Source organism: Bradyrhizobium sp. USDA 3262 (assembly GCF_054060035.1).
This window is the reverse complement of sequence record NZ_JBSSCT010000001.1, coordinates 5,847,652-5,903,255: the sequence shown is the minus strand read 5'-3', so window position 1 is coordinate 5,903,255 and position 55,604 is coordinate 5,847,652. Positions and strand designations below refer to the sequence as shown.

Genomic DNA, 55,604 nt, shown 5'->3' with positions numbered 1-55,604 from the left:
CTATGCCAAGTTGTTAAGGTCCCCGATTTCGGAATGTTATCAGCCTTTTAACAGGCAATCGGCTGATATCGAACCACATGGGCTATGATATCCAAGCCTAACAAATAGGCAAATAGATCAATCCGTATGCAGTCGGCCAGTGGAAACCCCGCGAACGTCACAGGAATTGCCTCTCGAAAAGGCGAAGCGATTGAGGATTCGGCATGGACGTTCTGACCACCACCGAGATGGAACGCGCCGACCGGCTGACCATCGCAGCCGGAACGCCGGGCTTCGCGCTGATGATGAGCGCCGGCCAGGCCGTCGCGGAAGCCGCGATGGACCTCGTCGAGGAGGGCCCGATCGTGGTGGTCGCCGGCCGCGGCAACAATGGCGGCGACGGCTTCGTTGCGGCCGCAGAGCTTGCCGCGCGCGGCCGCGAGGTCTCGGTGATCCTGCTCTGCGAGCGCGACAGCCTGCAGGGCGACGCGGCGCTGGCGGCGAAGGGCTGGAAATATCCGGTGCTGCCGTTCAACCCGCAGGCGCTCGGCAAGCCGGCGCTGATCATCGATGCGCTGTTCGGTGCCGGCCTCAACCGGCCGGTGAAGGGCGATCCGCTGGAGATGATCGCGGCGATCAATGCCAACGGTACGCCGGTGCTGGCGGTCGACCTGCCGAGCGGCATCAACGGCACATCGGGCGCCGTGATGGGCGCGGCCGTGCAGGCGACCGAGACCGTCACCTTCTTCCGCAAGAAGCCCGCGCATCTGTTGCTGCCGGGCCGGATGTATTGCGGCCGGGTGCGCGTTGCCGACATCGGCATCGCCGCGCAGGTGCTCGACGAGATCAAGCCGCTGACCGCGGAGAACTTGCCGGAGGCCTGGCGCTGGTCGTTTCCGGTGCCGCGGATCGACGGCCACAAATACGCGCGGGGGCATGCCGTCGTGGTGTCGGGCGATCTCGCCTCGACCGGGGCGGCACGGCTCGCCGCGCGCGCGGCGCTGCGCGCCGGCGCCGGCCTCGTGACGCTGGCCTCGCCGCGTGAAGCGCTTGCCGTCAATGCCGCGGCGTTGACCGCGGTGATGGTGCGCGCGGTCGACAACCCGATCCAGTTCGCCGAGCTGCTTGGCGACAAGCGCCTCAATGCCTGCGTGATCGGTCCTGGCGCCGGGGTCAGCGCGCGGACCCGTGACCTCGTCCACACCGCGCTGTCGGCGCAGCGGCATCTGGTGCTCGACGCCGACGCGCTGACCAGCTTTGCCGGTGCGCCGGACCGGCTGTTCGAGGCGATCAAGGCAAGCGACGGTCAGCAGGTGGTGCTGACGCCGCATGAGGGCGAGTTTCCACGGCTGTTCAGCGATATCTCCAACAAGCATCCCGGCCGTTCCAAGCTCGAGCGCGTGCGCGCGGCGGCCGAGCGCTCCGGCGCGGTGGTGCTGCTGAAAGGCGCCGACACGGTGATCGCGTCTCCCGACGGCCGCGCCACCGTCGCCGCCAACGCGCCGCCGTGGCTCGCCACCGCCGGCGCCGGCGACGTGCTGTCGGGCATCATCGCGGGTTTCCTGGCGCAGGGCGTCGCGGCCTTCGAGGCGGCCAGCATCGGCGTCTGGATGCACGGCGAGAGCGCGAGCGAGGCGGGCCCCGGCCTGATCGCGGAAGATCTCACCGAAGTGCTGCCCGCCGTGTTCCGCCGTCTCTATGACGAGTTCGGGGTTGAGTATTAGGCGGCTCACGCTGGCCGACATGGATGCCGTCGCGCGCGTGCATCGCACCGCGTTCGATCAGGCGCTGCCGTGGCTCGCCGGCCTGCACACGCCCGACGAAGATCGCTGGTTCTACCGCGAGCAGATGTTTGCGACCTGCACGCTATGGGGGGCGTTCGACGGCGCGGCGATGCGGGGCGTGATTGCGTTTCATGACGACTGGATCGAGCAGCTCTATGTGCTGCCGGACGCGCAGGGCCGCGGCATCGGCGGCGCGCTGCTCGAGATCGCAAGGCAAGACGCGGACCGGCTGCAGCTCTGGACGTTTCAACGCAACGCCCGCGCGCGCCGCTTCTACGAGACGCGCGGTTTTGTCGCGGTTGAGGAGACCGACGGCAGCGGCAACGAGGAGAGGGAGCCGGGCGTGCGCTATCGCTGGACGCGCGCGCCGGCGGGTGAGTGATTTTGACCGGAATAGCTGACCGCGGCAGGCCCGGGGATAGGACCGGGCTCGCGGCAAGACGAAATATCGTCTGGCTATCCGCCACCTTTTGAGCACTTAATGCCTGTATCGACCAGCGAATGTACCCTTGAGCCTTGAGGTTTTGTGGTACGGACCGGAGCAACATGACGAGTCCCTGCCGCGTCCTCATGATCTATCCGAAGTTCGTTCCGGATTCTTTCTGGAACTATACGGAGGCTTGCGAACTCGTCGGCGCGAAGTATCCGGCGGCGCCACTCGGACTGATCACCGTGGCCGCCATGCTGCCGAAGCACTGGGAGATTCGCCTCGTCAACCGTAACACCGAGCCTTCGACCGACGCGGACCTCGACTGGGCCGATCTCGTCATGATCGGCGGTATGCTCAACCAGCAGCCTGATTTTCTCCACCTGATCGATCTCGCCCACCGGCACGGCAAGCCGGTATGTGTCGGCGGGCCCGACGTCTCCTCCAGCCCGCACCTCTACGCGGATGCGGACTTCCAGGTGATCGGCGAGGCCGAGCACATCATCGAGGAATTCATCGCCGCTTGGGAACGCGGTGAGCGCAAGGGCGTGTTCACCGCCGAGAAATTCAAGATCGACGTCACGCTAAGCCCGATGCCCCGCTACGATCTGATCAAGTTCGAGCATTATCTCTTCATTGGCGTGCAGTATTCGCGCGGCTGCCCGTTTACCTGCGAGTTCTGCGATATTATCGAGCTGTACGGGCGCGTGCCGCGCACCAAAACCCCCGATCAGATTCTCGCCGAGCTGCAAGCGCTCTACGATCATGGTTATCGAGGGCATGTCGATTTCGTCGACGACAATTTCATCGGCAACAAGAAAAACCTCCGAGTCCTGCTGCCGCGGCTCAAAGCCTGGCTGGAAGAGCGGGACTATCCGTTCGAATTCTCGACCGAAGCCTCGATCAATATCGCTGACGACAGCGAACTGCTGCAGGCAATGAAGGACGCCAACTTCTTCGGCATTTTCGTCGGCATCGAGAGTCCGGATCCAGAGACCCTCGTGCAGATGAAGAAAAAGCAGAACACCAGGCGCAACATCGCCGAGAGCGTTCACAAGATTTATGACTACGGCATGTTCGTCACCGCGGGTTTCATCGTCGGGTTCGATACCGAGAAAGTCTCGATGGCACAGGCGATGATCGACTTCATCGAGGAGGCGAGCATTCCAGTCTGCATGGTTGGACTGCTCTATGCGCTGCCTGGCACACAGCTGACGCGGCGGCTGGCCCAGGAAGGCCGACTGCACGAGGGCCATGATCTCATGAAGGTCGAGCAGGCGGGCGACCAATGCACGCTGGGCTGCAATTTCGACACCAAGCGTCCGCTTCGTGACATCCTCACGGATTACAAGGCTGTGCTCGGGCACGTGTACAGCCCGACGGAATATGCAGGACGGCTGTCGCGGCTTGCTGCCATGCTCGATCGGTCGGACCGGCGCCGCGACCTGCCGGATGGCGACATGCGCAAGAGGCTTGGCGGCATCGAAGGCGTACACAAGATCATAAATGCCCTGCCGGAGGTTCGCGAGCCGTTCTGGAAGACCTTCGTCGAGGTCGCCAAGTCCAATCCAGGCGCGCTGCGCTACATCGTGATGCTGATGGCGCTGTACTTGCACTTCGGGCCGTTCTCGAAATACGTGATCGGTGTGATTGAACGCCGGATTGCCGAGTTGGACGGTACACCTCCGGTGAAGCTTTCAATTACCCACAAATGCTTGATTCGATTGCAGTAGCCCTAATCGAAAAATCTTGAATCGGATGAATCGCTTGTGATTCATTGTCGAGCACCTGAATCGCGACGACGAGGTGCCTTGATGTGTTCGAGCGGAACGACGTCTCGTTGGTCGGCCGGCCCGGATGGTCGCCAGGATGATGGTGATGAAAGCGTCGTCGAACACTGGACAGAGCGCGAGATCGACAAGACAGCTTTCAAGGATGCCCGTCTTGGTCAGCGATTTGGCGAGCTGTTGAAGCAAATTGGTGACGGCATGGGCGGGAGCATACCGTTCGCGTGCCAGGACTGGGCGAACACGAAGGCGGCCTACCGCTTCTTCGCCAACGAGCGCGTGGAGGAAGCCGACATCCTCAGCGGCCACTTCGCCGCCACGCGCGCGCGTTACGATGATTGTACAGGCCCAATTCTCCTCATTCAGGACACGACGGAATTCTCCTACCAACGCGCGAACACGAGCGCTATCGGCCTGACCAAGAGCGTCAACAGCGGCCGGGACAAGGATGGCCGTTGGCGCCATCACACGGTCTGCGGAATGCTGATGCATTCCAGTCTCGCCGTGACTGTCGAGGGCCTACCGCTGGGATTGGCGGCGGTGAAGTTCTGGACACGGAAAAAGTTCAAAGGCACAGCGCAGCTCAAGAAGAAGATCAACCCGACCCGCGTTCCGATCGAGAAGAAGGAGAGCGTTCGCTGGCTCGACAATCTCAGGCAATCGATCGAGCGGCTCGGACAGCCGGAGCGTTGCATTCATATCGGTGACCGTGAAAGCGACATCTACGAACTGTATTGCCTGACGCAAGAGCTTGGCGCTCACTTCCTTGTCCGCGCCTGCGTCGATCGGCTGGCGGGCGATGGCGGTCATACGATTGCAACCGAGATGGAAGAGACCAGCGTCAAAGGCTTGCATTATATCGACGTGCGCAATGACAAGGGCGAGACGACGAAGGCCGCGCTGGAAATCAAATTCAAGCGGATCGCAGTCTTGCCTCCCATCGGGAAGCAGAAACGTTATCCAGTCCTCGACCTGACTATAATCCATGCCACCGAGCGCGGTACGCCAAAGGGCCGTAAACCGATTGAGTGGAAGCTCATCACGGACCTAGCCGTCCGCGGACGCTCCGAGGCAATCGAGAAGATCAACTGGTACGCCATGCGGTGGAAAATCGAGGTGTTCCACAAAATCCTGAAATCGGGCTGCAAGGCGGAAGACTCAAAACTCCGGACCGCGGAGCGACTCGCCAATCTAATGGCGGTCTTCTGCATTCTCAGCTGGCGCGTCCTCTGGCTCACCATGCTCAATCGCATCGCCCCAGACGCGTCACCGAAGCTCGCATTGACGGACACCGAGATCGCATTGCTCGATCAACTCATCAGCGGCGCCAGCCATCGACGATGTCGCCCTGGAACCCTTGCATTTTACCTTACCAAGCTTGCACGACTAGGTGGCTACTTGGCCAGGGCCGGCGATCCGCCACCTGGAAATGTTGTCATCTGGCGCGGCCTCTCGAGACTCACAGATATCGAACTCGGCGCCGAAATCGCATCGGCTGGAAATGTGGGTAATTGAAAGCCGGTGAAGGCCAGGGCGCTTGTGCAATGAGTTGATCTAGTTTGCCGTTTGATGGACGGCAAAGTTCGCCACAGCTTCGGTTCTGATTGGATCAGGACTGAAGCTCTGGCTTCTTGTTCGAACGGCTGACGCCACTCAGGCAACGTCGGTGGAAAGCGAAACGTCCTTCCACGCGTCGAATTCGGCCTGCAGCAGTTTGATTTGTCCTCGACCAGCCGCACGGCATCGCTGCCGAGCAGCAGATGCGCCGGTGGATCAGCTTCAGCATCGCCTGCGCGGCCTTTTTTGGGATCGCCAACGTGCCGGCCACTTATATCCATGCAGCGCTTGCGGACTGGATCGATGACAGCGTCATAGTCCGCAATCGACGTTACGTTTTTGCCCAAGGCGAACTGGAGATCGCCGGACCTCTCCCATCAGCGTGATCGGCATTGATCGGTTGAACTGAACAACTCGTTAGATATTTGCGTTTCCGCGATCGGTTCGACTGACCTATAGGATCGGCATCCTTGTCACTTGCGCGGAACAGTCAGATGATCGCACCGAGCAGCCAGCTCTCTACCGCCGCACGGACCGCCGGCGCGCTTCACCACGACGTCGACCCCGCGTCCTATCGCGCGGCGATGCGCCATCACGCCGGCGCGGTGACGATCCTGTCGGCGGGCGGGCCGGGCGACAGAACCGGCATGACGGCGACGTCGATCTGTTCGCTGTCGGACACACCGCCGCGGCTGATCGCCTGCGTCAACCGTTCGGCGAGCGCGCATGGCCTGATCCGGCGCACCGCCGCGTTCGGCGTCAACATGCTGCACGCCGACCAGGCCGAACTGGCCAATGTGTTCGCCGGCCGCCGCGGCATCGAGCGGGACGATCGGTTTTCCGACGCCGACGGCTGGCTGTCGCTTGCCACCGGCGCGCCGATCCTTAAGGGTGCGCTCATCGGGCTCGACTGCGAGCTGATCGACGAACATGCGCACGACACACATTCGATTTTCGTCGGCGCGGTCCGCGCGATGCATCTGCGTGAAGGGGAGACGCCGCTGATCTATTTTGGTGGCGCGTTCTGCGGGTTGGCCCGGCGGGCCTAAGGCCGCGGCTTGAGAAATTTGTGAATCACGGATGTCAGCGCGCCGGCGGCCGGCGAGAACGATTGTCCGCGCAGCGAGACGATGCAGACCGTGCGCTCCAGCACAGGATTGACGATCGGCAGCGCCTGCATCGTCTTCCTGATCGGCCGCGGCAAGGCGACCTTCGGCAGGATGCCGACGCCGAGGCCGGCGCCGGCCAGCGCGGCCAGCGTGTAGCTGTGCTCGACCTCGAACTTGATCTTCATCTGCAGATCGCGCGTGGCGAGCGCGCGCTCCAGCATCGAGCGCAGCGCCGCCGATTTTGAGTTGAGCAGGATCGGGTAGGCGGACAGCTCGGTCAAGTCGACCGCGCTGCGCTTGCGAAATGGAAACGCCCTCGTCGCCAGCGCATAGATCGGGTCGTTGAACAGCGGCGCAAACTGAAACTCGGTCGAGCCGTCCATCTCCGGTCCAATGCCGAAATCCGCCTCGCGGCGGCGCAGGCAGTCCAGCATGTCCTCGGCCGCAAGCTCGCGCAGATTGATGTTGATGCCCGGATAGCTCGCCTGGAAGGCATGCAACGCCTGCGGCAGGATGGTCGCGGCAATGGTCGGAACGCAGGCCAGCGACAGCGTGCCGCGCTGGATGTCGATGACCTCGCGGATCTCGCGCAGCCCGTTCTCCCATTCGCCGAGCGCGCGCCGCGCATGTGTCAGCAGTTGCAGTCCCTCGGCGGTCAGCTCGACGCGTCGCGTGGTGCGATGAAACAGGGCGGCGCCGACCTGGTCCTCCAGCAGCTTGATCTGCATGCTGACCGCGGATTGCGAACGGTTGAGCTGCTCGGAGGCCTGGCGAAAGCTCTTGTTCTCGGCGACCGCGATGAACATGTGCAGCAGCTTGAAATTGATCTGCGACATCGTTTTGCCCTGCAGGGGATTGTCCCGAACAACTGAACAGTACTTAAGATAATCTCGTTAGAAAGATCAGTGCCGGACATCTAGCATGATTGTGTTGGCCGCGGGAGACGATCCTGCGGCGCGATGCAGAAAAGATGCTTCATGTCCTTCACCGTCACCAAGCCGCGCACCCGCCGCGTCCAGCGTTCCGAACTCGCGGTTCCCGCGACCTCAACCCATTTCTTCGAACGCGCCGCGAGTAGCGCCGCCGATTTCATCTTCCTCGATCTGGAGGACGCGGTTGCGCGGCCGCGAAAACCCGAGGCGCGCGAGATCGCGATCGAGGCGCTGAACCGGATCGACTGGGGCAACAAGACGCTGGCGGTGCGGATCAACGGCCTCGACACCGAATGGGCGCATCGCGACATCATCGAGATCGTCAGCCGCGCGCCGCGCCTCGACCTCGTCATGGTGCCGAAGGTCGGCACCGCATTCGACGTCCGTTTCGTCGATGCGCTGCTGACGGGGCTCGAGCGCGAGTTCCCGCGCGCAAGGCCGCTGGGCATCGAGATCCTGATCGAGACCACGCTTGGGCTCGCCAATGTCGAGGAGATCGTGCAGGCGTCGGAGCGGTTGGAGGCTGTGATCTTCGGCATCGGCGATTACTCGATCGACCTGCGCACCTGCGGCGAGATTATCGGCGCCTCCGATCCGCGCTATGCCGTGCTCACCGATGCGGACGAGGGCGGCGCGCGCCGCGTGCACTGGAACGACCAGTGGCACTTCGCGCTCGCCCGGATTGCCAATGCCTGCCGCGCCCACGGCCTGCGTGCGATCGACGGCCCCTATGCCAATTTCGGCGATGCCGCAGGCTTTCGCGCCAGTGCGGCGCGGGCGGCCGCGCTCGGCTTCGAGGGCAAATGGGCGATCCATCCCTCGCAGCTCGAGACCGCCAACGAGGTGTTCTCGCCGACTGCGCGCGAGATCGGCTGGGCGCGCGAGATCACGGCCAGGATTCAATCCGCCAGCGCTGGCGGCGACGGCGCCTTCGGGCAGGACGGGGTGCTGATCGATCTTGCGGTGCTCAAGCGCGCGCAGGCGATCATCGACCGCCACGACGCAATTCAGGCGGCGGGCAGGGCAGGAGCGCGCGATGTCGCATGAACAACCGCTTGCCGGAATTCGCGCGCTCGACATCGCGACCTTCGTGGCGGCGCCGTTCTGCGGGACGGTGCTGTCCGATTTCGGCGCCGAGGTGATCAAGATCGAGCAGCCAGGCGTCGGCGATCCCTTGCGCCGGTTCGGAACGCCGAGCGACTGCGGCGACACCTATGTCTGGCTCAGCGAAGCTCGCAACAAGAAGTCGGTTACGCTCGATCTGCGCAGCGAGCGTGGCGCCGCGCTGTTTCGCGAGCTGGTCCGCCAATCCGACGTGGTGCTGGAGAACTTCCGGCCCGGCACGCTGGAGAAATGGGGGCTCGGCTTCGAGGCGCTGCGCGAGATCAACCCAAAACTCGTGATGCTGCGCATCAGCGCCTATGGGCAGGACGGCCCGCTGCGCGACAAGCCGGGCTTTGCCCGGATCGCGCACGGCTTCAGCGGGCTCGCCTATCTTGCCGGCGAGGCGGGGCGGGCGCCGGTGATGCCGGGATCGACCTCGCTCGCCGATTATATTTCCGGGCTATGGGGTGCGCTCGGCGTGCTGCTGGCGCTGCGCCATGCCGAAGCCACCGGACACGGGCAGGTGGTCGATATCGGGCTCTATGAATCGGTGTTTCGGCTGCTTGATGAAATGGCGACCGTGTTCGCCAAGACCGGCTTCGTCCGCGAACGCCTCGGCGCCGACACGGTCAATGTCGTGCCGCACAGCCATTACCAGACCGCCGACTGCAAATGGGTGGCACTGGCCTGTTCGAGCGACAAGATGTTCGAACGGCTGGCGCAGGCGATGCGGCGGCCGGATCTCGCGACCGACCCGCGCTATGCGGCCATGGCCGGCCGCTTGGCGCGGCGCGAGGAGGTCAACGGGATGGTCGCCGACTGGATCGGCTCCATGCCGCTGGAGACGGCGCTTGCCGAATGCGAGCGCTACGACGTGCCCTGCGGGCCGATCTACAGCATCAGTGACATCTTCGCCGACCCGCAATACCGCGCCCGCGGCAACATCGCCGAGGTGCCCTCGCGCGCCGGGCCGATCGCGGTGCCGAGCGCGATCCCCAAGATGTCGCGCACGCCGCCACAGTTCAAGCATGCCGGCGTCGCGCTCGGCGCTCACACCGACGACGTCCTGACCTCGCTTGCCGGCGCAACCGCGGCGGCGCTCGCCGCGCTGCGCAGCGACGGGGTGATCTGACATGCCCCAATTCTCCCGCGGCCACGAAGGAACCACGCCATGACCAGGCAGATGAAATTGATCGGCTTCCTGCAGGCCCAGAATTGCTCGAACTATCCCGCCTCCTGGCGCCATCCGGACTCGAAGCCGAACTGGTTCTCGCGCGACTATTATCAGGAGATCGGGCGCACGCTGGAGCACGGCAAGTTTCATCTCGCCTTCTTCGATGACCGGCTCGCAATCCCCGATCGCTTCGGCGACGATTTCCGCGAGACCATCCGCCACGGCGTGCGCGCGGCGAAGCTCGATCCGGTCTCGGTCGCGCTCACGATGGGCTTGGCGACCGAGCGGCTCGGCATCGGCGTGACCTATTCGACCACCTATTACGAGCCGTTCCACGTCGCGCGGGTGTTCGCAACGATGGACCTGCTGCTGAACGGCCGCGCGGCCTGGAACGTGGTGACCTCGCTGAACGACTCCGAGGCGGCGAATTTCGGTGCCTCGCAGCATCTCAGCCACGATCTGCGCTATGACCGCGCCGACGAGTTCATGGAGGTCGTGCTCGGCCACTGGAACAGCTGGGAGGACGGCGCCGTCAGCTTCGACCGCGAGAGCGGGCTGTTCGCCGACCCGGCCAAGGTGCACCGGCTTGACCATCACGGGCATTTCTTCCGCTCGCGCGGCCCGTTCACGGTGCCGCGCTCGCCGCAGGGCCATCCGGTGATCATCCAGGCCGGCCAGAGCGGCCGCGGCAAGACTTTCGCGGCGCGCTGGGGCGAACTGATCTTCGTGATCTATCCCAATCTCGACCTTGCGAAGAAGCAATATGCCGACCTCAAGGGAACGCTGGCCAAGACGGGCAGGGACATCAGCATCGCGCCGGCGGTCTATCCTGTCGTCGCCGAGACCCAGGCCGAGGCCGAGGATAAGTTCGCGGCGATCAGCCGGCTCGCCAAGCCGATCGACGCGCTGACGCTGTTGTCGGAGGTGCTGAACTACGATTTCGCGGCCAAGCCGACGGACGAACCGTTCACGTCGGACGAGCTGGCTTCGATCAGCGGATTGCAGGCAATCCGCGACCGCGTGGTGAATCTCAGCGGCAAGCCCAATCCGACGCCGCGGGACTTCGTGCAGTTCAGCGGGCGCGGGACACTCGCCGAACTGCCGACCTTCGTCGGCTCGCCCAAGGCGGTCGCCGATCAGATGGAGCGCTGGTTCTGCGAAGGCGGCTGCGACGGCTTTGTCGTCGCCGCCACCCATGTGCCCGGCACCTACCAGGACTTCGTGCGCCTCGTGGTGCCCGAGCTGCAACGCCGCGGCCTGTTCCAGCGCGAGTATCAGGGTGACACGTTGCGCGAGAATCTCGGCCTGCCGCGGCCGCAAGCCGCGCATGCAAGCGCAGACGAGGAGGCGCGCGTCTCGACCGGATAGCCCCGGCACAAAAATCGGCGCAGACAACGATCAGAACAAAATCAAAATCAGGGAGGCTGAAGTGACCAAGGGCGTTAACGCGGGGGGCCGGCTCGATAGATTGCCGATCGCCGGATTTCACTACCGGATATTCGCGCTGATCGGAGCCGGACTGTTCGTAGACGGCTTCGAGATCTTCCTCGCCGGCAGCATTCTCGGCGCATTGGTTCAATCCGGCTATTCGGACCTTGCCCAGAATGCGCGCTTCATCTCGGCGACCTTTGTCGGGATGCTGATCGGCGCCTGGCTGGCGGGCGTCGCCGGCGACCGCTTCGGCCGCAAGTTCGCTTACCAGGCCAATCTCCTGATCTTCGGCCTCAGCGCGCTGGCGGCAACGCTCGCGCCGTCGATGAACTGGCTGATCGGGGCCCGCTTCGTGATGGGCCTCGGGCTCGGCGCCGAGATCGTCGTCGGCTATGTCGTGCTCAGCGAATTCATCCCGCCGCAGCAGCGCGGCCGCTGGGGCGCGGCGCTCGCGACCTGCACCAATGGTGCGCTGTTCGTCGCGACGCTGGTCGGCTGGGTCGTCATTCCGCATCTCGGCTGGCGCTGGATGTTCGCGCTGTGCGGCATCGGCGCGATGATCGTCTGGTTCCTGCGGCGCTCGCTGCCGGAATCGCCGCGCTGGCTCGAGACGCAGGGCAAGAGCGCCGAGGCGGAGGCGGTGCTGGCGGCGATCGAGCAAGAGGTCGGCAAGGGCAGGACCCTGCCGACCCCGGCCTATCAGCCGGCCCCGGTGCAGCCGGACGTTCGCTTCACGCGCCTGTTCTCGCGCGCGTTGATCGCGCGGACCATCGTCGGCTGCCTGATCCTGATCGGGCTCAACACTGCGGTCTACGGCTTCATCGCCTGGATCCCGACCTTCTTTGTCAAGCAGGGCATCAACCTGTCGTCATCGCTCGGTTACACCATGCTGATGACGCTCGGCAGCCCGCTCGGCACGCTGTCGGGCATGTGGATCGGCGAGAAGATCGACCGCAAGCCGTCCCTGATTGTGCTGTCGCTCGCGGCGGCCGGGCTGGGGCTGATCTATCCGATGTTCATCAACCCCGTCGCCTTCGTCGTGATCGGCTTCCTCCTGGTGTTCACGGTGGCGGTGATGCTGGCGCTGGCCTGGGGGCTCTACATCCCCGAACTGTTCCCGACCGAGCTCAGGATGCGCGGATCCGGCATCTGCAACACCGCCGGTCGCCTGATGTCGATCGTGACGCCGTTCATCGTGGTCGAGCTGTTCACGAGGTTCGGCGTCACCGGCGTTGTCTCTGTGGTGGCCGGGCTCCTCGTGGTGCAGGCGATCGCGGTCGCGGTGCTCGGCATCGAGACCCGCAAGCGTCCGCTGGAAGCGTTGCGGCCGGAGGCGATGGACGACGAAGCGTCATCCGCAGAGGTGCGCGGCAAGCTGCAACCAAGCCCCGGAGGGATCGCCGCCGGCGGGGAGTAGCGGGACGAAGCGCGCGATGTCCGCGTGATCAACGCATGCGGACATCCGGGCCTCGTCTGTCTCACGATACTTTTGGTGGACGCGTCGAAAGAGGCGGGCTAAACGCGCAGGGTATTCCCTCGGTACCGTGAATCTCGCTCGTGAGTGGCAGGCAGAACAATTTCCTCGCTCAGGCACTGCAACAAGGCGCCTTGGCGTTGCGGGCGCAGCAGTTTGCTCAGGCTGAGCAGATTGCGACGAACATCCTGAAATCAAACCGCACGGACAGACACGCCGCGCTTCTTCTGGCGCATGCCCTGATGGGGCAGAACCGGGGAGGCGAGGCGATCGCAGCGCTCGAGCGCGTTGCGCGCCGCGGCGACGATGGAGAGGTCGAGACTTTGCTCGGCGCGCTGCTGTGTGGCGCGGGCCGTGTCACCGACGGCATCGCGCAGCTTCGGCGCACGGCGGCACGCCGCCCGCCATATTTTCCGTCCTTTCAGGAACTCGCCGGGCAGCTTGCCAAGGCCGGTCAACACGACGAGGCGATCAGCACGGTCGAGGCCGGTCTGGCGCTGGCTCCCGAGAGCGTCGACCTGAAGCTCGATCTCGGGCGCCTGTTGCAAGAGACGAATGACATCGCGCGGGCTGCAAGCGTCCTGACGGCGGCACGTGATGCTGCGCCGGGCCGCCCCGACGTTCTCAACCAACTCGGGCGGGTCCTGATCCTTCGTGGCGACTACGCCGCAGCCGCGGATGCGTTCCGCCGCGTGCTCGCGCAATACCCGGATGATCGCTCGACCCGCGCCCACCTCGCCACTTGCCTTTTCGAGCAGGGTGAGCGCGATGCTGCCGAGGCAGCGCTGCGCTCGGTGATGCGCGGTCAGCCCCAGCTATTTGGACGCGCGGCATTCGTCATGGCCTCGGGATCTCACGGCCGCTTCTTCTTCTCCCAGAGCGCCGCTGCGAAGTTCCTCGGCGGGGAGTGAGATTGAGCGCGGCGGACGACATTCCGCCTTGCCTTACGCCCTGAAGTTTCTCCGGTAGAGGTTCGGCTGCCGTTTGAGCTCGGTGCGGAGTTCGCCGACCCGCTTGGCGTCTTCCGCGGTGAACGGCGATGCCTGCGCGGTCCAGTCGTCTCGCTTGACCGGAATGCATTGCGCGATCGGAGTACCCTTGGGCAGGACGCCTCTGAAATTCCTGTCGTGCCAGTACGCCGGAAAGTGCACCCAATTGTCGGCATAGAGGTCGGAATTGACCAGGCCGCTGAGTGTGGTGAATGGCAGGTCGAAGCGGTTGACGGGATGGGTGAAGTAGATCGCGTAGCCTTCCGGGGCTTCGACGGTCCACAAATTGTGGAATTTGAGAAAGAAGCGGCCCTCTTCAAACAACGGGGTACCGGTGACCTGACTCGGGTCGTGGAAGCCGATCGGTGAGCGTGGGAATTCCGGCGTGCCTCCCGGCGGCAAATCCTGGTCCCAGGTGATTTCGCCGTCCTCGACCTTGAGATCGCAAACCAGCGGCAGCAAGAACCCGCAGGTCATCGCATCCACGAACGGCGGGCAGCGCTTGATGGTGTCCTCGTCGTGCAGGTTGATCGAAGAGAAGGCCGTCGCCGGCATGGCCTTGAGCCAGTCGGGAACGCGCCTGCGCCGCCGGTATGGGGGCCGGTATCAGTCCGTCGAGCTCCGTCGGGCAACGGAATTTGAGCGTCAGCTTGCTATTGGTCGACATTGGGCGCTCCGATTTCGGATCGACCTACATGAATGCGTCGCAAAGGTGAAGCGCGCGCTCACCAGCCAGGATCGCCGCTAGGTCACGAGATACTTCGCTACCGCCGGCTCGTTCCATTCGATCCCGAGCCCGGGACCGCGGGCGGTCACGGCGCCGTCGACGATTTCGGCGGGCCTTGTGAGGATGGAGCCGGCGAAGTCGAGGAATTCGAGCCAGTGCGCGGTCGGCGTCACCGCGAGCAGATGCGCGCTGACTTCCGCGAACAGATGGCTCGACATCGGGATCGAGGCGGCATCGGCTTGTCCCGCGACTTGCATCCAGCCGGTGACGCCGCCGACCTTCATCACGTCGGGCATGATGAAGTCGGATGCGCCGGCCGCGATCGCTTCGGCAAAGCCGCGCGGAAACCACCAGTTCTCACCGGCCTGGATCGGCGTCGGCGAGGTCTCGCGGACTTTTGCGTGGCCGGACAGGCTCTCCTGCGGCACCGGCTCCTCGATCCAGTGCAAATCGTAGGGCGCAAGGCGGGCGATGCGGCGGGTCGCCTCCGCCGGATCGAGCGACTGGTTGAAGTCGATCATCAACGCGATGTCGGGGCCGAGCAGGGCGCGCACGCCCTTCACGACGCGCTCGTCATTGGCGGCGTCGCCATCGCCGCCCTTGATCTTGATGCCGCGAAAGCCCTGGTCGAGCGAACGGCGCAGCGCGCGCTCATCGGCGACGGGATCGACCACGCCGTAGCTGTCATAGGCTTTGATCGGCTTCGCCGAGCCGCCAAGCAGTTCGACCAGCGGCCGGTCGGCGAGCTGGCCGAGCACATCCCAATAGGCCATGTCGAGTCCGGATACCGCCATGCCGACGAGGCCCTGCCAGCCGAGCAGCCGAAACTTGGCGTCCATCGCCTTCATCAGGTCGAACGGCGCGACCGGCTTGCCGATGAGCTCGCGGCCGATCTCCTCGATCAGATAGGCAAGCGGTTTAAGCGTGAGCTTGCTGTAGGCGAAGATGTAGGTGCGACCGGTAATGCCTTGATCGGTCTCGACATCGATCAGAACCAGCGGGCCGGAATCGATCACGCCGAAGGCGTTCTTCACAGGGCGCTTCAGCGGCACCACGACGCTTCGCGCCCGAACTCCGCGGATGGCTGCAACTGTCTGGCTCATGGACGTTTCCTCTTCTTGTTATTGGACGCTGTACCATCGGACCAGCCGCGGCGCGGCCCAGTCGGTCGCGACCTGCTCGATCAAATAGCGGCCGGGATATTCAGCGAGGAAGGCGATGCGCTGGGTCTGGCCCGGCTCGATCGCGAGCGTGTCGAGCCAGAACGGCTTCCAGCCGTCGTCGAGCCGGTCGAGCAGACGGAAGTGATGGCCGTGCAGATGAAAGACGCTGGCGATCGGGCCGCGGTTGGTCAGCGCCAGCACGACCGGCCGGCCGGCTTTGGCCTGAAAGGCCGGAGCGGCTGACGGCTTGAAGTCCGCTGGGTGGAACCAATCGGTCGGCGTGCCGAGGGTTAGCTCGAACCTGGCGGCGCTCTTGAGATCGAGCTGGGCGGGCATGTCGTTGCCGGGCAGCGGCGGTGCCGGCGGGAACGGCGCCGGGCGGACCGGCGGGTCGTTCGAGACGGCCAGCCTGCCGACCGGGCGGGCCTGCTTGCCGTCGTGCAGCAGGATCGGAAAGCTGGTTCCGGCCGGTCCGGCCGCATCGACGAAGACATCGGTGCGGCTGCCGGGAGCGAGGACCAGCGCACCGTTGCGGGCCGGAAACGGTTCGGCCGGCTGGCCGTCGATGGCCATCACCCGGACGTCGAGGTTCTCCAGCTTGATCGCCAACACGCTGCGTTGGCTGCCGTTGATAAAGCGGAGTCTGAGGCGGGCATTGGCCGGTGCCGAGATGTCGTATGAGGTTTTGCCGTTAATTGTATGAATTTGCGTCGAATCTTTTGGATCGTTGCCGGCCGGGATTGCGCTTCCGTCCGGCCGCAGGCGCCACTCCTCGATCAGCAGGACCTCGTCGCGATCGACTGCGACCGGCGAAGTGCCGGTCACGATCAGCGGCCGCGGCCGTGCCGGTGCCGTGCCGCCATCACCGAATAGCGGCTCGCACAGGAAGGTGCCGGCATGCCGAAGCGGCAACTGGAAGCTATCCTTGGCCCCGGCGGCGAGTAGCGCCCGGGAGGCCAGTGGCTCCGCGGCCGCGACGCCGTCGAGCCCGCGGCAATCCAGCGCGGCCGCGACCGGCAGTTCATTGCCAAAGGTCACGTCGAGAACCTCGCCGCGCTTGAAGCGGAGGTCGCCGCTGCCGAGTGACCAGACCGGTGTCTCCGGTCCGCCAGGACCCGGTCCGCCAGGACCCGGTCCGCCAGGACCCGGTCCGCTAGCACCCGGTCCGTCGCCCAGACGAAGCGAGATGCGGTCGGGTTTGGCCTGGAGCGCGACCGCGGTCCGGCCCTGTGCTGCGCCGGTGGCCGGCAGAGCGGGGCAAAGCGCCGCGGCGCCGAGGGCGGCGATCAGGTTGCGCCGGGTGAGTGAAAATTCGGGACTTGCGGGAGGACTTGCCATCCGGCCGATGCGGACCATTTTCAAGAGTACCTGTCCAGTCGCGATCGGTCGCAGGGCGGGCTCAACAGCGGCCATTTTTTTGCTGCGAACCGGTGGGCGCATGTTATAAGCCCGGCCGCCCGCGGCATCGCGGCCGGACTGGGATGCTTTTCGCGCGGGCGTGGCGGAACTGGTAGACGCGCTGGATTTAGGTTCCAGTGACGAAAGTTGTGGGGGTTCGAGTCCCTCCGCCCGCACCAAGCGCTTACAGCGTTTGCATGACGAATTCTTGGAGAACCTTTGGCCCCGATGGGGTGAGGGTTCGCCGAACCCACAGACGTTAGGCCGCAAGGCCCATCGTCGAACAGATTGAACACTGCCACGGCCGCTCGGGCCGCGGCAAAAGCGGAAGAAGATTGATACCATGCAGGTCACCGAGACCCTCAACGAGGGATTGAAGCACGAGTTCACGATCAGCGTCCCGGCATCCGATCTCGATGCCAAGGCTGACGCCAAGCTGGTCGACCTCAAGGACAAGGTCCGTCTCAACGGCTTCCGTCCCGGCAAGGTGCCGGTGGCGCATCTGAAGAAGATCTACGGCCGCTCGGTGATGGCCGAGACCATCGACCAGACCATCAGCGATACCAACCGGCAGATCTTCGAAGATCGCGGCTTCCGCCTCGCCGGCGAGCCGAAGATCACGATGCCGACCGAGAAGGACCAGGTCGAGGAATTGCTGTCTGGTAAGACCGACCTGACCTACACCGTCGCGATCGAGGTCGTGCCGCCGATCCAGCTCGCCGATTTCAAGTCGTTCTCGGTCGAGAAGCCGGTGGTCGACGTCTCCGACGCCGATGTCGACGATGCCATCAAGCGGATCGCCGAAGGCAGCCGCCCGTACAATGCCAAGGCCGAGGGGGCGGCGGAGAAGGGCGACCGCGTCACCATCAGCTTCAAGGGCACCATCAACGGTGAAGCCTTCGAGGGCGGCACCGGCGAGGGCATTCAGGTCGTGATCGGCGCCGGCCAGTTCATCCCGGGCTTCGAGGAGCAGCTGATCGGCATCGGCACCAATGAGACCCGCACGCTGAAGGTCTCGTTCCCGAAGAACTATCTGAACGAGAAACTCGCCGGCCAGCCGGCCGAGTTTGAGACCACCGCAACGCTGATCGAGGCGCCCGGTGAGACCACGATCGATGACGAGTTCGCCAAGACGCTGGGCCTGGAGTCGCTCGACAAGCTGAAGGAAGCCGCCCGCGAGCGCCTGACGGCCGAGTTCGCCGGCGCCACCCGCCAGAAGGTCAAGCGCGCGCTACTCGACCGGCTCGACGAGAGCCACAAATTCGAGGCCCCGCCGTCGCTTGTCGCAGAAGAGTTCAACCTGATGTGGAACTCGATCAGGGCCGAGATGGACTCGTCCGGCAAGACTTTCGCCGACGAGAACACCACCGAGGAAGCGGCAAAGGAGGAGTACCACAAGATCGCCGACCGCCGCGTCCGCCTCGGCCTCGTGCTGTCGGAGATCGGCGAGAAGAACAAGATCACCGTGACCGACGACGAGGTGTCGCGCGCCGTGATCGAGCGTGCGCGCCAGATGCCCGGCCGTGAGAAGGAGGTCTGGGACTACTACCGCAGCAACGCCCAGGCGCTGGCCCAGCTCCGCGCCCCGATCTACGAGGACAAGGTCGTCGACTTCGTCCTGGAGCTCGCCAACGTGACCGAGAAGAAGGTCACCAAGGAAGAGCTGTTCAAGGATGAAGACGCCGAGAAAACTGCCGCCTAATTCCGGCACCTCGCGTTAATGATGAACCGCGAAAGCGCGCCTCGCGACGGGTCCCGTCGCTAGGCGCACCGACGCGAATCAGCTTGAACTTCTGCGACCTGCCCAGGTGGCTAGTGCGGCGAGTTGACGGTCTTGTCGGCCGGAAATTGGCCCATATCTGGGTTAAGCCTTGAGGCAGTAGTCTTGAGCCAAGTAGTCTTGAGCAAAGTTCTGCATCACCCCTAACCCTTGGGTTCTTTCATGCGCGATCCCGTTGAAACCTACATGAACCTCGTGCCGATGGTCGTCGAGCAGACCAATCGCGGCGAACGCGCCTACGACATTTTCTCGCGCCTTTTGAAGGAGCGCATCATCTTCGTCACCGGTCCGGTGGAAGACGGCATGTCGACGCTGATCGTCGCGCAGCTGCTGTTCCTCGAGGCCGAGAATCCGAAGAAGGAAATCTCGATGTACATCAACTCGCCGGGTGGCGTGGTGACGTCGGGCCTTGCGATCTACGACACGATGCAGTTCATCCGCCCGCCGGTATCGACACTGTGCACGGGGCAGGCGGCCTCGATGGGCTCGCTGCTGCTGGCCGCCGGCGAGAAGGACATGCGCTTCACGCTGCCGAATTCCCGCATCATGGTGCACCAGCCCTCCGGCGGCTTCCAGGGCCAGGCCACCGACATCATGCTGCACGCGCAGGAGATCCTGAATCTCAAGAAGCGCCTCAACGAGATCTACGTGAAGCATACCGGCCAGACCTACAAGGCGATCGAGGACGCGCTCGAGCGCGACAAGTTCCTCACCGCCGAGGACGCCAAGGCGTTCGGCCTCGTCGACAAGGTCATCGACAAGCGTCCGGACGATCCGGCCGCCGCGAAGGCGGCCTGATCTGGGCAGGCATCTCGAGGCGTCGGTGTGATCTCCACATTGACGCCTCACATAACCGGCAAAAGCAGGGCGGTGGACCCGCGGGCGGTGCATGCGCACAGGCGGAAAGTTCCGGTTTCGTGCTCATATACCGACGTGGTAATCCCGCAACGTTCCGTGGATTTCGACGCGTATTCCACGTGCGATCGTTGAAAATCACGGTATTGTCACGGTCTTGAGCCGGCCATCCGATTAGCGAATTCTTGATAGTCGGGTGCCAGCATGGTTGGCTGTGATGCATCGGCTATGATCGCGGAGATTCGAATAAACCGTGATCCACACGGTCAGTATTGCGTAGGGTCTTTTTTGGTACGGAATTTGCTCTATCTACCCAAGACCCCGGTTTTGTGCCGGATTGGGTCGATCTGGCAAACAAGATCGAACGGCGGACGGAGATAATGAATGAGTAAGGTCGGCACGAGCGACGCCAAGAACACGCTATATTGCTCGTTCTGCGGCAAGAGCCAGCATGAAGTTCGCAAGCTGATTGCCGGACCGACTGTCTTCATTTGCGACGAGTGTGTCGAACTGTGCATGGACATCATTCGCGAGGAGAACAAGTCCTCGCTGGTGAAGTCGCGCGACGGCATCCCGACGCCGAAGGAAATCTGCAAGGTCCTGGACGACTACGTGATCGGCCAGAGCCATGCCAAGAAGGTGCTGTCGGTCGCCGTCCACAACCATTACAAGCGGCTCAACCATCAGACCAAGCACAACGACGTCGAGCTGGCGAAGTCGAACATCCTGCTGATCGGTCCGACCGGTTCGGGCAAGACGCTGCTCGCGCAGACGCTGGCCCGCATCCTCGACGTGCCCTTCACTATGGCTGACGCGACGACGCTGACCGAAGCCGGCTATGTCGGCGAGGACGTCGAGAACATCATCCTGAAGCTGCTGCAGGCCGCCGACTACAACGTCGAGCGTGCGCAGCGCGGCATCGTCTATATCGACGAAATCGACAAGATCAGCCGCAAGTCGGACAATCCCTCGATCACCCGCGATGTGTCGGGCGAGGGCGTCCAGCAGGCGCTGCTGAAGATCATGGAAGGCACCGTGGCCTCGGTCCCGCCGCAGGGCGGCCGCAAGCATCCGCAGCAGGAATTCCTGCAGGTGGATACCACCAACATCCTGTTCATCTGCGGCGGTGCGTTCTCGGGTCTCGAGAAGATCATCTCCGCGCGCGGCCGCTCGACCTCAATCGGCTTCGCGGCGCAGGTGCTCGCGCCGGAGGACCGCCGCACGGGCGAGATTTTCCGTCACGTCGAGCCGGAAGACCTGCTGAAGTACGGCCTGATCCCGGAATTCGTCGGCCGTCTGCCCGTCGTTGCGACGCTGGAGGACCTCGACGAGGCCTCGCTGAAGAAGATCCTGACCGATCCGAAGAACGCGCTGGTGAAGCAGTACCAGCGGCTGTTCGAGATGGAGAACATCGAGCTGACCTTCGCCGACGAGGCGCTTGGCGCGGTCGCCCGCAAGGCGATCGAGCGCAAGACCGGCGCGCGCGGCCTGCGGTCGATCCTGGAGAGCATCCTGCTCGAAACCATGTTCGATCTCCCGGGCCTGGAAGGCGTCGAGGAAGTCGTCATCTCGCGCGAGGTCGTCGAGGGAACGGCGCGTCCGCTCTACATCTACGCGGATCGTTCCGACCGCGCCGTCGAGAGCAGCGCGAGCGCCTAAACGGCGCTCGTCTCGACCCGCCAAAAATGCACGGCTGCCGGACGCTCCGGCGGCCGCTGTGGCGCAGCAGCGGCGCCCTTGCGGCGTAGCAGCAAATGCCTGTTTAGCCTATATTTCCCGACACTTCTGAGACTTGACACCCCCCTGCCTGATAGCCACCTAATGCTATCGGTGAAGGATCTCATGCGTTGAGATTCGTCGCTTCACGATGCGGAATAAGCGGCTGCCGACGGCACTCTCATTCCGGATCACCAAGGCACCTTGTGGCGGTTGCGCAAGCAAGCGGACTGCGTGCAAGGGGGCACAACAAAAGGATTAGGCCATGACGACCTCAAAACCCCGGCCAACGATCGTCCACGGCGAAAGCCACTCCTATCCGGTGCTGCCGCTCCGCGACATCGTCGTCTTCCCGCACATGATCGTGCCGCTGTTCGTCGGCCGCGAGAAATCGATCCGCGCGCTCGAAGAGGTGATGAAGAACGACGCGCTGATCATGCTCGCGACGCAGAAGAATGCGTCCGATGACGATCCGGCACCCGATTCAATTTACGAGACCGGTACGCTCGCCAGCGTCCTGCAGCTCCTGAAACTGCCCGACGGCACCGTGAAAGTGCTGGTCGAGGGCCTCGAGCGCGCGCGCGTCGAGAAGTATTCCGACCGCAGCGAATATTACGAGGCGACCGCGGTCGCGCTCGCCGACACGGACGCCAACTCGGTCGAAGCCGAGGCGCTGGCGCGGTCGGTCGTGTCCGACTTCGAAAGCTACGTGAAGCTGAACAAGAAGATCTCCGCCGAAGTCGTCGGCGTGGTTCAGGCGATCACCGATTTCGCCAAGCTCGGCGATACCGTTGCCTCGCATCTCGCGGTCAAGATTGCCGATCGGCAAGCGATCCTGGAGACGTTGTCCGTCACGCAGCGCCTGGAGAAGGTGCTGGGCCTGATGGAGAGCGAGATCTCGGTGTTGCAGGTCGAGAAGCGCATCCGCTCGCGCGTCAAGCGCCAGATGGAGAAGACCCAGCGCGAGTATTACCTGAACGAGCAGATGAAGGCGATCCAGAAGGAGCTCGGCGACGACGAAGGTCGCGACGAGCTGGCCGATCTGGAGGAGAAGATCTCCAAGACCAAGCTGTCCAAGGAAGCGCGCGAGAAGGCCCAGCACGAGCTGAAGAAGCTGCGCCAGATGTCGCCGATGTCCGCGGAAGCGACCGTCGTGCGCAACTATCTGGATTGGCTGCTGTCGATCCCGTGGGGCAAGAAGTCCAAGGTCAAGAAGGACCTCGAGGCCGCGCAGGCGGTGCTGGACTCCGATCACTACGGGCTCGAGAAGGTCAAGGACCGCATCGTCGAGTATCTCGCGGTGCAGTCGCGCGCCAACAAGCTGACCGGACCGATCCTGTGCCTGGTCGGGCCTCCCGGCGTCGGCAAGACCTCGCTCGGCAAGTCGATCGCGAAGGCGACGGGGCGCGAGTTCGTGCGCGTGTCGCTCGGCGGCGTGCGTGACGAGGCCGAGATCCGCGGTCACCGCCGCACCTATATCGGCTCGATGCCCGGCAAGATCATCCAGTCGATGCGCAAGGCGAAGACCTCGAACCCGCTGTTCCTGCTGGACGAGATCGACAAGATGGGCGCCGATTTCCGCGGCGATCCGTCGTCGGCGCTGCTTGAGGTCTTGGACCCCGAGCAGAACTCGACCTTCAACGACCACTATCTGGAGGTCGACTACGACCTGTCCAACGTGATGTTCATCACGACCGCGAATACGCTGAATATTCCCGGCCCGCTGATGGACCGCATGGAGATCATCCGGATCGCCGGCTACACGGAGAACGAGAAGGTCGAGATCGCGCGCAAGCATCTGATCCCGAGCGCGCTCTCCAAGCACGGTCTGGACTCCAAGGAATGGTCGATCGACGACGCGGCCTTGCTCTTGATGATCCGCCGCTACACCCGCGAAGCGGGCGTGCGTAACCTGGAGCGTGAGCTCTCCACACTCGCCCGCAAGGCGGTGAAGGAGCTGATGATCTCCAAGAAGAAGTCGGTGAAGGTCACCGAGGCGAACATCGAAGAGTTCCTCGGCGTTCCGAAGTATCGCTTCGGCGAGATCGACGACGAGGATCAGGTCGGTATCGTCACCGGTCTGGCGTGGACCGATGTCGGCGGCGAGCTGTTGACCATTGAAGGCGTCATGATGCCCGGCAAGGGCAAGATGACCGTCACGGGCAATCTGCGCGACGTGATGAAGGAGTCGATTTCGGCGGCGGCGTCTTACGTCCGCTCGCGTGCGATCGTCTACGGCATCGAACCGCCGATGTTCGACCGCCGCGACATCCACGTTCACGTGCCGGAGGGCGCGACGCCGAAGGACGGTCCGTCCGCCGGTGTGGCGATGGCCACCGCGATCATCTCGGTTATGACCGGCATTCCGGTCCGCCACGATGTCGCGATGACCGGCGAGATCACGCTGCGTGGTCGCGTGCTGCCGATCGGCGGTCTGAAGGAGAAGCTTCTGGCTGCCGCCCGCGGGGGCATCAAGACGGTGCTGATCCCGGAGGACAACGCCAAGGATCTCACGGAGATTTCCGATGCGATCAAGGGCGGCATGGAGATCATTCCGGTCTCGCGGCTGGATGAGGTCGTTGCCAAGGCGCTGACCCGCGTGCCGGCGCCGATCGTCTGGGAAGAGGAGACCAGCAAGGTCGACGTCAAGCCCGACGCTTCGGACGAGGCCTCCGGCGGCCTGACGGCGCACTGAGCGAGCTCCAATCGAAGTTAAGAAAACGGCGCCTTCGGGCGCCGTTTTTGCTTTCGCTGTTCGCGATCAGGTCGGGAAGGCTGCGGCTCTGTCCGCGGCGGCAAAGTGCGCCATCTGATCGGCATGCGCTTTTGCGAAAGCCGGCCGGGCCGTGGCGCGCGCGACGTAGTCGCGACACGCGGGATATTCCGCCAGTCCGTCGAAGCGGTCGACCAGGCGCAGCACATCCGCCATGAGAACGTCGGCGACGGAGAACGGCCCGGCCAACCATTTGCGGCCCGTCAGCACCGGCTCCATGTGCCTGAGCCGGGATTGCAGGAAGCCGTCGAAGCGTGTCCATGCCGACGTGCCGCCGCTCTCGCCCGAGAATACCAGGAGCGACCAGGGCAGGCTCGCCATCTCGACCGAGTTGAGCGCGGCGAACAGCCATTTCAAAGCCTCGTTGCGCTGGCGCGGATCGGTCGGCAGCAGCGCGTCGCTGCGCTCGCCGAGATGCAGCAGGATCGCGCCGCTCTCGAAGATCGAGATGTCGCCGTCGGTCAGCCACGGCACTTGGCCGAACGGCTGGTGCGCGAAGTGCTCGGCGCTCCGATCGCGAAATGGCACGCTCGCAACGCGATACGGCAAGCGCGCCTCTTCCAATGCCCAGCGCACCCGGAGGTCGCGCACAAATCCCCGCGGCATCTCCGGAACCCAATCGAAGGTGGTCAGCGTCAGGTCGGCCATTGGGTATCTCCATTTGCTGGCTTCACAGGCAAAAGGACGAACGAATGGCGCGCGTTCCGACACCCCGACGGGCTTTTTCGTCGTTGCGGTACGGAACGATCGAGTTGCCGACGTGGGTACGCCGGCGCCGGAACTAGTCTTTCCTCTCGACGATGAAATTGCCGATCGCGCCGAGTGCCATCAGCACGCTGGTGCCGAGGAACACCGCGGGCATGCCGATATGGCCGCCGATGAAGCCGCCTGCGAGCGGGCCGATCACCTGGCCGGCATATTGCGCCGAGATCGAATAGCCGAGCATGCTGCCGGTGACCGCATCGGGCACGTTGTGCCGGATCACGCTCGCGATGCAGGGCAGCAGGCCGCCGAGCGCGAGCCCCATCAGGAAGCGGAGCAGGATCAACTGCCAGCCGCTGACCACGAAGGCCTGCGGGATCAACAGCAGCGCCGAGACAGCAAGGCAGATGGTGATGATCCGCCAGTGGCCGACCCGATCGGCCAGCTTGCCGAGATGCGAGGACGACAACAGGCTGCCGAAGGCCGCCGCCGACATCACGAGGCCGGCAACGAACGTCACCTGCGGTGTCTTGACGAGTTGCGCGACATAGACCGTGATGATCGGCTCGATCGACATGTTGGCGACCATCAGCAGCAGGCCCGTTCCCCACATCGCGACGACAGGGCGCTTGTCCGGGACCAGCGACCAGCCGCCACGCGCCTTGCCGCCTTTCGTGGTCTTCGGGCGTGCTTCCTCTCGGATCAGGAACGTCGTGCCGAGGAAGGTGAAGAAGATGACGCCGCCGATCAGGAAGAAGGTCGCGCGGATGCCGATCAGCCCCGGCAGCACGCCGCCGATCAAGGGGCCGACCAGGCTGCCGGCCATGATGCCGGCCGACAGCACGCCGATTGCCCAGCCGGACCGCGCCTTCGGCGTCTGCGCCGCGACCAGCACGGTCGAACCCGACGCGTAGCCGCCGAGTAGGCCGGTCAGCAGCCGCAGGCCGACCAGTTCGTAGACATTGTGCGCCATGCCGATCAGCGACATGGCGATCGCCATGCCGAGGCTGGCGCGGATCAGCATCAGCTTGCGGCCGTAGCGATCGGCGAGTCGTCCCCACAGGGGGGCCGTCAGCGCCGCGCTGAAAAAGGTTGCGCCATAGGCGACGCCCGACCATTGCACGATCGCGGCGTGATCGGTCACGCCGAGCTGCTCGACATAGAGCGGCAGGAACGGCAGCAGCAGCGTCATCCCCACGATTGTCGTGAAGGAGCCGAACACGCAGACGATCAAATTGCGTTTCCAGGGGCCCGCGTCGAGCAGGGCTTCGCGATCGACCTCGATGTTCATGTCAGCGCAGCCCGATCACGGCGAAGCCGCGCGCCCGCAGGCCGCGGCGATCCTCGTTGAGCGAACGCAGCAGGCGATCGCGGGTATCGGTGATGTGGTCGGCGGCCTCGCGCGCGGCGGCCTCCGGATCGTTGGCCTTGATGAAGCCGAGGATGCGCCGGTGCTCGCGCCAGGCCTGCTCGCGCGACGGCTCGGTCCACACTTCCAGCCAGCGCGCCCGCGACAGCCGGGTCATGGCGCCGGCGATCGCCTTGACGATGAAGGGATTGCCGGAGAGCCGCGCGATCTCGACATGGAAATCGGTGCCGACCCGGTGCCATTCTTCGCGCGGTGCGCCGGACTGGCAGGCGTCCAGCATTTCCTCGACGCCGGCGATATCGGCCGCGCTCGCCCGCGCGCAGGCGAGGCGCACCGCCGTGGTCTCCAGGGGAATCCGGAACTCGGCCAGCGCCTCCAGCTCACCGAGGTCGATCGGTGCGACGATCCAGTTGCGGCCGTCGCGACGCACCAGCTCTTCGCCTTCGAGCCGGACCAGCGCCGCACGGATCGGCGTGCGCGATCCCTCGAACCGGCTCTCCAGCCAGCGCTCGGTCAGCCGCTCGCCAGGGCCCAGGTCGAGGGACAGGATCATCTCCCGGAGCTGGTCATGGATCTGAAGCATCTGCGACATGGCGCCGTCCTTTGGCCGCCGCTTGGCGGGAGCGGAATCTCGGTCTGGCGAGTTTCGTATCCCGATTTGGTATCCCAAACAAGGCGAGTACGGGATACCAGCGTTGCTCCGCCAAAGGAGACGGCGGGCCGAGGCCGGAGCCCTGGACGATGGAACCGCGCCCACGGCGGCTGCTTTGTTGGACGGAATTGGAGCGCGCCACATGCGTATCGACGGGCAATGCCATTGCGGGGCTATCACCTATCAGGCCGAGATCGACCCCGAACGGGTCTCGATTTGCCATTGCACGGACTGCCAGGCGCTGACCGGCTCGCCCTATCGCGTCACGGTGATCTGTAGCGCCGAACAGGTCCGGCTCACCGCAGGTGTGCCGAAGCTCTACGGCAAACGGGGCGACAATGGCGGGATTCGCTTCCAGCACTTTTGCGGCGATTGCGGTTCGCCGCTGTTCACGAGCGGCGAGGACGGCGGGCCCGACGACTGGGGCATCCGCTGGGGCAGCATTCGCCAGCGCGGCCAGTTGACCCCGCGACGTCAGGTCTGGTGCCGCTCCGCCGCGCCATGGATCAATGATCTCAAGGAATTGCTGGCGCGCCCCAAGGATTGGAGCTGACGGATTGAGGCGTTTGCGACCTTGCGCCCTGAGGGCTGGCGAGGCTAAAGAGGCGCGCTGGCAAGGGCGGTTAGCTCAGCGGTAGAGCACTGGTTTTACACACCATTGGTCGGGAGTTCGATCCTCTCACCGCCCACCATTCGCGACCCTCAGGCGCAGCCTTTCGAGCGGCCCAGCCGACCGGATGAGCGGGCATGCTTCTCCCGATGATTGGGAGATTGCATCGGCGCTTGCCCGTTGAGGTAAAGGCGCTGGATCCAGCCCTACGGTTGCAGCATCCTGATGGTCGCGATCGGCCATTTCCCGATGTGGCCCTTGATCGAGATGCGCAACCCATGAGATTCGTCCAGAAACACGCCCTCGACGGTGCCCGCGGTTCCATCGGTGAGAACCGCGGCTCGTCCGACCAGCTCCGCCTCCGCTTGCACATGCTCGCGCAGGATGACGGTGGCGCGGTGTTTCACGAGCTGCAAAGCGGCCTCTGGGTTGATGAGCCCTACGGAGCAAGTCCATTGCACGGCTCTCGGTGAACGCGTGGAGAGGGCGCGATCCCGACCGTGGCGTGGATGGGGTGGCCGGGACCGCGCTTGCTCCGCGCTGGCGTGGCAAGTGTCGTTCGATGGCCGATCGAGCGAAAGGTGCCGAAAGTCACGCGCTCAGGTTTGATGCCGACGCTGCCACGATGCTATTCTGTCCGCCTAACCGGGAACTCGATGTATGCGCAAACTCGCCGCGATTTTTCTTCTCACCATGATTGCCGGACCCGCATTCGCGCAGTCGGATCACGTTCAGCGCTATCGCGAAGAGGTCGAGAAGTCGCCGGCCGATGTGGCCAACGAGGCGCGGCAGCAGCGTGCCTATCAGCGTGCGCTCAGCGGTGTGCCGGATCAGAAGCCGACCGATCCCTGGGGCATTGCGCGCAGCGACGGGCAGGGCGCGCCCAAGGCGAATGCCGCGAAGCCGAAGCCGGCCAAGCCCACGAGCGCAGCCGCCAAATAATCTCCGAGCGCGGATCGGGTCGATGAAATACTACGTCTGCAAATTGACAGGACCGCGCCCGACCTTTCCGCAGGACATGACGCCGCAGGAAGCCGCCATCATGCAGGCGCACGTCGCCTATTGCGGCGAACTGCTGCAAGCCGGCAAGGCGCTGGTGTTCGGGCCGGTCGCCGATCCCGCCGGCGTCTGGGGCCTCGGCGTGCTGCAACTGCCCGACGACGCCGATCCGCAGGAGATCATCGCCAACGATCCCGTCACCAAGGCTAATGCCGGATTCACCTATCAGGTGATGCCGATGCTGCGCGCCGCGACGGGCGAGAGCTGCTAGGGCATGATCCGGAAAAGTGCGAAGCGGTTTTCCCCAAACATGAGACGACAGAAGCTTCCTGAGAAGGTTTGGATCGCATGAACGCAAGCCACCCGCAAAACGCCGATCAGATCGCGTACTGGAACGGGCCGGGCGGTCAGCGCTGGGCCACACGGCAGGCCGCGCAGGACATCGTGCTGCAACCGGTGCTCGACCTCCTGATCGATCGCGCCGCGCCGAAAGCCGGCGAACGCGTCGTTGATGTCGGCTGTGGCAGCGGCGCCTCGAGCTTCGCGCTGGCGGCCAAGGTCGCGCCCGCTGGTCACGTGCTCGGCGTCGATGTCTCGGAGCCGATGCTGACGCGGGCGCGGCAGAGCGCGCCGCAGGGTTTGCCGGTCGAGTTCGCGCTGGCCGATGCGACCGTCTATCCCTTTGTCGGCGAGAGCTTTGATCTGTTGGCCTCGCGCTTTGGCGTGATGTTCTTTGCCGATCCCGTGGTGTCGTTCGCCAATCTGCACAAGGCGATGAAGCCGACGGGCCGTCTCGCCTTCGCCTGCTGGCAGGAGCCGCGCGAAAATCCGTTCTTCATGACGCCGCTTGCTGCCGTCTACAAGCACGTGCCGAAACTGCCGCCGCTCGGGCCCGAGGATCCCGGCCCTTTCGCGTTCGCCTCCGAGGCGAGGGTGAAGCGGATCCTGGGCGAAGCCGGCTTCTCCGGCATTGCCATGGAGCCGTGCCGGATTGAGCTCGATGTCGCGACCGGGCGCGGCATCGATGCCGCGATCCAGGGCGCGCTCGAGATCGGGCCTGCCAGCCGCGCGCTGGAAGGGCACACCGATGAGGTGCGCGCTGCGGCGATCGCCTCGATGCGCGAGGCGCTGGCGCCGTTCGTCAAGGGCGATGCGGTGCTGCTGCCCGGCGCGATCTGGATCGTGACGGCGCGGGCCTGATCAGGCCTTCTCTTCCCAGATCATCGCCAGGTGCACGATGGTCTGCACGGCTTTTTCCATGTCCTGCCGGCTGACCCATTCGAGCCGCGAATGGAACGCGTGCTCGCCGGCGAAGATGTTCGGGCAGGGCAGGCCCATGAAGGACAGCCGCGAGCCATCGGTGCCGCCGCGGATCGAGGTCTTCACCGGCGTGAGGCCGGCGCGCTCGATCGCCTCGATCGCATAGGCCACGATCTGCGGGTGGCGATCGATCACATCCTTCATGTTACGGTACTGCTGCTTGACCTCCATGCGGTAGGTCGAGCGCGGATAGGCCTTCATGACATCGTTCACGATGTCTTCCAGCAGCGCTTCCTTCTGCTTCAGGCCGGCCTCGGTGAAATCGCGCACGATGAAGTCGATCCGCGCGTTCTCCAGCGCGCCCGAGATCGCGACCGGATGCAGGAAGCCTTCCTTGCCCTCGGTGGTCTCGGGCGAGCAGGTGTCCTTGGGCAGGCGATCGACGATCGCGGCGGCGATCTTGATCGCGTGCTCCATTTTGCCCTTGGCGAATCCCGGATGGGTCGCGACGCCTTCGATGATGATGCTGGCGCCGTCGGCCGAGAAGGTCTCGTCCTCGATATGGCCGGCGGTCTCGCCGTCCATGGTGTAGCCGAAATCGGCCCCCAGCTTCTTGATGTCGACCTTGTCGACGCCGCGGCCGATTTCCTCGTCCGGCGTGAACAGGATCTTGATGGTGCCGTGCTTGACCTGCGGATTGGTGACCAGGAAATCCGCGGCATCCATGATCTCGGCAAGGCCCGCCTTGTTGTCGGCGCCGAGCAGGGTGGTGCCGTCGGTGGTGATGATGTCGTTGCCGATCTGGTCGGCCAGCGCTTCGTGCTCGGCGGGGCGGATCACCTGCGAGGCATCGGCGGGAAGCACGATGTCGCCGCCACGATAGTTCTTCACGACCTGCGGCCTGACGTTCTTGCCGGTGCAGTCGGGGGAGGTGTCCATGTGCGAGCAGAAGCAGATCACCGGCACCGTCTTGTCGGTGTTGGCCGGGATCGTCGCATAGACGTATCCGTGCGGATCAAGATGTGCGTCGGATATTCCCATCGCCTGCAGCTCGGCGACCAGCAGGCGCCCGAGATTCTTCTGCTTCTCGGTGGAGGGGCAGGTCGGTGAATCCGGGTCGGACTGGGTATCGATCACGACATAGCGCAGGAAGCGCTCGGTGACGGTGTGCTTGAAGTCGAGAGCCGGTACCAGCATGAAAACCGCGCAAAAACAGGGAAAAGGAACAATGAGCTTTGGCGAAGTTGGTTCGCGCGAGCAAACCGCGTCAAGGCGAATTTCGAAGGACAATAACAGAAAAGCGCCACTCCGGGGCCGCGTCACGAGCCGGAATGGCGCTTTGCCTTAACGGAGAGAGAAGGCGCTAGACGGCTTCCTTCAGCTCCTTGGCGGCGCGGAAGGCGACCTTCTTGCTTGCCTTGATGTGGATCTGTTCGCCGGTCGCCGGGTTGCGGCCCATGCGGGCGGCGCGCTTGCGGACCTGCAGGATGCCGAGGCCGACGATCCTGATGCGCTCGCCCTTCTTGAGGTGCTTGGTGATCCTGGTGACCATATCGGTCAGGATCGCCTCGGCCTGCTTCTTGGACAGCTCCTGCTCCTCGGCGATGGCCGCCGCCAAATGCTTCAGCGTGATCGTCGCCGGTGTCGCTGCTTTCTTCGCCATGTCTGGCCCTCCTCGTTGCTGAATGGCTGGATTGCTGCTTTCACGCGAATGGCGCGCCGTTCGCGTCGGGAAAATGCGTCCGGAAAAGTCCTGAAAACCGCCGGTTCCGGGAACGGGCAGCGCCGGGCCGGCCACAGGAAACCCAGACGTATCAGGCCTTATTTGATTCGGGGCTTCGCTGACTACGCCGTTTCCCCTGAAAACAGGCGACAACTCGCGCCGGCGCCGCGAAAATGCCGACGCTGTGCAGGGATCCGCAACGTCCTTGACTAACCGAATGCGGGCCTTTATGCCCTCGGTCCTGCGCGGATCAATCCGATGATCGGCATCCGCGGGAGTAGCTCAGTTGGTTAGAGCGCCGCCCTGTCACGGCGGAGGCCGCGGGTTCGAGTCCCGTCTCTCGCGCCATTCATTTCAATGACTTAGCAGCGTGTTTGGCCCGGAACCATCGGACCCTCAGGGCCGGTGCCGTAACGAGTTGCTTGCTCTCCCTGTTCACTGCACCTGGCGACTGTCGAGACAGCTCAGGACGCCGCGAGGCCGACGGCGCCGACCGGTTGAGCGGCCTGCTCGGGCTTGACGGATAATGCGGTCCGCTGTTCGGGCGTCAGCCACCACAGCAGGAACAGCAGCGCTATGCCGTTCGAGAGCAGGCCTGTCGTGAGCGGCACGTTCATGATCGCCTGAACTGCGATGCCGGACGAAACCGCAATGAAGCGCGGCGACAGGTGCTTTGAGACCATCGATCCCACCGACAGGATCAGGCCGCAGACAAGCGCCGACAGCGGGGCGAGCGCAAGACCGACCGACGCGATGCCCTCGGTGGCGAGGAACGACGCGTTGAAATTGCCGTCCTGATAGATCGCTCCGAGCGTCGGGCCGAGCTCGCCGTACGGGCAGGCGGTCATGTATCGCACGACGGTGATCTGGCAGAACCGGGTGAGCTCGCGGTGCGCGAAGAAGTCGGCGTATTGATCGAGGGCGAGCGACGGGATCGCAACGAAGCGCAGATTGATTGCGCTGAACACGATGTAGTTCTTGTCGGCGACGAGAATGACGAAAGCCAAAAGGCCGATGAGCATCGGGATCAGAAATGCGAGCACCGTGGCCAGCCGTGGGTCGAACCGGCCGTACAGCCAGAACAGAAACGGCAGCCAGATCGGCAGCAGCAGCACGGTCTTGTTGTTGACGACGGGATAGAAGCAAAGCGCAAGCAGCAGCACACCGGCCGCCGGAATCCACCGCCTGCGGGATGCGAAATGCGCGAACAGATAGGGCAGGACTGCGCCGATCATGATCCCGGTGAGATAGTTCATTAGCGCCGGCCGCACGACGGCGGTGCGGGCTGCGCCATAGGGATTGCCAAGATTGACCCCGTAGGAGATGTCGGCGACCAGCACGCCGAAGCACGACGCCAACAGCAGAACCGCGATGCGCTTGACGGCCGCTTCGGACAAATCGGGCCGCCAAACCGGGATATTCTGCAACATCAGAGGGATCATCGCGGCGGCGAGCGCGGCGATCATGGCCCAGCGAGCGATGGCGTGCGGATAGTCGAATGCGCTGAAGAAGCTGAGCCAGACGAAGCCGAACACGGCTGACAGCAGCGAGAAGCCCACCAGATAACCGAAGCTGAATCGTGCCGCGACGAACGCCGGGACGAACGCGACCATGATGGCGGTGCCGAGGACGGCCTGCGCGGTGATGCCGGATCGCCAGACATGCATCGCCGGGAATGCGTGCCCGCAGGCGATCATCGAGACGACGCTGAGGACGAAGAACCCGGGGATCGTGACCCCGACAACCAGGTCATCGCGCGTCAATGTCATCGGCCAGTCCGAATCCGAAAAGCTGCCGGGCAGCTAGCCGGTCGGCCGTGGACGAAGCAAGTAAAGCAATATCTCGGTCTGTGTTGTTATGTTTCTGCTTGGTAATTCGTCACCGCGACGCCTTATTGAATTCACAGAACGGCAACACGTTGACTTGATCAGGCAAAGAATGCGGCGACCGCGTTGAGGTCGGATTGTCCCGGCGCATCGCCGCGCAGATTGGCGTCGATCACGCGGCGGCAGGCGTCAACCGTGTGGGTGTCGCCCAATTCGTTGGCGGCCTCGAGGATCGACCAGACCGTGTCCAAGGGAACGTCGCTCTGCACAGTTGCCTTCGGGTCTGACAGCATCGACGGGGCCGCGGTTAGAATTCGAACAGGTCGCGGCCGTGCCGCGCCAGGTTGTGCAGGTCCGCCACCGTGCCGCGCACCGCGTTGCAGCGGCGGCACTCGATGATGGTGTCGCCGGATGCATGCGCCGGATCGGCGACCTTGATCGCCAGGCTGCCGCAATCCGTGCAGATGATCTTGAAGCCGGTTGAAATTACTTGCTGCTGCAAATTCATTGTGGCCTGCGCCTCTGTTGACGCCGACCTTAACCGAACAACTTTTAAGACTGGGGTCGCGGAGCGGATTGCAATCGAGCGACCGCATTAGGACGCGATTAAGATTTCGCCGTGGCCGCGCGGCCCTGCAGATGCAGCGTCGGCCTGCCGAGCCCGGCCGCGGCGGCGCGCACGGCATCGCGGGCATTGACGGTGATGATGCCGGCAGCGTGGGCCCAGACCGCGAGGTCGGAGGCGCTGTCGCCGGCGTAGATGAAGCCCCCGGGAAATGTCTTCCGCAACAGGTCGGCCTTGTTGGCACCCTTGAGATTATGTTCGCCGTCGGAGGCGAGCACCTGGTCGATCCAAGGCAGACGCGACGCCAGCGTCTGTGCGAGCAGCGCGTCGGCCGCGGTTGCCAGCACGATGCGGCGGCCGGCCGCGTTCTCGCGCTCGGCCAATGCGACGACGTCCTCGCGCAGTTCGATCCGGCTCCAGTCGATGTGCTGGCGCTGTGCGAGCCGGCGCTTCAGTGCCGCGCGGCCGCGCGTCAGCCAAGCGGCGCATGACACGACGATCAGCGGATTGCGGCGCAGGATCGAGAAGAAGCTCAGATAGAGCAGGTCGCCCGTGATCAGCGTGCCGTCGAGGTCGAGCACCAGCGGCAGCGATGCCGGGAGGCCGAGCAAAGGGGGCGCCCCGTCGGTGCGGAGGGAAGCATCCTGCGGCTTCGCAATGTTGTCGCCGGCGAGGCGAGGCTCAGTCATTCGCGGCGCTCAGCCGGGTTGCGACCTTGCACACGTCGATCGCGCGCGCCCCGGTCTCGGTGGTCCAATCGCCGTACCCGAACTTGCTCGCAAAGGCCACACCATCCTGGTCCGAGCTCGAGACGATCAGGACCAACAAAAAAGGCCGCCAAAAGGCGGCCGTCTTGTCTGCCGAAGCCTGAACGCGTCTTAGCGAACCGTTGAGGTGCCCGAGGAGGTGATCGCCACCGGTTTGCCGGCCTTGACGACCTGCGTCGTCTGGGCAGTCTGGGTGAAATCCGCGTTGTTCCGGGCCGAGATGCCGAGCGCCGCAATCCCGATCGCCGCAACAAGGGCAACCACCACAATCTTGAGATGGGTCGCGCGGTCAGCCGAATGGATCGAGTGGTTCATGGTCGCCTCCGGGCGTCTGTGCGCCGTCTATGGCAGGTACTGGTAAGGCCCATCTGTTTCCGGATCGTTTCGTGAGTTCCGGGAAATGGTTTCGTGCCACGGGCGGATTGGTTTCACCGTGCCTTGCGTCACATTGCCGGCCGGCTAAAACTGGCCCTGAGCGCGGACATGCGCTTGGGAGAAAAACAATAATGAAAACAATGAGAATGACCCGCCGCCGGGTGCTGGGAACCGGTTCTGCTGCAGTTGCCGCCACGATGTTTGGTAAGCCGGCCCTTGCCGCCGCCGAGTTCGATCTCAAGCTCGGCGTCAACACTCCGGAAACCCATCCGCTAACAATGCGCCTGACTGAGGCCGCCAAGGCGGTCGGCGCGCAGTCGTCCGGCCGGGTCAACATCACGGTGTTCGCCAACAGCCAGCTCGGCGGCGATCCGGAGATGCTGTCGCAGGTCCGGGCCGGCGGGATCGAGCTGTTGGCGGCGCCCAGCATGACGCTGTCGACGCTGGTGCCACTGTCGGGACTGCCCAGCATCGGCTTTGCCTTCCAGTCCTACGACCAGGTCTGGGCGGCGATGGACGGCGGCGTCGGCGATCTCGTGCGCGAGGCGATCACCAAGACCGGCGTCGTGCCGCTGAAGAAGGTCTGGGACAACGGCTTCCGCCAGATCACCTCGTCGTCGAGCCGGCAGCTCAACAGCGTCGACGATCTCAAGGGTTTCAAGATCCGCGTGCCGGTGACGGCATTGCTGACGTCGCTGTTCTCAGGGCTCGGCGCATTGCCGTCGAGCATCTCCTACAGCGAGCTCTATTCGGCGTTGCAGACCCACATCGTCGAAGGGCAGGAGAATCCGCTGGCGCAGGTCTCCACCGGAAAACTATACGAGGTGCAGAAATTCTGCGCGCTCTCGAACCATTGCTGGAGCGGCTACTGGATCCTCGGCAACCGCCGCGCGATGGCGGGCCTGCCGCCGGATCTGCTCGAGCTCATCAATGCCGCGTTCGACGCCGCGGCGGGGAAGGAGCGCGCCGATCTGGTCGAGATGGACCGCTCGTTGCAGGCCGAGCTGACCGAGAAGGGCATGACGTTCAACAAGCCTGATCCCGTGCAGTTCAGGGCCGCGTTGGTGAAGGCCGGCTTCTACACGCAGTGGCAGAAGACCTACGGCGCGGACGCCTGGGCGGCGCTGGAGAAATACACCGGCAAGCTGACGTGAGCGCCGCATGACGCCACGCGCGGGTTCGGCTGAGATGGGTGCTAGCTCGCGCGCGCAATGTCGGCGCGGATCTCGCGCGCCGCCCACACGAACAGCAGGGCACCGAGCGTCGTGGTGAGCGCGGCCGACAGCAGCGAGTAGCGAACCGCATCGATGCCGTAGGTGCCTTTCAGCGCGTCGTTGATCATGCCGACGGCGAGGGGGCCGACGCCCTGGCCGAAGCAAGTCGCGGTCAGCAGCACGATCGCCGAGGCCAGCGCGCGCATGCTGGGTTTTGCCACGGTCTGCGCGATCGCGAAGATCGGGCCGAGATGGAAGCCGACCATGAACGAGGTCAGCGCCAGCGTCGCGACCATCAGCGTGAAGCTCTGCGTCAGCATGCACAGCGCGAACACCGGGCCGGCGAGGCCCGACATGATCGCGGGCGCCCACAGCTTCCAGCGGTCGTCGCGACGGCCGATCTGCGCCACCACGAGGCCGCCGACCAGCGTGCCCGCCATGCCGGCGAGACCCTTGAAGGTGCCGGCATAGGTGCCGATCTCGGCGCTGGTGAGGTGATGGATGCGCGCCAGGAACGGCGGGATCCACACCGCGGTGGCGTAGTTGGTGTAGGTCGTCAGACAAAAGCCGATCAGCACGATGACGAAGCTCGGCTGCGATGCCAGGAAGCGCAGCGTCGGCCCGATCGGCTCGGCCTTGAAGGTCTCGGCCATCGCGCCGCGCTTCGGTTCGGCGATCGTCAGCCACAGCACGGCGGCGAGCGCGATGCCGGGCAGGCCCGCGGTGAAGAACGCCATCCGCCAGCCATAGTGCTGGTTGACATAGCCGCCGATGAAATAGCCGAGGAAGACGCCGAGATAGGTGCCGATCGCGTAGATGCCGAGCGCGCGTGGTCGTTCGTTCTTGTCGAAGAGATCGGCGATCATCGATTGTGAGGCCGGCGTTCCCGCTGACTCCCCGATGCCGACGCCGACCCGGGCCAATGCCAGCGTCGTGACGCTGGAGGCGAGGCCGCAGAGATAGGTCATCGCGCTCCAGAACGCGAAGGCGACCGCGACGATGTTGCGGCGGTTGAGGCGATCGGCCATCCGCGCGATCGGGATGCCGAGCAGCGAATAGAACAGCACGAAGCCGAACCCGGCGAGCAGTCCCATCGTGGTGTCGCTGAGCGTGAACTCCTTCTTGATCGGTTCGATCAGGACGTTGAAGATGGTGCGGTCGAGGAAGTTGAGGGCGTAGATGATCGTGAGCAAGGCGAGGACGTAGTAGCGGCGCGCCGATGGCGCGGCCGCAGCTTGCGTTGGCGCGGCCGCCTGCGGTGCGACATCGACCATGACTTCCTCCCCCCGACCTTCTTTGTTGTTGCTTGCGCGCGGGCCTTACGCCTCGCGGATGTAATTCCCTGCCTCGAATTCGACCGGCCTCGTGTCGGCGTCAAACGACACCCCGATCGGGTCGCGGCCGCTGGCCATGGCCTCGAGCTGGTCAAAGAGCATCCGGCGGATCATCAGGATGCCGCGGTCGCTCTGGCCGAAATGCTCTTCCGAATGGATCGTCACCGGCCCCTGGCCGACCTGGGCCTCGTAGTCGCCGGGGAATTGCTGGTGCTCGGGCTCGGTCATGTCCCACCAGAACTTGCCGTTGAACTTCGAGCGCATCCGCCCGATATCGCCGGCGTTCTTGACCCGGCCGGCGACGTAGATGCGAAACGAGGTGTCGTCGATCGGCAAGGTCCAGCCGATCGATTCGACGCGCGCGAACTGCGCGACGCGCGGATTGGGCACGACGCGCAGTGTGGGGAGCGCGGCCTCGGTGACGCGATAGAACACCTTGCCGTCGTCCTGCCTGCGGATCGAACGCACCGCGACGCCGCGCGGCGACATCTCGAACTTCACCTCGGGCATCGAGGCCATCATGTTGGTGAACTGCGGCCCTGAGAACGAGCCGTGTAGCACCGGCACATGGTAGGGGTCGGCGACGTTCTCGAAATGTTGCAGCCAGTTGCAGGGGATCACGACAGGGCCGCCGCCGCCGATCGAGGAATCGTCGGCCTCGACGAACTCGCCGTCGTCCATGTTCTCCAGGCACTCGTAGCGCGGCAGCACCGGCCGTTTCTCGGCCGGCCCCATGTAGGCGAAGATCAGGCCGTAGCGTTCCTGCACCGGATACCAGGGCTGGCGCACCTTGTCCTTGAACAGGCCGCCGTCGGGCTCGCAGGGTTGTTCGAGGCAGCGGCCCTCGGTGTCGAACTTCCAGCCGTGATAGCAGCAGCGGATGCCGTCTTCCTCGACCTTGCCGTAATAGAGTGTGGTGCCGCGGTGGCAGCAGCGCGCATGCAGCAGACCGACCCGGCCATGCCGGTCGCGGAACAGGATCAGGTCTTCGCCAAGCGCGCGGACTTTTCTGGGGATATCGGTGGCGTCACCGGTGAGGCCGACCGGGTGCCAATACCGGCGCAGCAGCTCGCCCATCGGCGTGCCGCGGCCGACCGAGGTGAGCTCGGTCCGGGTGCTGGACGGCTTCATCGCATAGGCCGTGCCGAGATCGCGGTCCCGCTGGGTGATCGTCATGTTGTCCTCCCCGCCGCTGGTCTGGCGCCGGCGGCTGATCTATCGTTGACCAAGTCAACGATAGATCGATGACAATGTCAACGATCTCGTTGAACTTGGCAGCGCGCGGCTTTGTTGGCAGAGGTTGGTGATGACCGAGAAGCTCAGGACTGAGAGGGCCTTGCCGCCGGAGGCCGTTGTCGATTCCGAACTGGCGCCGATCACCGCGATGATGTCGTCGCGGCTGATGGTGCTGGCGAACCTGCTCAGGCGCGGCGCGATGCTGCGCTACAAGCGCCTGACCGGCCTGTCCTCGGTCGAGTTCGGCCTGGTCGCCTCGCTCGGCCGGCGGCCGCCGATGAGTGTGGTGCGGCTCGCCGAGGCCGTCGGCATGGACAAGGGGCAGATCAGCCGGGCGCTCGCCGAGCTCGTGGCGCGCAAGCTGGTGGCGAAGGCGGCCAACCCGCGCGACAACCGGGAGACTTTGGTCTCTCTTACCAAGGCCGGCCTGGCCGCCCATGATGCCATCGTGGCCGGCGCGCAGGAGCGAAACCGGCGCCTGCTGGAACAGCTTGCGCCAGGGGAGCTCGAGCTGCTGCTCGGACACATCGATCGGCTCACCCTGACCGCCGCCGAGATGCTCGCTGCCGAACGGGGGCTGGGCTGATATGGCAAGAGCGCAGGGCACGGGATGGCCGCCGCAGCGTTGCCCATGGAGGCAAGCGCATCCGCCTGATGGGGCCAAGAGCCCGCGGGAAGGACGGTAAAAGCGTCAAAATAGCTTGTCTTGCGCCCCCTGTTGCGCTGCGCTAAAGCCTCAAGAACAATTCCAATCAACGAATCTGCGGCACGTCCGAAACCGCAGCAAGAAGGCCTCGCCGATGACCGGCATCCTGCAGAATTATCTCCCACTTGTGGTCTTTATCGGAGTTGCGAGCCTGATCGGTCTGGCGCTCCTGATCGCGCCGTTCCTGGTCGCGTTCCAATCGCCGGACCCGGAAAAGCTGTCCGCCTATGAATGCGGATTCAACGCTTTTGACGACGCCCGCATGAAGTTCGACGTCCGCTTCTATCTGGTGGCGATCCTCTTCATCATCTTCGACCTCGAAGTGGCGTTCCTGTTCCCCTGGGCCGTGGCGTTCGGAAAGCTCGGCGCCACCGGGTTCTGGTCGATGATGGTGTTCCTGGCCGTGCTGACGGTCGGGTTTGCGTATGAATGGAAGAAAGGCGCGCTCGAATGGGATTGAGCCCCACCGCCGCAACCTCCCAGCCGGCGATTGCCAAATCTGAGATCGCCATGGCTCCGAAGGGGATTCTTGATCCGTCGACCGGCAAGCCGGTCGGCGCCAAGGATCCGTTTTTCCTCGAGGTCAATCACGAGCTGTCCGACAAGGGCTTCTTCGTCGCCGCGGCCGATGACCTCATCACCTGGGCGCGCACCGGCTCCCTGATGTGGATGACCTTCGGTCTCGCCTGCTGCGCGGTCGAGATGATGCAGGTCTCGATGCCGCGCTACGACGTCGAACGCTTCGGCTTCGCACCGCGCGCCTCGCCGCGGCAGTCCGACGTGATGATCGTCGCGGGCACCCTGACCAACAAGATGGCGCCCGCGCTGCGCAAGGTCTACGACCAGATGCCGGAGCCGCGCTACGTCATCTCGATGGGCTCCTGCGCCAATGGCGGCGGCTACTATCACTACTCCTATTCGGTGGTGCGTGGCTGCGATCGCATCGTGCCGATCGACATCTACGTGCCGGGCTGCCCGCCGACGGCGGAAGCGCTGCTCTACGGCGTGCTGCTGCTGCAGAAGAAGATCCGCCGTATCGGCACTATCGAACGCTAAGGTTTTAGGTATGGACGACGGCAAGCTCGACGCCCTTGGGCAGACGATCGTGAGCGCGCTTCCGGGCGCGGCCACGGCGCACTCGGTCGCGTTCAATCAGCTCACTATCGACGTCGAGATTGGCAGAATCGTGGAGGTCGCCCGTTTTCTGCGTGACGATCCCGGCTGCCGTTTCGTCAACGTCACCGACGTGACCGCAGTCGACTATCCGAGCCGCGAGAAGCGCTTCGACGTTGTCTACCATCTGCTGTCGCCGACGCTGAACGCGCGCATCCGTTTGCGCGGCCAGGCCGACGAGACCACGCAGGTGCCGTCGATCATCGGCGTCTTCCCCGGCGCCGACTGGTTCGAGCGCGAGACCTACGACCTCTATGGCGTGATCTTCACCGGTCATCCGGACATGCGCCGCCTGCTGACGGATTACGGCTTCGACGGCCATCCGCTGCGCAAGGATTTCCCGCTAACCGGCTTCGTCGAGGTCCGCTACGACGACCAGGAGAAGCGGGTGCTGTACGAGCCGGTCCGGCTCAACCAGGAATTCCGCAAGTTCGATTTCCTTTCGCCCTGGGAAGGCGCGGACTATCCGCTGCCCGGCGATGAAAAGGCCAAGGCGGAGCCGAAGCCATGAATGAGCAGCCGCAAAACCTTCGTAACTTCACCATCAATTTTGGGCCGCAGCATCCGGCGGCGCACGGCGTGCTTCGTCTTGTGCTCGAATTGGATGGCGAGGTTGTCGAGCGCGTCGATCCGCATATCGGCCTGCTTCACCGCGGCACCGAGAAGCTGATCGAGCACAAGACCTATCTGCAGGCGATTCCCTATTTCGACCGGCTCGACTACGTCGCGCCGATGAACCAGGAGCATGCGTTCTGCCTCGCGGCCGAAAGGCTGCTCGGCATCACGGTGCCGCGCCGCGGCCAATTGATCCGCGTGCTGTATTGCGAGATCGGCCGCATCCTGTCGCATCTGCTCAACGTCACCACCCAGGCGATGGACGTCGGCGCGCTGACCCCGCCGCTGTGGGGCTTCGAAGAGCGCGAGAAGCTGATGGTGTTCTACGAGCGCGCCTCGGGCTCGCGCATGCACGCGGCGTTCTTCCGCGTCGGCGGCGTGCATCAGGACCTGCCGCCGAAGCTGATCGACGACATCGAGGCGTGGTGCGATCCGTTCCTCAAGGTCGTCGACGACCTCGATCGGCTGCTCACCGGCAACCGCATCTTCAAGCAGCGCAACGTCGATATCGGCGTGGTGCCGCTCAAGGAAGCCTGGGAGTGGGGCTTCTCCGGCGTGATGGTGCGCGGCTCGGGCGCCGCCTGGGACCTGCGCAAGTCGCAGCCCTATGAGTGCTACGCTGAGATGGATTTCGACATTCCGATCGGCAGGAACGGCGACTGCTACGACCGCTATCTGATCCGCATGGAAGAGATGCGCCAGTCGGTGCGCATCATGAAGCAGTGCATCCAGAAGCTCAAAGCACCCGACGGGCAGGGCCCGGTGGTGGTCGAGGACAACAAGATCGCGCCGCCGCGCCGTGGTGAGATGAAGCGCTCGATGGAAGCGCTGATCCATCATTTCAAGCTGTACACCGAAGGCGTGCACGTGCCGGCCGGCGAAGTCTATGCCGCGGTCGAGGCGCCGAAGGGCGAGTTCGGCGTCTACCTCGTCGCCGACGGCACCAACAAGCCCTACAAGTGCAAGATCCGCGCGCCGGGCTTCGCCCATCTGCAGGCGATGGATCACATCTGCAGGGGCCATCTGCTGGCCGACGTTTCCGCCATCCTGGGCTCGCTGGACATCGTGTTCGGCGAGGTCGACCGGTGACGATGTCCGCATCCGCACCGCGCGCAATGAGAGTTTGATCGATGTCCGTCCGCCGCCTTGCCCCGAAGGAATTGCAGCCTGCGAGCTTCACGTTCACGGACGAGAATCTCGCCTGGGCCAAGAAGCAGATCGAGAAATATCCGCCGGGACGGCAGGCTTCGGCCGCGATCGCGATCCTGTGGCGCGTGCAGGAGCAGCATGACGGCTGGGTCTCGGAAGCGGCGATCCGCGCCGTCGCCGACCTGCTCGAGATGCCGCATATCCGCATGCTGGAGATCGCGACCTTCTACACCATGTTCCAGCTCTCGCCGGTCGGGAAAAAGGCCCATGTGCAGGTGTGTGGCACCACACCGTGCCGGCTGCGCGGCGCCGCCGACCTGATCGAGGTCTGCCAGCATCGCATCCATCACGATCCCTTCCAGCTGTCGAAGGACGGCAACTTCTCCTGGGAAGAGGTCGAGTGCTTAGGGGCCTGTGTGAACGCGCCGATGGTGCTGATCTGGAAGGACACCTATGAGGACCTGACCAAGGAAAGCTTCGGCAAGGTGCTCGACGGCTTTGCCGCCGGCAATCCGCCGAAGCCGGGCCCGCAGATCGACCGTCAGTTCTCGGCCCCCGCCGGCGGGCCGACGACGTTGAAGGAAACCACCTGATGCGGAGCTTTCAGGTGCTAGCAGATGAGACGGGAAGGGGCGCTGCGATGAAGGCCTGGCGCACGATCGCCCTGCATACCGTCGTCGCGGCGGGCTTCATGTTCCTGCTGCAACGCTACGGCCTGAGCGCCACGCTGGAATCCAGCCTGTTGTGGGCCATCGTGTTCGGCGGCTGCGCCGCCGGGCTCGCTTATTCGCAAGCCAATCGGTGATGTTCGGAAAGTTTTGAGCATGCTCGACGACAAGGACCGCATCTTCAAGAACCTCTACGGCCTGCATGATTGGGGCCTCGAGGGCGCGCGCCGCAGAGGCGCCTGGGATGGCACCAAGGGGATCATCGACAAGGGTCGCGACTGGATCATCAACGAGATGAAGGCGTCGGGCCTGCGCGGCCGCGGCGGCGCCGGCTTCCCGACCGGCATGAAGTGGTCCTTCATGCCGAAGGAATCCAAGGACGGCCGTCCGAGCTACCTCGTCGTCAACGCCGACGAGTCGGAGCCCGGCACCTGCAAGGACCGCGAGATCATGCGGCATGATCCGCATCTTTTGGTCGAAGGCTGCCTGCTCGCGAGCTTCGCGATGGGCGCGCATGCCTGCTACGTCTATATCCGCGGCGAGTTCATCCGCGAGCGCGAGCGGCTGCAGGCGGCGATCGACCAGGCCTATGAGGCCAAGCTGGTCGGCAAGGACAACATCAATGGCTGGCCGTTCGACATCTATGTCGCGCACGGCGCCGGCGCCTATATCTGCGGCGAGGAGACCGCGCTGCTCGAGAGCCTCGAGGGCAAGAAGGGCCAGCCGCGGCTGAAGCCGCCGTTCCCGGCCAATGTCGGCCTCTACGGCTGCCCGACCACCGTCAACAACGTCGAGTCGATCGCGGTCGCACCCGACATCCTGCGCCGCGGCGCCGCCTGGTTCGCCGCCATCGGCCGGCCGAACAATGTCGGCACCAAGCTGTTCTGCATCTCCGGCCACGTCGAGCGCCCCTGCAACGTCGAAGAGGCGATGGGGATTCCGTTCCGCGAGCTGATCGAGAAGCATTGCGGCGGCATTCGCGGCGGCTGGGGCAATCTGAAGGCCGTGATCCCCGGCGGCTCGTCGGTGCGCATGGTGCCGGCCGAGCAGATCATCGACACGCCGATGGATTTCGACAGCTTGAGCAAGTTGCGCTCCGGCCTCGGCACCGCGGCTGTGATCGTGATGGACAAGTCGACCGACCTGATCCGGGCGATCGCGCGCATCTCCTATTTCTACAAGCATGAGAGCTGCGGCCAGTGCACGCCGTGCCGCGAGGGCACCGGCTGGATGTGGCGCGTCCTGACCCGGATGGCCGAGGGCCGCGCCCACAAGCGCGAGATCGACATGCTGCTCGAGGTCACCAAGCAGGTCGAGGGCCACACCATCTGCGCGCTCGGCGACGCCGCTGCCTGGCCGATCCAGGGCCTGATCGCGCATTTCCGTCACGAGATCGAAGAGCGCATCGACCAGTATTCGCACAAGGCCGATCTCGACGATCAGGGCGTGCGCGATCCCATGCACATGGTTGCTGCGGAGTAATGCTGGCGATGACGCAACAGGCCGCATGGTGGCAGAAATACGGAACGCTTGCGCAGATGGCGCAGGCGACCGTGGCGCTGCTCGGCTTTGGTGCAATCCTGCTGCAGATCAACGAAATCCGCACCTCGAACCGCGCCTCCAGCGCGCGTTCGGCGTTTCTCGGCTACACCGATCTCGCATTCCAGAATCCGAAATTCGCTCAGCCCGATTACGAGGCCATCAAGGCCGGCGGCCGCGAAGAGCGATCGCAGTATGAGAGTTTTGTCTCGTACTTCCTCTATGCCTGCGAGGAGACCTTTGCCGCATTCGCGGACAAGCGCGAATGGCAGGCATCGTGTGACTACGACCTGAAACCGCATCTGCCGTTCCTCTGCGAGAAGAACCAGGCGCAGCCTGCCTATCTCGCGACCTACGGCGCCGACACCCAGCAATGGGTGAAGACCTCATTGAAAACCGCGAGCGTCGCACCGCCCGACTGCAAGCTCGGAAAGACTTGAGACAGACATGAGCAAGATCATCGTCGATGGCAAAGAGATCGATGTGCCGCCGGAGTACACGCTGCTGCAGGCGTGCGAGGCGGCCGGCGCAGAGATTCCGCGCTTCTGCTATCACGAGCGGCTGTCGATCGCCGGCAATTGCCGGATGTGCCTGGTCGAGGTGAAGGGCGGCCCGAAGCCGGTCGCGAGCTGCGCCTGGGCCGTGCGCGACTGCCGCCCGGGCCCGAAGGGCGAGCCGCCGGAGATTTCGACCCGTTCGCCGATGGTGAAGAAGGCGCGCGAAGGCGTGATGGAGTTCCTGCTGATCAACCATCCGCTGGACTGCCCGATCTGCGACCAGGGCGGCGAGTGTGACCTGCAGGACCAGGCGATGGGCTACGGCGTCGACACCAGCCGTTTCGCCGAGAACAAGCGCGCGGTCGAGGACAAGTATCTCGGCGCGCTGGTCAAGACTTCGATGAACCGCTGCATCCAGTGCACGCGTTGCGTCCGCTTCTCTGCCGAAGTCTGCGGCGCGCCGGAAATGGGCGCGACCGGCCGCGGTGAGGACATGGAGATCACCACCTATCTGGAGCAGGCGCTGAGCTCGGAGCTGCAGGGCAACCTCGTCGACATCTGCCCGGTCGGCGCGCTGACCTCGAAGCCTTACGCCTTCGCGGCGCGGCCCTGGGAGCTCGGCAAGACCCAGTCGGTCGACGTCATGGACGGCGTGGGATCTGCGATCCGCGTCGACACCCGCGGCCGCGAGGTGATGCGCATCCTGCCGCGCATCAACGAGGCGGTGAACGAGGAGTGGATCTCCGACAAGACCCGCCACGTCGTCGACGGCCTGCGCACGCAGCGCCTCGACCGTCCCTATGTGCGCGAGAACGGCCAGCTCCGGCCGGCGACCTGGCAGGAAGCCTTCGCCGCGATCGCCGCCAGGGCCGGCCGCAGCGACGGCAAGCGGATCGGCGCGATCGCCGGCGATCTCGCCGCGGTCGACGAAATGTATGCGCTGAAGGAACTGCTCGCGAAGTTCGGCTCGGTCAATCTCGCCGTGCAGGGCGGCGATGCGTTCGACGCCAAGGCCGGCCGCGGCTCCTACATCTTCAATCCGACCATCGCCGGCATCGACCAGGCCGACGCGATCCTGATTGTCGGCTCGCACCCGCGCAAGGAAGCCGCCGTGCTGAACGCGCGGATCCGCAAGCGCTGGCGTACCGGCGGGCTCAAGGTCGGCATGATCGGCGCCAAGGCCGATTTCACCTATGATCACGACTATCTCGGCGCGGGCACCGATACGCTGGCCGATCTCGTGGCGGGCAAGCACTCCTTTGCCGACGTCTTGAAGAAGGCTCAGCACCCGATCATCCTGGTCGGCGCCGGCGCCTATACCAGGCATGACGGCGCAGCCGTGCTGGCGCAGGCTGCCAAGCTCGCGGTCGACGTCGGCGCGCTGAAGGACGGCTGGAACGGCTTTGCTGTGCTGCAAGATACCGCCTCCCGCGCCGGCGCACTCGATATCGGCTTCTCGCCGGCGGCGGGCGGGCTGACCTCGGCGCAGATGACGACCTTCGGCACGCTCGACGTGCTGTTCCTGCTCGGCGCCGACGAGATCAAGGCGCCGGACGGCACCTTCGTGGTCTATATCGGCACCCATGGCGACCAGGGCGCGCATCGCGCCGACGTCATCCTGCCGGGCGCGGCCTATACCGAGAAGTCCGGTATCTACGTCAATACCGAGGGCCGGGCGCAGATCGCCAACCGCGCCGCGTTCCCGCCGGGCGAGGCCCGCGAGGACTGGGCGATCATCCGCGCGCTGTCCGACGTGCTCGGCAAGAAGCTGTCGTTCGACTCGCTGCAGGCGCTGCGGCAAGCGATGTTCAAGGCCCATCCGCATCTGATGCGGCTCGACCAGATCGAGGCCGGCAAGCCCGACGACGTCAAGGCGCTGGCCGGCAAGGGCGGCAGCGTCGACAAGGCGGCATTCAAGCCGACCGTCGAGGATTTCTATCTGACCAACCCGATCGCGCGGGCCTCTGCCGTGATGGCGGAATGCTCGCGGCTGGCGTCGGGCCGAATGCTGACGGCAGCGGAGTGAGCGTGACCTGATGGCTGAATTCTTCGCAAGCTCGTTCTGGACCGGCTTCCTCTGGCCGCTGATCATCATGGTCGCGGAGAGCCTGTTGCTGCTGGTCGTGCTCCTGATCGCGATTGCCTACATCCTGCTCGCCGACCGCAAGATCTGGGCGGCGGTGCAGATCCGCCGCGGCCCCAACGTGGTCGGGCCGTTCGGATTGCTGCAATCCTTCGCCGACCTCCTGAAATTCGTGCTGAAGGAGCCGGTGATTCCGTCCGGCTCCAACAAGGGCGTGTTCCTGCTCGCGCCGCTGGTGTCGTGCGTGCTGGCGCTGGCCGCCTGGGCGGTGATCCCGTTCGATCTCGGCTGGGTGATCTCCGACATCAATGTCGGCGTTCTCTACATCTTCGCGATCTCGTCGCTGTCGATCTACGGCATCATCATGGCCGGCTGGTCGTCGAACTCGAAGTACCCGTTCCTGGCCGCGCTGCGCTCGGCGGCGCAGATGGTGTCCTACGAGGTTTCGATCGGCTTCGTCATCATCACCGTGCTGCTTTGCGTCGGCTCGCTGAACCTGTCGGCGGTGGTCGAGGCGCAGAACACCCGCGGGCTTGCGCACCTGATCGGCCTGCCGCAGCTCACCATCCTGAACTGGTATGTGTGGCCGCTGTTCCCGATGTTCGTGGTGTTCTACGTCTCGGCGCTGGCGGAAACCAACCGTCCGCCGTTCGACCTGGTGGAAGCCGAATCCGAACTCGTCGCCGGCTTCATGACCGAATACGGCTCGACCCCGTATCTTTTGTTCATGCTCGGCGAGTATGTCGCGATCACCACCATGTGCGCGCTGGCGTCGATCCTGTTCCTGGGCGGCTGGCTGCCGCCGGTCAACCTGCCGCCGTTCACCTGGATTCCGGGCATCGTCTGGTTCGCCCTGAAGGTGTTCTTCATGTTCTTCATGTTCGCGATGGCGAAGGCGATCGTGCCGCGCTACCGCTACGATCAACTGATGCGGCTCGGCTGGAAGGTGTTCCTGCCGCTGTCGCTGGCGATGGTGGTGATCGTGGCCGGCGTGCTGCAGTTCGCCGGCATCGCGCCGAAGTGAGGCCGTCATGAGTGTCAATGTCAACGCAACAGCCCGCTCGCTTCTGCTGTCGGAATTCGTCTCGGCGTTCTTCCTCGCGATGCGTTATTTCTTCCAGCCGAAGCCGACGCTGAATTATCCCTTCGAGAAGGGCCCGATCTCGCCGCGCTTCCGCGGCGAGCACGCGCTGCGCCGCTATCCGAACGGCGAGGAGCGCTGCATCGCCTGCAAGCTGTGCGAGGCGATCTGCCCGGCGCAGGCGATCACGATCGAGGCCGGCCCGCGCCGCAACGACGGCACCCGCCGCACGGTGCGTTACGACATCGACATGGTGAAGTGCATCTATTGCGGCCTGTGCCAGGAGGCATGCCCGGTGGACGCCATCGTCGAGGGACCGAATTTCGAATTCGCGACCGAGACCCGCGAGGAACTGTACTATGACAAGGCCAAGCTGCTCGCCAACGGCGACCGCTGGGAGCGCGAGATTGCGAAGTCGATCGCGCTCGACGCGCCGTACCGGTGAGGTGAGGGCATGATCCTTTCGGCGCTGTTCTTCTATCTGTTTGCCGCGGTCTGCGTGGCCTCGGCGGTCATGGTGATTGTCTCGCGCAATCCCGTGCACTCCGTGCTGTTCCTGATCCTGGCCTTCGTCAACGCGGCCGGGCTGTTCATCCTGATGGGCGCCGAGTTCCTCGGGATGATGCTGATCGTGGTCTATGTCGGCGCCGTCGCGGTGCTGTTCCTGTTCGTGATCATGATGCTCGACGTCGATTTCGTCGAACTGCGCGAGGGCTTCATCCAGTATCTGCCGATCGGCATCGTGATCGGCGGCATCTTCATGTTCGAGCTGCTGCTCGTCGTCGGCGCCTGGGTGATCAACCCGGCCGTGACCAAGACGATCACCGCGGCGATCCCGACCAATGTCAGCAACACCGAGGCGCTCGGCCTCGTGCTCTATACGAAGTACATCCATTACTTCCAGCTCGCCGGCATGGTGCTGCTGGTCGCGATGATCGGCGCCATCGTGCTGACGCTGCGCCACAAGGCCAAGGTCAAGCGGCAGAACATCAACGTGCAGAACGCGCGCACGCCCGAGATGGCGATGGCGATGCGCAAGGTGGCGTCGGGGCAGGGCCTGCAGGATGCCGACGCGGCGGAGTGGGTGAAATGACGATCGGGCTCGGGCACTATCTCGCGGTCGCCGCGATCCTGTTCACGCTCGGGATCCTCGGCATCTTCCTCAACCGCAAGAACATCATCGTCATCCTGATGTCGATCGAACTGATCCTGCTGTCGGTCAACATCAACCTGGTGGCGTTCTCGACCTTCCTCGGCGACATCGTCGGCCAGGTGTTCGCGCTCTTGGTGCTGACAGTGGCCGCCGCCGAGGCCGCGATCGGTCTCGCCGTGCTGGTGGTTTATTTCCGCAACCGCGGTTCGATCGCGGTTGAAGACGTCAATCTGATGAAGGGCTAGGCGCAGTTATGGTTCAGGCAATCGTATTCCTGCCTCTGCTGGGCGCCATCCTCGCAGGCATTATCTCGCTGGTCGGTGCCCACGCGCGCTGCCCGAGCGGCGATACCGTCGACCATCACGACGACGCGCATGGCGACGCCCATGCCTCCGCGGCCCATGACGATCACGGCCAGGATGACCATGGCCATGACGACCACCACGTCTCCGAACCGCCGGCGGCCGGCTCCCGGCTGGCCGAGCTGATCACCACCGGCCTGCTGTTCGTCTCGGCGGCGCTGTCCTGGTTCGCGTTGGTCGATGTCGGTTTCATGCATCATGAAGCGCGCGTCGTGCTGCTGCCCTGGATCACCTCGGGCGACCTGCAGGTGGCCTGGACGCTGCGGGTCGACACCCTGACCGCCGTGATGCTGGTCGTGGTCAACACGGTGTCGGCGCTCGTCCACCTCTACTCCATCGGCTACATGGACGAGGATCCGAACCGGCCGCGCTTCTTCGGCTATCTCAGCTTGTTCACCTTCGCGATGCTGATGCTGGTGACGTCAGACAACCTGGTGCAGCTGTTCTTCGGCTGGGAGGGCGTCGGCCTCGCGAGCTACCTCCTGATCGGCTTCTGGTATCAGAAGCCGTCGGCCAATGCCGCGGCGATCAAGGCCTTCGTGGTCAACCGCGTCGGCGACTTCGGCTTCGCGCTCGGCATCTTCGCAATCTTCGCGCTGGTCGGCTCGACCGATTTCGAGACCATCTTCCATGCCGCGCCCGGTCTGACCGGCAAGACCATCAACTTCTTCGGCTGGCAGGTCGACGCCCTGACCTTGACCTGCCTGTTGCTGTTCATGGGCGCGATGGGCAAGTCGGCCCAGTTCCTGCTGCACACCTGGTTGCCGGACGCGATGGAAGGCCCGACCCCGGTGTCGGCGCTGATCCACGCCGCGACCATGGTCACCGCCGGCGTGTTCATGGTGGCGCGGCTGTCGCCGCTGTTCGAGCTGTCGCCGACCGCGCAGGCGGTGGTGATGTTCTTCGGCGCGACCACGGCGTTCTTCGCCGCCACGATCGGCCTCGTGCAGAACGACATCAAGCGCATCGTCGCGTATTCGACCTGTTCGCAGCTCGGCTACATGTTCGTGGCGATGGGAGCGGGGGCCTATTCGGTCGGCATGTTCCATCTGTTCACGCACGCCTTCTTCAAGGCGCTGCTGTTCCTGGGCTCCGGCTCGGTGATCTACGCGATGCACCACGAGCAGGACATCCGCAACATGGGCGGGCTGTGGCGCAAGATCCCATATACCTTCGCGGTGATGTGTATTGGCACCCTGGCGCTGACCGGCTTCCCGCTGTTCGCCGGCTACTTCTCGAAGGATGCGATCATCGAGGCGGCCTACGCGGCGCATAATCCGTTCGCGACCTACGCCTATCTCTTGACCATCGTGGCCGCCGGCCTGACCTCGTTCTACTCCTGGCGTCTGATCTTCAAGACGTTCTTCGGCGAGCCGCACGACCAGAAGCACTACGAGGCGGCGCATGAGAGCCCGGTGTGGATGCTGGTGCCGATCGGCGTGCTCGCCGCCGGCTCGATCCTGGCCGGCCTGCCGTTCAAGGAGCTGTTCGTCAACCCGCACGGCGTGGAAGAGTTCTTCCGCGAGTCCGTGAAGATGAACCCGCACATCCTCGAGGACATGGAGCACATGCCGGGCTGGCTTGCGCCGCTGCCCACCGTGATGATGGCGCTCGGCCTGTTCATCTCGTATCTGTTCTACATCCGCAGGCCGTATCTGCCGGTCGAGCTCGCGCAGCAGCAGCCGATGCTGTACCAGTTCCTGCTCAACAAATGGTACTTCGACGAGTTGTACGACTGGATCTTCGTGCGCCCGGCGAAGTGGCTCGGCTACACTCTGTGGAAGAAGGGCGATGGCTTCATCATCGACGGCTTAGGCCCCGACGGCGTCTCGGCCCGCGTGCTCGACGTCACCCGCAACGTCGTGAAATTGCAGACCGGCTACCTCTATCACTACGCATTCGCGATGCTGATCGGGGCCGCCGGATTGATCACCTGGTTCATGTTCGGCTTGGGAGGCCAGTAAATGACAACCTGGCCCATCCTTTCGGTCACGACCTTCCTGCCGGCGGTCGGTGCGATCCTGGTCTATCTGCTGGCGCGAGGCGGTGACGAGACCGCGAGCCGCACGGCGCGCTGGATCGCGCTGTGGACCACGCTGATCACCTTCGCGATCTCGCTGATCCTGGTGGCGCGCTTCGATCCGGCCTCGACCGACTTCCAGTTCGTCGAGAAGGCGTCCTGGCTCGCCACCGGCATCACCTATCACATGGGCGTCGACGGCATCTCGCTGCCGCTGATCATCCTGACCACCGCGATCATGCCGCTCTGCATCATCGCGAGCTGGAAGTCGGTGACGCAGCGCGTCGGCGAATACATGATGGCGTTCCTGATCCTGGAAACGCTGATGGTCGGCACCTTCTCGGCGCTCGACCTCGTGCTGTTCTACCTGTTCTTCGAGGGCGGCCTGATCCCGATGTTCCTGATCATCGGCGTCTGGGGCGGCCCGCGCCGGGTCTATGCGTCGTTCAAGTTCTTCCTCTACACCTTCCTCGGCTCGGTCCTGATGCTGCTCGCCATCATGGCGCTGTACTGGAACGCCGGCACCACCGACATCCCGACCCTGATGCACACCGCGGTGCCGCGGTCGATGCAGACCTGGGCGTGGCTGGCCTTCTTCGCCTCGTTCGCGGTGAAGATGCCGATGTGGCCGGTGCACACCTGGCTGCCCGACGCGCACGTCGAGGCGCCGACGGCGGGCTCGGTGATCCTGGCCGCGATCCTGCTGAAGATGGGCGGCTACGGCTTCCTGCGCTTCTCGCTGCCGATGTTCCCGCTGGCCTCGCACGACTTCGCGCCGTTCGTGTTCGTGCTGTCGGTCATCGCCATCATCTACACCTCGCTGGTGGCGATGATGCAGGAGGACATGAAGAAGCTGATCGCCTATTCGTCCGTCGCGCATATGGGCTTCGTCACCATGGGCATCTTCGCGGTGACGACGCAGGGCGTCGCCGGCGGCATGTTCCAGATGGTCTCGCACGGCATCGTCTCGGGCGCGCTGTTCCTCTGCGTCGGCGTCGTCTACGACCGCATGCACACCCGCGAGATCGCGGCCTATGGCGGCCTCGTCAACCGGATGCCGCTCTACGCGCTGACCTTCATGGTCTTCACCATGGCCAATGTCGGTCTGCCGGGCACGAGCGGATTCGTCGGCGAGTTCATGACGCTGCTCGGCACCTTCAAGATCTCCTTGCCGACCGCGTTCTTCGCCACCACGGGCGTGATCCTGTCGGCCTGCTACGCGCTCTGGCTCTACCGCAAGGTGGTGTTCGGCGCGCTGGTCAAGCCGTCGCTGATGTCGATCAAGGATCTCACCTTCCGCGAATGCGTGACGCTGTTCCCGCTGATCGCGCTGACCATCCTGTTCGGCGTCTATCCGAAGCCGGTGCTCGACATGTCGGCCGCCTCGGTGCAGCAGCTCGTCAACAATTACCAAACCGCCGTGACTGCCGTGAAGGCAGCCGCGCTGACCGTCCAGTAAGGCCCCGTCATGAGCTTTTCCAGTGCAGGTTATCAGTTGCAGCCGGTGCTGCCGGAGCTGGTGCTCGCGGTCGGCGCCATGGTGCTGTTGATGATCGGAGCCTATCGCGGGCAGGGGACGACGCGGCTCGTCACGGCGCTGGCGATCTGTCTCCTGGTGCTGACCGGCGTGCTGGAGCTCTGGCTGCCGGCCGGCAAGCTCGTGACCTTCGGCGGCAGCTTCATCGTCGACGACTTCGCCCGCTTCCTGAAGGTCCTCGCCCTGATCGCCTCGGCGGCAACCCTGATCCTGTCAACCGAATACCTGTCTCAGCCGTCGAGCCGCAACTTCGAGTTCTCGATCCTGGTGCTGCTGTCGACGCTCGGCATGATGGTGCTGATCTCGGCCGGCGATTTGATCTCGCTCTATCTCGGCCTCGAGCTAATGAGCCTTGCGCTCTACGTCGTCGCCGCCAGCCAGCGCGACAACGCTAAGTCGAGCGAGGCGGGCCTGAAGTATTTCGTGCTCGGCGCGCTGTCGTCGGGCATGCTGCTCTACGGCGCCTCGCTGATCTACGGCTTCACCGGCACCGTCAGCTTCGCGGGCATCGCTGCGGCGGCAACCACCGGCAGCATCGGCATCGTGTTCGGCCTGGTGTTCCTGCTCGCCGGCCTCTGCTTCAAGGTCTCGGCGGTGCCGTTCCACATGTGGACGCCGGACGTCTATGAGGGCGCGCCGACGCCGGTGACGGCGTTCTTCGCGTCCGCCCCGAAGGTCGCGGCCCTCGCGGTGTTCACCCGCGCGACGCTGACCGCGTTCCCGGGCATCGCCACCCAGTGGCAGCAGATCCTGGTATTCGTGGCAATCGCCTCGATGGCGCTGGGCTCGTTCGCCGCGATCGGCCAGACCAACATCAAACGCCTGATGGCCTATTCCTCGATCGGTCATATGGGCTTTGCGCTGGTCGGCCTCGCCTCCGGCACGGTCGAGGGCGCGCAGGGCGTCCTGATCTACATCGCGATCTATGTCGCGATGACGCTCGGCTCGTTCAGCATCATCCTGGCGATGAAGCGCAACGGCCAGGCGCTGGAGCAGATCAGCGATTTCGCCGGCCTGTCCCGCACCAACCCGCTGCTCGCCTTCATCTTCGCGATGCTGCTGTTCTCGCTGGCCGGCGTGCCGCCGCTCGCCGGGTTCTTCGGCAAGTGGTACGTGTTCGTCGCGGCGATCAAGGCCAATCTGTTCACGCTCGCCGTGATCGGCGTGCTGACCAGCGTGGTGGGCGCGTTCTACTATCTGTCGATCGTCAAGGTGATGTATTTCGACCAGCCGCTCGGCAAGCTCGACCCGGTGCGCGTCGAGCTGCGCACCGTGCTGGCGGTCGCCGGCATCTTCAACATCTTCTTCTTCGCCTATCCGGGTCCGCTGGTGAGCGTGGCCACGGCGGCGGCCAAATCACTATTTTGACGCGTGCGGTTCCGAAATCGGGATGCTGGCTTTCGGAACCAATCATGCGCATAACGCTGACATGACCTTCACGCTCGGGCCGCGGGCCATAGCGGCGGGCTACCGGCTCGCCGCCTTCGATCAGATCGGCTCGACCAATGCCGAGGCGATGCTGCGCGCCCGCGACGGCGAGCAGGGACCGATGTGGTTCGTGACGCCGGAACAGACCGCGGGCCGCGGGCGGCGGCAGCGGGTCTGGGTCGCGCCGCGCGGCAATCTCGCCAGCACGATCCTCGAGGTGACGGACGTCCAGCCGGCAGTCGCCGCCACCCTCGGCTTTGCCGCCGGGCTGTCGCTCGAAGCCGCGCTGCGGAAGGTCAGCATCGAGGCGGCGCTGCGGCTCGGGCCGGACAGCCCGAAGTTCACCCTGAAATGGCCAAACGACGTGCTGGCCAATGGCAAGAAGCTCTCGGGCATCCTACTGGAGGCCGAGGCCATCGGGAGCCGGCTGGCGGTCGTCGTCGGCATCGGCACCAATGTCGTCGCAGCACCCGAGGGGACGCCGACGCCGGCCGTATCGCTCGCGGCGCTCGGCATCCAGATCGGGGCGGAGGAGCTGTTTGCCGCGCTGTCGGACGCCTGGGTCGAGTTTCGCGGCATCTGGGACGACGGCCGCGGCTTCCCCGAGGTCCGCAGGCTGTGGCTGGAGCGCGCGGCCGGGCTCGGCGAGAAGGTCGCAGTCCAGACCGGCTCGGCGACCCTTGAGGGCACGTTCGACACCATCGATGATACCGGCTGCCTGATCGTCCGCACGGCTGATGGCGAGCGCCTGCCCGTGACGGCGGGAGAGGTCTATTTCGGCTCCGCAGCCTCGGTGAGGGCG

General features: G+C 64.5%; 54 protein-coding genes, 3 tRNA genes and 1 pseudogene (1 of these 58 running past the window's edge). 41 read left to right on the top strand and 17 right to left on the bottom strand.

Annotation, left to right across the window (positions count from 1 at the left end; all coding sequences use genetic code 11):
* Positions 1-203 precede the first annotated feature (203 nt).
* From ACVWYP_RS27665 to ACVWYP_RS27640, 6 genes are all read left to right on the top strand, one after another.
* The gene (locus tag ACVWYP_RS27665) at positions 204-1,703 is read left to right on the top strand and encodes an NAD(P)H-hydrate dehydratase (RefSeq protein ID WP_304495574.1); all 1,500 of its coding nucleotides are present in this window, start codon (positions 204-206) and stop codon (positions 1,701-1,703) included.
* Positions 1,678-2,145: a GNAT family N-acetyltransferase gene (locus ACVWYP_RS27660; RefSeq protein WP_304495573.1), complete on the top strand. Its 468-nt coding sequence runs from the start codon at positions 1,678-1,680 to the stop codon at positions 2,143-2,145. The genes ACVWYP_RS27665 and ACVWYP_RS27660 overlap by 26 nt, the downstream gene beginning before the upstream one ends.
* Positions 2,146-2,309: 164 nt before the next feature.
* Entirely contained in the window at positions 2,310-3,923 is a 1,614-nt protein-coding gene (locus ACVWYP_RS27655) for a B12-binding domain-containing radical SAM protein (protein ID WP_453945991.1), read from the top strand.
* 81 nt (positions 3,924-4,004) lie between these two features.
* Complete coding sequence (locus ACVWYP_RS27650; RefSeq protein WP_080686930.1) at positions 4,005-5,492, top strand: IS4 family transposase; 1,488 nt, start codon at positions 4,005-4,007, stop codon at positions 5,490-5,492.
* 245 nt (positions 5,493-5,737) lie between these two features.
* A complete protein-coding gene (locus ACVWYP_RS27645) occupies positions 5,738-5,920 on the top strand; it encodes a hypothetical protein (protein WP_304495572.1) in 183 nt (60 codons plus the stop codon).
* A 108-nt stretch (positions 5,921-6,028) separates the two neighbouring features.
* A complete protein-coding gene (locus tag ACVWYP_RS27640) occupies positions 6,029-6,583 on the top strand; it encodes a flavin reductase family protein (RefSeq protein WP_304495571.1) in 555 nt (184 codons plus the stop codon).
* On the opposite strand, the gene ACVWYP_RS27635 is transcribed toward ACVWYP_RS27640, so the two are convergent.
* Positions 6,580-7,479, bottom strand: a complete 900-nt coding sequence (locus tag ACVWYP_RS27635) for a LysR family transcriptional regulator (protein ID WP_304495570.1) — start codon at positions 7,477-7,479, stop codon at positions 6,580-6,582. The genes ACVWYP_RS27640 and ACVWYP_RS27635 overlap by 4 nt on opposite strands.
* Positions 7,480-7,620: 141 nt before the next feature.
* Between ACVWYP_RS27635 and ACVWYP_RS27630 the strand changes: the two genes are divergently transcribed.
* The 5 genes from ACVWYP_RS27630 (at position 7,621) to ACVWYP_RS27610 (ending at position 13,669) form a co-directional block, all read left to right on the top strand.
* Positions 7,621-8,622 (top strand): HpcH/HpaI aldolase/citrate lyase family protein, encoded by a 1,002-nt coding sequence (locus ACVWYP_RS27630; protein ID WP_304495569.1) that lies wholly within the window; start codon positions 7,621-7,623, stop codon positions 8,620-8,622.
* Entirely contained in the window at positions 8,612-9,811 is a 1,200-nt protein-coding gene (locus ACVWYP_RS27625) for a CaiB/BaiF CoA transferase family protein (protein ID WP_304495568.1), read from the top strand. The genes ACVWYP_RS27630 and ACVWYP_RS27625 overlap by 11 nt, the downstream gene beginning before the upstream one ends.
* 39 nt (positions 9,812-9,850) lie before the next feature.
* Entirely contained in the window at positions 9,851-11,221 is a 1,371-nt protein-coding gene (locus ACVWYP_RS27620) for an LLM class flavin-dependent oxidoreductase (protein ID WP_304495567.1), read from the top strand.
* A 61-nt stretch (positions 11,222-11,282) separates the two neighbouring features.
* Positions 11,283-12,701, top strand: coding sequence for an MFS transporter (locus ACVWYP_RS27615; protein WP_304495566.1), 1,419 nt, complete (start codon positions 11,283-11,285; stop codon positions 12,699-12,701).
* A gap of 191 nt (positions 12,702-12,892) precedes the next feature.
* Positions 12,893-13,669, top strand: a complete 777-nt coding sequence (locus ACVWYP_RS27610) for a tetratricopeptide repeat protein (protein ID WP_304495565.1) — start codon at positions 12,893-12,895, stop codon at positions 13,667-13,669.
* Between the two features lie 33 nt (positions 13,670-13,702).
* On the opposite strand, the pseudogene ACVWYP_RS27605 reads toward ACVWYP_RS27610, so the two are convergent.
* From ACVWYP_RS27605 to ACVWYP_RS27595, 3 genes and pseudogenes are all read right to left on the bottom strand, one after another.
* Positions 13,703-14,414 (bottom strand): annotated as a pseudogene (locus tag ACVWYP_RS27605) (hypothetical protein).
* A gap of 77 nt (positions 14,415-14,491) precedes the next feature.
* A complete protein-coding gene (locus tag ACVWYP_RS27600) occupies positions 14,492-15,577 on the bottom strand; it encodes an enolase C-terminal domain-like protein (RefSeq protein ID WP_304495563.1) in 1,086 nt (361 codons plus the stop codon).
* Positions 15,578-15,595: 18 nt separating this feature from the next.
* Complete coding sequence (locus ACVWYP_RS27595) at positions 15,596-16,993, bottom strand: multicopper oxidase family protein (protein WP_304500317.1); 1,398 nt, start codon at positions 16,991-16,993, stop codon at positions 15,596-15,598.
* Between the two features lie 136 nt (positions 16,994-17,129).
* On the opposite strand from ACVWYP_RS27595, the gene ACVWYP_RS27590 reads away from it, so the two are divergent.
* The 5 genes from ACVWYP_RS27590 (at position 17,130) to lon (ending at position 24,081) form a co-directional block, all read left to right on the top strand.
* Positions 17,130-17,214: transfer RNA gene (locus tag ACVWYP_RS27590), tRNA-Leu, on the top strand.
* Positions 17,215-17,378: 164 nt separating this feature from the next.
* The gene (gene tig / locus ACVWYP_RS27585) at positions 17,379-18,737 is read left to right on the top strand and encodes a trigger factor (protein ID WP_304495562.1); all 1,359 of its coding nucleotides are present in this window, start codon (positions 17,379-17,381) and stop codon (positions 18,735-18,737) included.
* 240 nt (positions 18,738-18,977) lie between these two features.
* Positions 18,978-19,613 (top strand): ATP-dependent Clp protease proteolytic subunit, encoded by a 636-nt coding sequence (locus tag ACVWYP_RS27580; RefSeq protein ID WP_016847729.1) that lies wholly within the window; start codon positions 18,978-18,980, stop codon positions 19,611-19,613.
* 441 nt (positions 19,614-20,054) lie between these two features.
* Positions 20,055-21,329 (top strand): ATP-dependent Clp protease ATP-binding subunit ClpX, encoded by a 1,275-nt coding sequence (clpX, locus tag ACVWYP_RS27575; protein WP_024583449.1) that lies wholly within the window; start codon positions 20,055-20,057, stop codon positions 21,327-21,329.
* Between the two features lie 322 nt (positions 21,330-21,651).
* The gene (gene lon, locus ACVWYP_RS27570) at positions 21,652-24,081 is read left to right on the top strand and encodes an endopeptidase La (RefSeq protein WP_038385055.1); all 2,430 of its coding nucleotides are present in this window, start codon (positions 21,652-21,654) and stop codon (positions 24,079-24,081) included.
* A 66-nt stretch (positions 24,082-24,147) separates the two neighbouring features.
* Here the strand turns inward: lon and ACVWYP_RS27565 are convergent, their stop codons facing one another.
* From ACVWYP_RS27565 to ACVWYP_RS27555, 3 genes are all read right to left on the bottom strand, one after another.
* Positions 24,148-24,807, bottom strand: coding sequence for a glutathione S-transferase family protein (locus ACVWYP_RS27565; protein WP_028340151.1), 660 nt, complete (start codon positions 24,805-24,807; stop codon positions 24,148-24,150).
* 133 nt (positions 24,808-24,940) lie between these two features.
* Positions 24,941-26,152 carry an MFS transporter gene (locus ACVWYP_RS27560; RefSeq protein WP_304495561.1) on the bottom strand — a complete coding sequence of 404 codons (1,212 nt, stop codon included), beginning with the start codon at positions 26,150-26,152 and terminating at the stop codon, positions 24,941-24,943.
* Position 26,153: 1 nt separating this feature from the next.
* The gene (locus tag ACVWYP_RS27555; protein WP_028340149.1) at positions 26,154-26,822 is read right to left on the bottom strand and encodes a GntR family transcriptional regulator; all 669 of its coding nucleotides are present in this window, start codon (positions 26,820-26,822) and stop codon (positions 26,154-26,156) included.
* Between the two features lie 202 nt (positions 26,823-27,024).
* Here ACVWYP_RS27555 and ACVWYP_RS27550 point away from each other — a divergent pair, with 202 nt between their 5' ends.
* Together ACVWYP_RS27550 and ACVWYP_RS27545 are read left to right on the top strand one after the other, a co-directional pair.
* Entirely contained in the window at positions 27,025-27,435 is a 411-nt protein-coding gene (locus tag ACVWYP_RS27550; protein WP_304495560.1) for a GFA family protein, read from the top strand.
* Positions 27,436-27,499: 64 nt separating this feature from the next.
* Positions 27,500-27,574, top strand: a tRNA-Val gene (locus ACVWYP_RS27545).
* A gap of 124 nt (positions 27,575-27,698) precedes the next feature.
* On the opposite strand, the gene ACVWYP_RS27540 is transcribed toward ACVWYP_RS27545, so the two are convergent.
* Complete coding sequence (locus ACVWYP_RS27540; RefSeq protein ID WP_016847733.1) at positions 27,699-27,908, bottom strand: hypothetical protein; 210 nt, start codon at positions 27,906-27,908, stop codon at positions 27,699-27,701.
* A gap of 244 nt (positions 27,909-28,152) precedes the next feature.
* Here ACVWYP_RS27540 and ACVWYP_RS27535 point away from each other — a divergent pair, with 244 nt between their 5' ends.
* The 3 genes from ACVWYP_RS27535 to ACVWYP_RS27525 all read left to right on the top strand — a co-directional run bounded on the left by ACVWYP_RS27535 (position 28,153) and on the right by ACVWYP_RS27525 (position 29,691).
* Entirely contained in the window at positions 28,153-28,434 is a 282-nt protein-coding gene (locus ACVWYP_RS27535; RefSeq protein ID WP_028340146.1) for a hypothetical protein, read from the top strand.
* 22 nt (positions 28,435-28,456) lie between these two features.
* Positions 28,457-28,762, top strand: coding sequence for a YciI family protein (locus ACVWYP_RS27530; RefSeq protein WP_304495559.1), 306 nt, complete (start codon positions 28,457-28,459; stop codon positions 28,760-28,762).
* Positions 28,763-28,839: 77 nt separating this feature from the next.
* Positions 28,840-29,691 carry a class I SAM-dependent methyltransferase gene (locus tag ACVWYP_RS27525; RefSeq protein ID WP_304495558.1) on the top strand — a complete coding sequence of 284 codons (852 nt, stop codon included), beginning with the start codon at positions 28,840-28,842 and terminating at the stop codon, positions 29,689-29,691.
* On the opposite strand, the gene pepT is transcribed toward ACVWYP_RS27525, so the two are convergent.
* Both pepT and ACVWYP_RS27515 read right to left on the bottom strand, forming a co-directional pair.
* Positions 29,692-30,948, bottom strand: a complete 1,257-nt coding sequence (gene pepT, locus ACVWYP_RS27520; protein WP_304495557.1) for a peptidase T — start codon at positions 30,946-30,948, stop codon at positions 29,692-29,694.
* Between the two features lie 166 nt (positions 30,949-31,114).
* On the bottom strand, positions 31,115-31,438 hold the full coding sequence (locus ACVWYP_RS27515; RefSeq protein ID WP_259171327.1) for an HU family DNA-binding protein: 324 nt from the start codon (positions 31,436-31,438) through the stop codon (positions 31,115-31,117).
* Positions 31,439-31,745: 307 nt separating this feature from the next.
* On the opposite strand from ACVWYP_RS27515, the gene ACVWYP_RS27510 reads away from it, so the two are divergent.
* Positions 31,746-31,822: transfer RNA gene (locus ACVWYP_RS27510), tRNA-Asp, on the top strand.
* 116 nt (positions 31,823-31,938) lie between these two features.
* Here ACVWYP_RS27510 and ACVWYP_RS27505 read toward each other — a convergent pair.
* The 5 genes from ACVWYP_RS27505 to ACVWYP_RS27485 form a co-directional block, all read right to left on the bottom strand.
* Complete coding sequence (locus ACVWYP_RS27505) at positions 31,939-33,243, bottom strand: hypothetical protein (RefSeq protein ID WP_304495556.1); 1,305 nt, start codon at positions 33,241-33,243, stop codon at positions 31,939-31,941.
* 158 nt (positions 33,244-33,401) lie between these two features.
* Positions 33,402-33,593, bottom strand: coding sequence for a hypothetical protein (locus ACVWYP_RS27500; RefSeq protein WP_028340141.1), 192 nt, complete (start codon positions 33,591-33,593; stop codon positions 33,402-33,404).
* Between the two features lie 14 nt (positions 33,594-33,607).
* Positions 33,608-33,808: a hypothetical protein gene (locus ACVWYP_RS27495; RefSeq protein WP_209945024.1), complete on the bottom strand. Its 201-nt coding sequence runs from the start codon at positions 33,806-33,808 to the stop codon at positions 33,608-33,610.
* A 98-nt stretch (positions 33,809-33,906) separates the two neighbouring features.
* A complete protein-coding gene (locus ACVWYP_RS27490; RefSeq protein ID WP_304495555.1) occupies positions 33,907-34,554 on the bottom strand; it encodes a haloacid dehalogenase-like hydrolase in 648 nt (215 codons plus the stop codon).
* A gap of 189 nt (positions 34,555-34,743) precedes the next feature.
* Positions 34,744-34,947, bottom strand: a complete 204-nt coding sequence (locus ACVWYP_RS27485) for a hypothetical protein (protein ID WP_137477830.1) — start codon at positions 34,945-34,947, stop codon at positions 34,744-34,746.
* Between the two features lie 200 nt (positions 34,948-35,147).
* Between ACVWYP_RS27485 and ACVWYP_RS27480 the strand changes: the two genes are divergently transcribed.
* Positions 35,148-36,161 carry a TRAP transporter substrate-binding protein gene (locus ACVWYP_RS27480; protein WP_304500316.1) on the top strand — a complete coding sequence of 338 codons (1,014 nt, stop codon included), beginning with the start codon at positions 35,148-35,150 and terminating at the stop codon, positions 36,159-36,161.
* Between the two features lie 41 nt (positions 36,162-36,202).
* Here the strand turns inward: ACVWYP_RS27480 and ACVWYP_RS27475 are convergent, their stop codons facing one another.
* Entirely contained in the window at positions 36,203-37,495 is a 1,293-nt protein-coding gene (locus tag ACVWYP_RS27475; RefSeq protein WP_304495554.1) for a spinster family MFS transporter, read from the bottom strand.
* Between the two features lie 45 nt (positions 37,496-37,540).
* The gene (locus ACVWYP_RS27470) at positions 37,541-38,731 is read right to left on the bottom strand and encodes an aromatic ring-hydroxylating dioxygenase subunit alpha (protein ID WP_304495553.1); all 1,191 of its coding nucleotides are present in this window, start codon (positions 38,729-38,731) and stop codon (positions 37,541-37,543) included.
* Between the two features lie 130 nt (positions 38,732-38,861).
* Between ACVWYP_RS27470 and ACVWYP_RS27465 the strand changes: the two genes are divergently transcribed.
* The 18 genes from ACVWYP_RS27465 to ACVWYP_RS27380 all read left to right on the top strand — a co-directional run.
* The gene (locus ACVWYP_RS27465; RefSeq protein WP_304495552.1) at positions 38,862-39,377 is read left to right on the top strand and encodes a MarR family winged helix-turn-helix transcriptional regulator; all 516 of its coding nucleotides are present in this window, start codon (positions 38,862-38,864) and stop codon (positions 39,375-39,377) included.
* Positions 39,378-39,591: 214 nt separating this feature from the next.
* On the top strand, positions 39,592-39,957 hold the full coding sequence (locus tag ACVWYP_RS27460) for an NADH-quinone oxidoreductase subunit A (protein ID WP_018271860.1): 366 nt from the start codon (positions 39,592-39,594) through the stop codon (positions 39,955-39,957).
* Between the two features lie 50 nt (positions 39,958-40,007).
* Positions 40,008-40,553 carry a NuoB/complex I 20 kDa subunit family protein gene (locus ACVWYP_RS27455; protein WP_453945993.1) on the top strand — a complete coding sequence of 182 codons (546 nt, stop codon included), beginning with the start codon at positions 40,008-40,010 and terminating at the stop codon, positions 40,551-40,553.
* Positions 40,554-40,563: 10 nt separating this feature from the next.
* The gene (locus ACVWYP_RS27450; protein ID WP_050384882.1) at positions 40,564-41,181 is read left to right on the top strand and encodes an NADH-quinone oxidoreductase subunit C; all 618 of its coding nucleotides are present in this window, start codon (positions 40,564-40,566) and stop codon (positions 41,179-41,181) included.
* Positions 41,178-42,374 (top strand): NADH-quinone oxidoreductase subunit D, encoded by a 1,197-nt coding sequence (locus ACVWYP_RS27445; RefSeq protein WP_304495551.1) that lies wholly within the window; start codon positions 41,178-41,180, stop codon positions 42,372-42,374. The genes ACVWYP_RS27450 and ACVWYP_RS27445 overlap by 4 nt, the downstream gene beginning before the upstream one ends.
* 41 nt (positions 42,375-42,415) lie before the next feature.
* Positions 42,416-43,027 (top strand): NADH-quinone oxidoreductase subunit NuoE, encoded by a 612-nt coding sequence (gene nuoE, locus ACVWYP_RS27440; protein WP_016847752.1) that lies wholly within the window; start codon positions 42,416-42,418, stop codon positions 43,025-43,027.
* The gene (locus tag ACVWYP_RS27435) at positions 43,027-43,239 is read left to right on the top strand and encodes a hypothetical protein (protein WP_035631350.1); all 213 of its coding nucleotides are present in this window, start codon (positions 43,027-43,029) and stop codon (positions 43,237-43,239) included. Before nuoE ends, ACVWYP_RS27435 begins: the two co-directional genes overlap by 1 nt.
* Positions 43,240-43,258: 19 nt before the next feature.
* Entirely contained in the window at positions 43,259-44,584 is a 1,326-nt protein-coding gene (gene nuoF / locus ACVWYP_RS27430; RefSeq protein ID WP_038385074.1) for an NADH-quinone oxidoreductase subunit NuoF, read from the top strand.
* An 8-nt stretch (positions 44,585-44,592) separates the two neighbouring features.
* Positions 44,593-45,081, top strand: a complete 489-nt coding sequence (locus ACVWYP_RS27425) for a hypothetical protein (RefSeq protein ID WP_157787992.1) — start codon at positions 44,593-44,595, stop codon at positions 45,079-45,081.
* Between the two features lie 7 nt (positions 45,082-45,088).
* The gene (gene nuoG, locus ACVWYP_RS27420; protein WP_304495549.1) at positions 45,089-47,164 is read left to right on the top strand and encodes an NADH-quinone oxidoreductase subunit NuoG; all 2,076 of its coding nucleotides are present in this window, start codon (positions 45,089-45,091) and stop codon (positions 47,162-47,164) included.
* Between the two features lie 10 nt (positions 47,165-47,174).
* Complete coding sequence (gene nuoH, locus ACVWYP_RS27415) at positions 47,175-48,245, top strand: NADH-quinone oxidoreductase subunit NuoH (RefSeq protein ID WP_028340126.1); 1,071 nt, start codon at positions 47,175-47,177, stop codon at positions 48,243-48,245.
* 7 nt (positions 48,246-48,252) lie between these two features.
* Positions 48,253-48,747: an NADH-quinone oxidoreductase subunit NuoI gene (gene nuoI, locus ACVWYP_RS27410; protein ID WP_018271854.1), complete on the top strand. Its 495-nt coding sequence runs from the start codon at positions 48,253-48,255 to the stop codon at positions 48,745-48,747.
* 9 nt (positions 48,748-48,756) lie between these two features.
* Complete coding sequence (locus ACVWYP_RS27405; protein WP_253591963.1) at positions 48,757-49,395, top strand: NADH-quinone oxidoreductase subunit J; 639 nt, start codon at positions 48,757-48,759, stop codon at positions 49,393-49,395.
* Positions 49,392-49,700 (top strand): NADH-quinone oxidoreductase subunit NuoK, encoded by a 309-nt coding sequence (gene nuoK, locus ACVWYP_RS27400; protein ID WP_016841823.1) that lies wholly within the window; start codon positions 49,392-49,394, stop codon positions 49,698-49,700. Before ACVWYP_RS27405 ends, nuoK begins: the two co-directional genes overlap by 4 nt.
* A gap of 8 nt (positions 49,701-49,708) precedes the next feature.
* The gene (gene nuoL / locus ACVWYP_RS27395) at positions 49,709-51,781 is read left to right on the top strand and encodes an NADH-quinone oxidoreductase subunit L (protein WP_304495548.1); all 2,073 of its coding nucleotides are present in this window, start codon (positions 49,709-49,711) and stop codon (positions 51,779-51,781) included.
* Positions 51,782-53,296 carry an NADH-quinone oxidoreductase subunit M gene (locus ACVWYP_RS27390; RefSeq protein ID WP_016841819.1) on the top strand — a complete coding sequence of 505 codons (1,515 nt, stop codon included), beginning with the start codon at positions 51,782-51,784 and terminating at the stop codon, positions 53,294-53,296. It abuts the gene before it with no gap.
* 9 nt (positions 53,297-53,305) lie between these two features.
* The gene (nuoN, locus tag ACVWYP_RS27385) at positions 53,306-54,742 is read left to right on the top strand and encodes an NADH-quinone oxidoreductase subunit NuoN (protein ID WP_304495547.1); all 1,437 of its coding nucleotides are present in this window, start codon (positions 53,306-53,308) and stop codon (positions 54,740-54,742) included.
* Positions 54,743-54,803: 61 nt separating this feature from the next.
* Positions 54,804-55,604, top strand: partial view of a biotin--[acetyl-CoA-carboxylase] ligase gene (locus ACVWYP_RS27380; protein ID WP_453946210.1) — the 5' portion only. It continues 6 nt past the right edge of the window; only the first 801 of its 807 coding nucleotides appear in the window; the start codon lies at positions 54,804-54,806; the stop codon falls past the right edge of the window.

What these genes read in the sequence shown, in the direction of transcription:
- ACVWYP_RS27665 (WP_304495574.1), top strand. Translation starts at nt 204, where the DNA reads ATGGACGTTCTGACCACCACCGAGATGGAACGCGCCGACCGGCTGACC.
- ACVWYP_RS27660 (WP_304495573.1), top strand. Translation starts at nt 1,678, where the DNA reads ATGACGAGTTCGGGGTTGAGTATTAGGCGGCTCACGCTGGCCGACATG.
- ACVWYP_RS27655 (WP_453945991.1), top strand. Translation starts at nt 2,310, where the DNA reads ATGACGAGTCCCTGCCGCGTCCTCATGATCTATCCGAAGTTCGTTCCG.
- ACVWYP_RS27650 (WP_080686930.1), top strand. Translation starts at nt 4,005, where the DNA reads ATGTGTTCGAGCGGAACGACGTCTCGTTGGTCGGCCGGCCCGGATGGT.
- ACVWYP_RS27645 (WP_304495572.1), top strand. Translation starts at nt 5,738, where the DNA reads ATGCGCCGGTGGATCAGCTTCAGCATCGCCTGCGCGGCCTTTTTTGGG.
- ACVWYP_RS27640 (WP_304495571.1), top strand. Translation starts at nt 6,029, where the DNA reads ATGATCGCACCGAGCAGCCAGCTCTCTACCGCCGCACGGACCGCCGGC.
- ACVWYP_RS27635 (WP_304495570.1), bottom strand. Translation starts at nt 7,479, where the DNA reads ATGTCGCAGATCAATTTCAAGCTGCTGCACATGTTCATCGCGGTCGCC.
- ACVWYP_RS27630 (WP_304495569.1), top strand. Translation starts at nt 7,621, where the DNA reads ATGTCCTTCACCGTCACCAAGCCGCGCACCCGCCGCGTCCAGCGTTCC.
- ACVWYP_RS27625 (WP_304495568.1), top strand. Translation starts at nt 8,612, where the DNA reads ATGTCGCATGAACAACCGCTTGCCGGAATTCGCGCGCTCGACATCGCG.
- ACVWYP_RS27620 (WP_304495567.1), top strand. Translation starts at nt 9,851, where the DNA reads ATGACCAGGCAGATGAAATTGATCGGCTTCCTGCAGGCCCAGAATTGC.
- ACVWYP_RS27600 (WP_304495563.1), bottom strand. Translation starts at nt 15,577, where the DNA reads ATGAGCCAGACAGTTGCAGCCATCCGCGGAGTTCGGGCGCGAAGCGTC.
- ACVWYP_RS27595 (WP_304500317.1), bottom strand. Translation starts at nt 16,993, where the DNA reads ATGGTCCGCATCGGCCGGATGGCAAGTCCTCCCGCAAGTCCCGAATTT.
- tig (WP_304495562.1), top strand. Translation starts at nt 17,379, where the DNA reads ATGCAGGTCACCGAGACCCTCAACGAGGGATTGAAGCACGAGTTCACG.
- ACVWYP_RS27580 (WP_016847729.1), top strand. Translation starts at nt 18,978, where the DNA reads ATGCGCGATCCCGTTGAAACCTACATGAACCTCGTGCCGATGGTCGTC.
- clpX (WP_024583449.1), top strand. Translation starts at nt 20,055, where the DNA reads ATGAGTAAGGTCGGCACGAGCGACGCCAAGAACACGCTATATTGCTCG.
- lon (WP_038385055.1), top strand. Translation starts at nt 21,652, where the DNA reads ATGACGACCTCAAAACCCCGGCCAACGATCGTCCACGGCGAAAGCCAC.
- ACVWYP_RS27565 (WP_028340151.1), bottom strand. Translation starts at nt 24,807, where the DNA reads ATGGCCGACCTGACGCTGACCACCTTCGATTGGGTTCCGGAGATGCCG.
- ACVWYP_RS27560 (WP_304495561.1), bottom strand. Translation starts at nt 26,152, where the DNA reads ATGAACATCGAGGTCGATCGCGAAGCCCTGCTCGACGCGGGCCCCTGG.
- ACVWYP_RS27555 (WP_028340149.1), bottom strand. Translation starts at nt 26,822, where the DNA reads ATGTCGCAGATGCTTCAGATCCATGACCAGCTCCGGGAGATGATCCTG.
- ACVWYP_RS27550 (WP_304495560.1), top strand. Translation starts at nt 27,025, where the DNA reads ATGCGTATCGACGGGCAATGCCATTGCGGGGCTATCACCTATCAGGCC.
- ACVWYP_RS27535 (WP_028340146.1), top strand. Translation starts at nt 28,153, where the DNA reads ATGCGCAAACTCGCCGCGATTTTTCTTCTCACCATGATTGCCGGACCC.
- ACVWYP_RS27530 (WP_304495559.1), top strand. Translation starts at nt 28,457, where the DNA reads ATGAAATACTACGTCTGCAAATTGACAGGACCGCGCCCGACCTTTCCG.
- ACVWYP_RS27525 (WP_304495558.1), top strand. Translation starts at nt 28,840, where the DNA reads ATGAACGCAAGCCACCCGCAAAACGCCGATCAGATCGCGTACTGGAAC.
- pepT (WP_304495557.1), bottom strand. Translation starts at nt 30,948, where the DNA reads ATGCTGGTACCGGCTCTCGACTTCAAGCACACCGTCACCGAGCGCTTC.
- ACVWYP_RS27505 (WP_304495556.1), bottom strand. Translation starts at nt 33,243, where the DNA reads ATGACATTGACGCGCGATGACCTGGTTGTCGGGGTCACGATCCCCGGG.
- ACVWYP_RS27500 (WP_028340141.1), bottom strand. Translation starts at nt 33,593, where the DNA reads ATGCTGTCAGACCCGAAGGCAACTGTGCAGAGCGACGTTCCCTTGGAC.
- ACVWYP_RS27495 (WP_209945024.1), bottom strand. Translation starts at nt 33,808, where the DNA reads ATGAATTTGCAGCAGCAAGTAATTTCAACCGGCTTCAAGATCATCTGC.
- ACVWYP_RS27490 (WP_304495555.1), bottom strand. Translation starts at nt 34,554, where the DNA reads ATGACTGAGCCTCGCCTCGCCGGCGACAACATTGCGAAGCCGCAGGAT.
- ACVWYP_RS27485 (WP_137477830.1), bottom strand. Translation starts at nt 34,947, where the DNA reads ATGAACCACTCGATCCATTCGGCTGACCGCGCGACCCATCTCAAGATT.
- ACVWYP_RS27480 (WP_304500316.1), top strand. Translation starts at nt 35,148, where the DNA reads ATGAGAATGACCCGCCGCCGGGTGCTGGGAACCGGTTCTGCTGCAGTT.
- ACVWYP_RS27475 (WP_304495554.1), bottom strand. Translation starts at nt 37,495, where the DNA reads ATGGTCGATGTCGCACCGCAGGCGGCCGCGCCAACGCAAGCTGCGGCC.
- ACVWYP_RS27470 (WP_304495553.1), bottom strand. Translation starts at nt 38,731, where the DNA reads ATGACGATCACCCAGCGGGACCGCGATCTCGGCACGGCCTATGCGATG.
- ACVWYP_RS27465 (WP_304495552.1), top strand. Translation starts at nt 38,862, where the DNA reads ATGACCGAGAAGCTCAGGACTGAGAGGGCCTTGCCGCCGGAGGCCGTT.
- ACVWYP_RS27460 (WP_018271860.1), top strand. Translation starts at nt 39,592, where the DNA reads ATGACCGGCATCCTGCAGAATTATCTCCCACTTGTGGTCTTTATCGGA.
- ACVWYP_RS27455 (WP_453945993.1), top strand. Translation starts at nt 40,008, where the DNA reads ATGGCTCCGAAGGGGATTCTTGATCCGTCGACCGGCAAGCCGGTCGGC.
- ACVWYP_RS27450 (WP_050384882.1), top strand. Translation starts at nt 40,564, where the DNA reads ATGGACGACGGCAAGCTCGACGCCCTTGGGCAGACGATCGTGAGCGCG.
- ACVWYP_RS27445 (WP_304495551.1), top strand. Translation starts at nt 41,178, where the DNA reads ATGAATGAGCAGCCGCAAAACCTTCGTAACTTCACCATCAATTTTGGG.
- nuoE (WP_016847752.1), top strand. Translation starts at nt 42,416, where the DNA reads ATGTCCGTCCGCCGCCTTGCCCCGAAGGAATTGCAGCCTGCGAGCTTC.
- ACVWYP_RS27435 (WP_035631350.1), top strand. Translation starts at nt 43,027, where the DNA reads ATGCGGAGCTTTCAGGTGCTAGCAGATGAGACGGGAAGGGGCGCTGCG.
- nuoF (WP_038385074.1), top strand. Translation starts at nt 43,259, where the DNA reads ATGCTCGACGACAAGGACCGCATCTTCAAGAACCTCTACGGCCTGCAT.
- ACVWYP_RS27425 (WP_157787992.1), top strand. Translation starts at nt 44,593, where the DNA reads ATGACGCAACAGGCCGCATGGTGGCAGAAATACGGAACGCTTGCGCAG.
- nuoG (WP_304495549.1), top strand. Translation starts at nt 45,089, where the DNA reads ATGAGCAAGATCATCGTCGATGGCAAAGAGATCGATGTGCCGCCGGAG.
- nuoH (WP_028340126.1), top strand. Translation starts at nt 47,175, where the DNA reads ATGGCTGAATTCTTCGCAAGCTCGTTCTGGACCGGCTTCCTCTGGCCG.
- nuoI (WP_018271854.1), top strand. Translation starts at nt 48,253, where the DNA reads ATGAGTGTCAATGTCAACGCAACAGCCCGCTCGCTTCTGCTGTCGGAA.
- ACVWYP_RS27405 (WP_253591963.1), top strand. Translation starts at nt 48,757, where the DNA reads ATGATCCTTTCGGCGCTGTTCTTCTATCTGTTTGCCGCGGTCTGCGTG.
- nuoK (WP_016841823.1), top strand. Translation starts at nt 49,392, where the DNA reads ATGACGATCGGGCTCGGGCACTATCTCGCGGTCGCCGCGATCCTGTTC.
- nuoL (WP_304495548.1), top strand. Translation starts at nt 49,709, where the DNA reads ATGGTTCAGGCAATCGTATTCCTGCCTCTGCTGGGCGCCATCCTCGCA.
- ACVWYP_RS27390 (WP_016841819.1), top strand. Translation starts at nt 51,782, where the DNA reads ATGACAACCTGGCCCATCCTTTCGGTCACGACCTTCCTGCCGGCGGTC.
- nuoN (WP_304495547.1), top strand. Translation starts at nt 53,306, where the DNA reads ATGAGCTTTTCCAGTGCAGGTTATCAGTTGCAGCCGGTGCTGCCGGAG.